Origin of the sequence: Haloarcula sp. CGMCC 1.2071 (assembly GCF_037078445.1) — an archaeon.
GTDB lineage: Archaea > Halobacteriota > Halobacteria > Halobacteriales > Haloarculaceae > Haloarcula > Haloarcula amylolytica.
Map to the genome: position 1 here is coordinate 109,405 of NZ_JAYMGY010000001.1, position 56,848 is coordinate 166,252.

A 56,848-nucleotide genomic window follows, 5' to 3' on the forward strand; every position below is an offset into this window, starting at 1 on the left:
GCGTTCGAACGCATGGGCGTCGACGCGTCGTTTGCCGACGACGAGCGGTCGGCGGTCCACCAGCCGGCCTGTTACCTGCGGCAACTCCATCCGGCCCACGATATCGTCGGCCCCGATGGCCGCAAACTCAGCGGGAACGCCCAGTACCGCCAGAAGGACGCCGTCATCCAGCACGGTTCCCTGTCCGTCTCGCTGCGCCCCGACCGCCACTGCGGCTGTTTCACCGCCGACCCCGACTCGGAGCGGTTCACCGAACGCGTCGGAGCGATAGACGAGTACGCCGATATCGACCGCGCCGAGGCTGTCGAGACGCTCCGCTCGACGCTGGCCGAGTGGGTCGACGCGACCGAGGGCTCGTGGACGGACGACGAACTGGCATGCGCACGCGAGCACGCGGAAGAGAAGTTCGACGCAGACGAGTGGATTCGACGGTCGCCCTGACGCTGGCGGTGCGGTCCGGCGATGACGGCCGTGCCGGGCCACCACGAGCCGCGTCCTATCCTGAAAGATCGCCCTTCAGAGTGTTTCTTCGACAAACTGCGAGATAAGGCGGTCCTCGGCAGTCCGGAGCTGGTACTGCACGGTCGACCGGGGCTCGTCTAGTATCGATGCGAGGTCCTTGACCGAGACTTCCCGCGGCCGCTCGTAGTAGCCGTGGGTCACGGCGGCCTTCAGCACCCGCCACTGTTGGGGCGAGAAGTTCGTCGCGACCCGTTCGGTGGCCTTCCAGTTTCCGGCACTGGTGATGTGAGACACCGAGAGCGTGACGCCGTCGCGGAGGCTCGATTCGATTCTGTCGTACACCTCGCCGATGGGGTTCGACCCCGGATAGAGGACGCGCCAGCGGTACTCGTCGCCAGTCCGCCGGGATTCGAAGATAGTCCCCTCACTGACGTGCCGGTGCAGGAAACTCGGCAGCGACTGACAGCCGCTGATTTCGCGACGTAACGTGTACACTGTCCGTGACGTTTCCCCGCGGTCCAGCATGTGGTACGTCCGCGTCGTCTCACAGCTCACGACGTCGAAACACTCGTTACAGCGGTCTTCGTCCAGGAAGACCTCGTCGAACGCGTTCAGGGCCTCGGGCGTCCCTTTCGCGTGGTCCAGCCGCCACATGTGGTCGTCACCGACGAAGATGGCTGAGGACCACACAGAGAGGCTTTCGTACTGCCGGAACACGTCCATCAGGCTATCGGCTCCCGCGTCGAACTGCAAGACGAACTCGAACTCGCGTGTTTCATCAACTGCGGCCTGTGATTCGGTCATTTGGCTATTACTAACTTATCGAGGCCGGTATAAGTCGGTTACCAGTCGACTGAAGACGCTCAAAACTAGATGGTTGGCTATTGCTAAGAATACGTGGTCGATTCATCGTGACCCTCACACCTGCAATGACGGGCTACGAGGGTGGACTGTCCAGCGTTACTGACAACAGAACTACGTTACCGTTTTGTGGCAACCCGGCCAAGCAGTGGCATGGTCTCGTCCCCCGCTGATGACGGCTCTGCCGACACCTCCGCCGACCCTCGGGCAGCCGACGGCAGCGCCGCAACGCTTTCCGAGGAAGAACTGTACGCGATTGTCCGGGTGGCTACCGAGGACGCAGTGCTCGGCGCGCTCGGCACGCTCATGTTGGTCGGTATCGGCATCGTACTGGCCTCCTGGGGCGCAGCGTTACTACTGTCAGCAACGCCGCTCCCGGCAGCTATCGGTGTAGTACTCGTCCTGTTCGGTGCATACCTCGCGCTATCGAGCCTCCGCATGATCCCACCCGTCCGCGAGTGGGTCTGAGGCGGTCGGGTATCTCTGTTCCCCGGTCTGTCGTCCCGCTCCGGCGAAATCCGGACACGAGCTATAACCGATCGTACCACTCCGGAACCTCTTTTGTCGGGCATCACCGACCGGTGTGCATGGTACGAGTCGGGGCACACACCTCTATCGCCGGCGGCGTCTACAACGCCGTCGAGGAACAGGTCGAGTACAGCGGCAACTGCGGGCAGATATTCTCCCATTCGCCGCAGGTCTGGCAGGACCCGAACATCGACGACGACGAGGCCGAGCAGTTCCGCGACCTCGCAGCCGACCACGGCGTCGGCCCGTGGGTCATCCACTCGTCGTATCTGGTGAACCTCTGTACGCCCAAGGACGACCTCCGCGAGAAGTCGCTGGACTCCATGCAGAAGGAGGTCGACGCCGCCGCGAAGCTGGGCATCGAGTACGTCAACGTCCACCTCGGCGCTCACACCGGCGCGGGCGTCGACGGCGGCTTGGACAACGCCGCGAGCGTACTGGACGACCTCGACATCCCCGAGGGGGTCACCGTGCTGGTCGAGTCCGACGCGGGCAGCGGGACGAAACTCGGCGGCCAGTTCGAGCACCTGGCGACGGTCCGGGAACGAACCGACCAGGACATCGAGTTCTGTCTCGACACGGCCCATATGTTCGCTGCGGGCTACGACCTCTCGACGCCCGAGGCCGTCGAGGAGACGCTGGCGGAGTTCGACGAGGTCGTCGGCTTCGATGATCTCGCCTGCGTCCACCTCAACGACTCCAAACACGAGTGCGGGACGAACAAGGACGAACACGCCCACATCGGCGAGGGCCACATCGGCGAGGACGGGATGCGCGCGTTCGTCAACCACGGCGCCATCCGCGACGTGCCGCTGGTGCTCGAGACGCCGACCGAGGACGGCAAGAGCTTCGCCTGGAACATCGAGCGCGTCACGGAACTCCGCGGCGAATAGACGCCGCTATCGAGCGCACGTATCCGATCTCCTCGATTCTGTGAGGGAGCGCGAGCGCGTTCGACCGCGGTACTTTTTAGGTCGACTCGACTCTGCGGAACTGTGCGCAGGTTCTCCGCCGACTACCTCGAAACCACCCGCCGGGGGATGTGGGCCGACTCCCGCGAGGCGCTCTCGGGCTTGCAGTTGGGCGAGTGCGAGCGCGTCCTCGACGTGGGGTGTGGGACCGGCGAGCTGACCCGCGTCCTCCGCGAGGAGACCGACGGAACGGTCGTCGGCCTCGACGCCGATACGGACCTGCTGGCCGCCGCCGGCGACCCGACCGTCTGCGGGGACGCGACGCGACTCCCTTTTGCCGACGACAGCTTCGACCTGGTGGTGTGTCAGGCGTTGCTCATCAACCTCCCAGACCCCGAGGTCGCGGTTCGGGAGTTCGCCCGCGTCGCCACCGACCGCGTGGCCGCCATCGAGCCGAACAACGCCGCCGTCACCGTCGAGTCGACCGTCGACGCGGAACCGATACTGGCCCGCCGCGCTCGTCGGCTCTTTCTCGATGGCGTGCGAACGGACGTCACCCTCGGTAGCGACGCCGCCGACGTGTTCCGCGACGCGGGGCTGTCCGTCGTCTCGACGACACAGTACGACCAAGAGCAGCGCATCGAGCCGCCCTACGACGACGCGGCGATGCAGGCGGCCCGGCGGAAGGCGACCGGGACCGGACTGGCCCACGACCGCGAGACGATTCTCAACGGCGAGGCGACGCCCGCCGAGTACGACGCGCTCCGGGAGCGCTGGCGGTCGATGGGCCGTGACGTAATCGAGCAGATGCAAGCGGAGGCCTACGAACGCCGCGAGACGGTCCCGTTCTTCGTCACTGTCGGCGAGGTTCCGTGACCTGCTCGTTCTCGGCTTCAGGGAGGAAATAGCCCGCCAGTCTGTAGACTGCGCCGTCCAGCAGGCTGGCGACCAGTCCGACGACGCCGCCGACGACAGCGGCGACACCGGCCCCGATGAGCAAGACAAGCAGCACCGCCTGCAGTCGGTCCCCGCCGCTCTGTATTGTCGGCACGAGCGCCACCGCGAACAGTCCCAGCAGGAACGCGACGCCGGTGGCACAGCCGGCCGCAACTCCGTGGAGGACGAGCGTGCTGACTCCGGCCGAGTCGAGCGCCACCCGGCCGTGAACCCATCGAACCGCCAGGACGAACAGCGCCCAGAGGTAGCAGAAGACGGCCACGCCGACGAGGGTGTTCAGCCCGGCGAGCAGGTCGGCGAGACCGGCGCTCGCGTGAGCGGCGAGGACGCCGAGCAGGACGAACAGGGCGGTGTCGAACGTGGCGAGCGTCCACGTCACGAGCGAGACCGGTCGCGCGTTGGCCCGTTCCGCGGTGTGTGCTGGCTCGGTCTCGGCCCCGGTCGTTATCTCGCTTTCAGCTCTCCGCTCACGGCGGTCCTCAGCCATGTGCGAGGACCTCCGCGAGGACGACGATACCGAGGAGGACCGCTGCCGTCACGCCGTACGCCCGCGAAAGCGTTCGCAGAAGGGTTGGGGACAGGTCACCGGATGTTGCCTCGCGGTCGCTGGCTTGAACGAGGAGGAGCGTCCGGACGACCGATCCCACGACGAGGGCGACGACGACGACGAGTTTCACCAGCAGGGTCCGTCCCCAGTCGGTTCCGGGACCCGGCGGTCCGAGCGTGCCGAGGTTGCCGACGCCGGTGAACACGAGCACGCCGACGCCGGCCCAGAACAGCCACTCGAACTGTCGCGCGGGCGCGAGCGAGGCGATAGCGCCGCTCCGATAGCTGTACCAGAGGAGGGTCGTACCGCCGACGAGGGCCGCCATCGCGAGGACGTGGAGGGTTCGAATCGGGAGGGCTGCCATAGCTGTCGCTTCACCGGCAGGTCGAAAAGAATCAGGGGGTCACTCCGACCGGTCGACTGTCACTACGTCCTCGCCCGTCGCCACGTTGTACCGTGTCGACGGGTCGACGGTCAGGCTGACGACGCCGCTGTCGAGCGCGTCCGGATGCTCGAATCTGGCGACCGTCGACCGGGCGGTGAAATCGCTGGTGTAGACACAGGGCTGTGTGTAACAGCCGAACGCGTGGATGCCGTCCGCCGTCTCCTCGATGCGTTTCAGGTGGGGGAGAATCGACCCGGAGCCCCAGCCGGTCTGAACGACGAGGACGGCGTGGCTCCCGAAGTCGGTGTCGGCGGCGAGGCTGTACGCGTCACCGCTGTTGTCTTCGAGTCGCTCGATGTCGTCGGCGTCTGTCAGCAGTGTCGCGTAGAGCTGGTCACCGTTGTCGTTTGAACCCGTCCGTAGCCCTTCGTCGGCAAACAGCGTCCCTCGCGTCGACGCCTGCTCGAACGACAGCGACGGCTCGGCCGGCATGTTCGCACAGAGATACAGCGGGTCGCGGTCGCCCTCGCCGGAGTTGTCGAAGTCGCACTCGATGTCCTCGATTTCGTATGGCGGTGTATCGACCCGGTCCAGGTCGCCGGGCAGCCCGTCCGGCGTGTCCGTCGGCGTTTCGTCGTCGGTGGCCGTCTCCGTGCCGCCGTCCTCCGTCTCGGTGTCGGTGGCTCCGTCGTCCGTCTCGGTGCCGGGAGCAGTTCCCGGCGACGGATGCGTGCGTGTTTCCGTGCCGCCGTCCCCACTGCCGTTCCCGCCCGGCGCGAGACAGCCGCTCAGGGCACCCATTGCCATGCCACCGACCAGTCCCAGGGTCGCTCGTCGCGTCCGTTGCATACGATTCCCTTCCCGTGGTGTGGGTGTATCCCTTCCGTTCGCTCAAAATCGCGTTGTAGTTGTCATGGACTGTGTTCGCGCCCGGCGGCCCCATGCGGGGCGATGTTGACCGCCGATAGACCCTTGCGGGGCGAGCAGCTACGGACGACACGTACCGATTCGCGTCTCTACATGATACCACCGCTCGTCCGCCGCTGTCCGGAGTGCCGACACGTTACCTGGAGCCGTCGGTTCGCTGCCGTCGACGACGGCGAGCGCGGCTCGGGGCTCGTCGAGTGTCCCGCCTGCGGACACCGATTCTCGACGGTCGACGCGCCATGGCTGCAGTAATCGGCCTACCAAAGCCGGCGGCGACCGCCTACACCACGTCGCCCCGAACCGTCGCTCCCTCCTGCTGTGCCCGGTACTCTTTGACCGCGTCGGCGGCATCGCCGGCCTCCGTCTCGTCCATCCCGAGCATCGACAGCGACTGGGTCAGCGTCGGGAAGACGAACTCGTTGTCACGGAGCTTCTGGAACGCGTCGGGCGACCGTTCGCCGTCGAGCCACAGGCAGGCCCCGCGCGGGTCCAGAATCTGTTCGTAGTCGTTTCGCATCTTCGCCCCCTTGAGCCGCTGGGTGACGTTGTCCTCGAAGGAGGCGTTACACACCTCCAGGTGGACCGGCTCGTCGTCGTTCAGGAGGTGGGCGGCGAGGCACTTTTCGGGCGCAGCGTGGCCGTTGGCGTTCGCGCGGATGTACTCGGGATGCTCGTCGGCCCACGCGGCGCGGACGGTCTTGCCGACGCCGTCGACGCCGTGACTGCGCTGGAACTCCTCGGCGCGCTCTGGCGCGTCCTTGAACAGGATGTCCTTGGTGACGTACACGTCCAGTCGCTCGACCGGGTCCAGCCCGAGCGCCACGTCGCCGTACACCCACACCTCCCGGACCGGGACCGGCATCGTCTCGTCCTCGACTGTGGCGACGATTTCCTCGACCCGCTCGACTGCCTCCGGACGGTCCAGACTCATTGTCTCCGCTACCAGTTGCGTGGCCTAAACGCTGACTCTCCGTGCCCGTCATGTCGCGTGTCGCCCGTACCATGTCGGGGTGGTCGATCTATGCCACGCCGTAGTGGTCAGCTCCGGACGTGGTCGGCCGCGATTTCGCTCCCTTTGACACAGGCGACGGTGCCAAGGCCTGGCCATGTGGTGTCACCGGCGAGGTAGAACCCCTCGACGCCCACGTCCTGTGGGACGGCCCCCTGGTTCGCGTTCGCCGGCGTCTGCCTGTATCCCCCGACAGCCCCGCGGGGTCTGTTCGTGAACTGTTCGTAGGTGACCGGCGTCGCCACCTCGGAGACGACCGGATCGGTCCCGAGGTCGGGATAGACGGTCCGGCCGCCTGCAAGTAGTTGCTCGCGAGCGGCCGCCTTCTGTTCCCCGTAGGCCGCCTCGTCAAGGCCTTGCCACGGCTCGACTGCACAGTGGGTGGACAGCATGACTGCCCGGTGTCCTGCCGGTGCGCTCACGTCGTCACCCGGCGCGGAGACGGAGACGAACATGTTGTTCCCGTTGCCCAGCGGTTCGTCGTAGGCCTGCAGAATTTGGTGGTGCGTCCGCTCGCGGCTGTCGACCTCGGCTGCCGGGACGCCGAGAAACAGCACGACTGCGCTCCCTTCGTGGGCTTGCAGCATCGAACAGTAGTCGTCGAGTCTGTCACCGACGACCGTCGGCGCGAGGCTTCTGGTAACGGGGACTGGGACAGTGCTGACGACCTGGTCTGCGTCGACCGGACCAGCCGCCGAGTCCACGCGAAAGCCGCCGTTGGAGTCGGTCACCGCAGTCACGGTTCGCCCGGTCTCGACTCGCCCGCCGATGTCCGTGTACTGGTCGACGAAGGACTCCCAGAAGCCGTACATCCCACCGGTCGCCCGGCCCAGCCCCGTCCGACGGATCGTCATCCCGAGGACGGCGTTCAACAGCGGCGCGTCGTCGAGCGTGGCATGGACCGTATCCTCGACGAGCATCGAGACGACTGCTCGGAGCGGTCGGTCGTCGTACACGCCGTGGTCGCGCATCGCGTCGGCCATCGTCCAGCGGAGATATCTGGCCAGCGGAAGGTCCCGAAGGCCGACCGCGCGGGCGTTCCGAACGAGGTCGCCGGCGCTCCGTATCGGCATCTTGACGTCTGTTCTGGTGAGCCGCCAGAGCCGCGCCGAGAGGTCGTCGATGAAGTCGTAGAACGCGAGATGTCGCTTGTCGTCGCCGAGTTTCGTACGCCGCTCGGCGTCCCAGTCGGCTTGGTCGCGGTACAGCGTCACTGTCCGGTCCGGCAGCCAGACATCGTAGGCGTCCTGTATCGCTATCGCTGGGGGATCGAAGCCGACGGCCGACAGTAGCTTGCCGCCGACACCCTCTGGCACGAAATCGACGAGTGTTGTCGCGCCGACGTCGAACCGGAACCCCGCCCGCTCGTAGTAGCCCGCACAGCCGCCGACGCTGTGGTGCTGTTCGAGAACGACCGTCGAGTAGCCGTCCGCCTGCAGTCGCGCGGCCGTGCTCATACCGGCGACACCGCCGCCGATGACGGCCACGTCCGCGGACTCAGTTCCCATGACTCCCCACCTGTGAGAGTATCCCGCACCCACTCGTCGCGGTGAGGACTGTGACTCGTCCGAGTTCGTTTTGCCGGCACAGACTCATTGGTCCAGCTACATGTGTGACGGTCTAAATAGTATCTACCGGGAGCCGAACACTCATCTGTCAGTGCGGTGTCTCCGCCGTTATGTCCTCCCTCCAGACGCAGTTCCGGGACCTGACTGAGTGGGCTGACGATTCCTCCCCCCTGTACGCCCACCTTTGCCACCACGCCGCGACGGACCGGCAAATACTGGACCTCGCGGCGACCGCACCGGCGGGCCGCCAGGCCCCGCACCTCCTGCTGGCCGCGGTCCAGTACCTGCTTCGGCGTCACCCGGACCACCGGCTGGCCGAGTACTATTCGAATGTCTCCCCGTCGGCGCGCGATCCCGACGAGGAGTGTTTCCCGGCCTTCCGCGCGTTCTGTCTCGACCATGCCGACGACATCCGGGCGCTCCTGCGGAGTCGGCGCACGCAGACGAACGCGGTGCGGCGCAGCGCGGTCCTCTATCCGGCCGTCGCACAGGTGGCCCGCGCCGCCGACGGGCCGCTCGCGCTGGTGGAACTCGGGCCGAGCGCCGGCCTGAACCTCCTGTTCGACCGCTACCGCTACGATTACGACGGTCGCGTAGTGGGTAACGGCGACTCACTAGTCACCATCGAGAGCAGCGTCCGGCGCGGCGATCCGCCGCTTCCAGAGACCCCTCCAGCTATCCGCTCCCGGGTTGGCATCGACCGCAATCCGCTCGACGTGACCGACGAGGCCGACAGGGACTGGCTCCGCGCGCTCGTCTGGCCCGAACACGAGGCGCGGCGCGCCGTTTTAGACGGTTCGCTGTCGGTTGCGCGGGACGACCCACCCGAGCTTATCGAGGGCGATATGCTCGATGACCTGCCAGCGGTACTCGACGAGATTCCGTCCGACGTACCGGTCTGTGTCGTGAACACGCTCGTGCTGTATCAGGTCTCGGCGGAACTGAGCGAGGCGCTGACGGCGTTTCTCGAAGAGTTGATGGCCGAGCGCCCGCTGCACTGGCTCACCGGTCAGCGGGACCTGTCGGGCGGCGAGTCGGTGGGGCTGGACTGGAGGCGCTGGACTGATGGCGACATCGAAACGACACGTCTCGCCGACTACGAGCCACACGGGGCGTGGCTATCGTGGCGGCCCTGAGCGCACCAACTGGCTACCCACGCCGGCAACACGACGGGCGGCTGTCAGGCGTTCACCCGGGCTTATGTCTCCGCCGCGGGAACGTCGCGTATGCAGATTCGCGTGTACGACGAGGGGGCTACCCAGGACTGCCTGCTCGTCCTCGGCTGGGGGAACCGGTGTCGACACCGGAACGTCCAGTGGCTCATCGACCAGCTTGCGGCAGCGTACCGCGTCCACGCCGTCGAACTGCCGACACACATCTCCGACTACCGGCGGGAGTGGGTCGGGCCGATTCAGGAGTACACTACCGACCTTGACAGGTTCGACCTGCTCGGGCACAGTGCGGGCGGGCTGACAGCGGCCCACCTCGACGCCGATGGCATCGGCAATCGGGTGTACCTGAGCCCATGGTGGGACAGTGACTTCCCGGTTCCGGGGCCGATGCTCGACGCTATCGCGTCCCTGCCAATCACGAGACCGTTCATCCCGATTGACACGCTGGACGCCGATTCTATCGGCGACTTGGCGACGGCCCGGCAGCTCGCGGACGCCCCGTCGTCGGTTTCACCCGCCTTCCTTCGGACGGTGCTGCGGGCACAGCGGTCGCTTCCCCCGGCCCGGGACGCCGCCGCGGCGTTTTGCTCGCTCACGGACACAGTCGTCGACCCGCGTGCCGTCGGCGAGCGCCTGCCGGCCGACCGCATCCGGCTGTACGACGGCGGCCACGAACTGTTCTCGTCCAGCGGCCGCGAGGACACCGTCGAGGTGGTCCTCGACGCGTTACAGCACGGCCCCGACATGCTGTGAGTGTGGCTGTGACCGATTCGGCACGACCTGGCCTGGCGGGGCCGAGACGAAACCCTCTCACCATTGCGGCCACGACTACTCGTCACGATGGAGTGCGACAAATGCGGCGAGAACGCGGTGTTACACGCGGCCTATTCCGGGCTTCACCTCTGTGAGTCTCATCTCTGCCGAGCGGTCACGAAACGGGTCCGCCGTCGCATCCGCGAGGACGGCCTCGTGTCCGACGACGCCACGGTCGAGGACCCAGAGACCTGGGTCATCGGCCTCTCGGGCGGCAAGGACAGCGTCGTCCTCACGCAGATTCTCCACGACACGTTCGCCGAGGACCCCCGCATCGAACTGGTCGCCCTTTCTATTCACGAGGGTATCGAGGGCTACCGCGACGCGAGTCTGGAGGCCTGCGAGGAGTTGACCGACGACCTCGGCATCGAACACGTCACCGTCTCCTACGCCGAGGAGTTCGGCGTCCAGATGGACGACGTCGTCGAGGACGACCCCGAGGGGATGGCCGCCTGTGCCTACTGCGGCGTGTTCCGTCGGGACCTCCTCTCGGAGTACGCCGAGGAACTCGACGCGGACAAACTGCTGACCGGCCACAACCTCGACGACGAGGCCGAGACGGCGCTGATGAACTTCCTCGAAGGCGACATCTCACAGATCGCCAAGCACTTCGAGGCGTCGCTCGGTCCGTTTGACTCGTCTGCGGACGCGCCTACAGAACAGACGCGCGAGGCGCAAGACCACCACATCCCCCGGGCGAAGCCGCTCCGTGACATCCCGGAGAAAGAGGTCGCGCTGTACGCTCGATTCAAAGACCTCCCAGCACACATCACCGAATGCCCCCACGCCGATGAGGCCTACCGCGGGGAGATTCAGGAGCTCATGCTCGGACTGGAGGAGAACCACCCCGGCACGCGTCACTCGATTATGGCTGGCTACGAGAAGCTCGCCGCGTTAGCCGCCGATACCTACGGCGGCGAGAACGGCGACACTGACTACGGCGAATGCGACAACTGCGGCTCGCCGACGGCGCGGGACCTCTGCCGGAAGTGTAATCTGCTGGACGCGCTGGAAGCGGTCTGAGCGAAGTCTCGTTTGTCAGACACCGCTGAGCAAAAGCGTCGCTCACGACCGAAAAACCGAAAGAAGAATTGCGGACGTCGCTACTTGTTCGTCCGGATGACGTCGAGTCCGTTGTTCTTCTCGCGCTGGTCCTGTCCGCCGTCAGTCTCGCTGTAGCCGGTGGTTCGACCGCCGCTGTTCTGACTCCCGCTGTTCGGGGCGGGGCTGTCGAAGCTCTCGACGTTGTCGGACGCGTCGAATGACGTGTCGTCACCGACTTCCTGAATCGCCTCGCGGGACTTGTTGGCCTGCTTCTGGGTCGTCGGACCGAGCACCTGGGCGGACTGGACGCCGGTCATGATAGCCATGACCCGCACCTTGCCCTTGTACTCTTCCTGAATCCGTGCGCCCCAGATGACGTTGGCGTCGGCCTCGAGCCGCTCGGTGATGTTCTGTGCGATGCCCTCGGCCTCCTTCAGCGTGAGGTCCGGGCCGCCGGTGATGTGGACCAGGCCGCCGCTCGCGCCGCGGTAGTCCACGTCGAGCAGCGGATGGTTCATCGCGTCCTTGACGACCTCTTCGGTCTTGTTCTTGTCCTGGGTCTCGCCGACCAGCATCACCGCGACGCCGCCCTGGTTCATGATGGATGTCATGTCGGCGTAGTCGAGGTTGATGAGGCTCGGCTGGGTGATGGTCTCGGAGATGCCCTTGACGGTCTCGGCGATGATCTGGTCCATCACGGAGAACGCCTTGCCGATGGGCAGGTTCGGGACGTAATCGAGCAGACGGTTGTTGTCCAGCACGATGATGGAGTCCGCTTCGTTGCGGAGCTTCTCCAAGCCTTCTTCGGCCTTGACCGTCCGCGCTCGCTCGACGTTGAACGGCGTCGACACCATGCCGACGACGATTGCGCCCTGTTCCTTGGCGATCTTCGAGACGACCGGGGCTGCACCGGTCCCGGTTCCGCCACCCATGCCGGCGGTGACGAACACGAGGTCAGCGTCGCCCAGCACTTCCTTGATGGTGCCCTGTGCCATCTCCGTGGCGCGCTCGCCCATCGACGGGTCGCCACCGGCACCGAGGCCGTTGGTGAGGGACTTGCCGACCAGAATCTTCGTGTCGGCTTCGATCATCTTGAGGTGCTGTTTGTCCGTGTTGATGGCCACGGTGTCAGCGCCCTCGACGCCGATGTTGTACAGGCGGTTGACGGTGTTGTTGCCGGCGCCACCACAGCCGACGATGACGATGCGCGGGTCTCCGAACCCGTCGACGTCCTCGTCGGACATCTTCTTCTTTTCTTGCTCGTCGCGTTCGAGGGCCTCGTTGACGATATCCTGCATCGTTACACCTTGGCCCAGGACCGCTTCTTTTCGGAGGCCTGTTCGGAGCCTTCCTCGGCGAGCATCTCCCGCACCGCCGAGCGAATCGCTTCGCTCCGATTGGGGTACTCGCCCGTCTCGACCATTTGTTCGACCTCTTCAATCTGCTGCTTCGGAATCCGTAGTGTCACACGCTCCATGTTTGGTAGTTTCCCCTTGGGTAAGACGGCCCGGACGGGACCTGTTTACGCCCCGCACGAGTGTTTACACAGCGAAACCGCAGTACGAGGGCGGCATCCCCTCGCGTTCGCCGCTGTGTAAGACGACCGTCTTACGCAGAATAAACCACTGACCCTGATGTATTAAAACTTACGGGCAGTGTCATACACTTTCCCGTTTACGGCATCTGAGGGTGTCTATCGCGTGCAAACGCTGATTTAGGTCTGGTCGAGGACATCCGCCGCAGGCGTTCGTCTCCCACAACCTGGGCAGAATCCCCAGTCCGACCGGAGTTCATCGCCGCAGTCACAGAACACCCGGCGGGACGCCTTCTCACCGCAGTTCGGGCAGTAAACGTGGTCAGAACCCAGGTTTTCACCACATTGCGCGCACGTCTTACGTTCCTCCGTCTCGGCTCTGTCCCGTGTTTCCGCTTCTGTCTTACGCCCGCTCGTATCAGACGTTTGACTTTCGCCGTGGGACCGTCCGCCCTCGGTGCTTTCCCCTCGGCCGCCGGCGCGCTGTCGGTCGGTTTCGGCGCTCGCTGCCCCCGCGCTTACGCCGTCTAACGAGATGTTTACGTTGACATCCTGCGGTTGCGAGCGGGGTTGTCGCGTTTGCAGCCGGTCGGCGATGATACTGTCGACGCGGTCTTCGATGAGCTCGTCGATCGTCTCGGCGTCGGTCACGGACTCCGACGCCGCCGACGGTGGCTCCGACGCTGACGGTGACGCGTCTCCGAGGTACTCCCGGAGCGCTTCGCGCATGACCTCGCTCTTCGAGGCGTCGAACGCCTCGAGTTGGTCGATGAGGTCGTCGTCAGCACGGAACGTTATCTTACTCATCGGGCTCGATGAGGGTATTATACAGGCTGGTATTTTAATCTTCCCGCGCTGTCTGACGCCCGTCAGCTACCGGCATGACGGCGTAAATCTCCTCCCGGTCGGATTCCGCTCGTAGACCGCTTTGACTTGTCTCTCGGAGGATCGGGAAGCGGGGTCAGACGTGTCTGACACCGGCCGGTGTGTCACCCCGCGTCGTGTGACCGTTCGGCGCACCCTCCGCGAATAACAATCCTTAAGTCTGGACGGCGGGGTATTTTCGGGTGTCGACCGCCCTTAGCTCAGACTGGTAGAGCAGTCGACTGTAGATCGACTTGTCCCCCGTTCAAATCGGGGAGGGCGGATTTTGGTATCCGAATCCGCGAGCGTAGCGAGTGCGATGAGGGTCGAAAATTCAACCGACCCGATTTCGTGCTCGGAGGGCGCGCGCAGCGAAGTGAGCACGTCCTCCGGTGTTCAAATCGGGGAGGGCGGACTTGGTTTTCAGCCGAACGATAGCTGATAGCGTACGCCACGTTTTCGTGGTGTAGAACTCCTCTATCTCTAGAACACGTCCTGTGCAGTGCTACCGAGCAAGACCTTCGAGACGCCCGAGCGCTTGCGTCCGCCGACGACGATCTCATCACTGTCCAGCTCTGTCGCGGTACGGACGATCTGTTGGGCAACGCCGCCGTCGGCAACCATTCGAGTCACGGAGACGCCGGCTTCTTCCAGTTGATCGGCTGCCTGGACGGCGGCGTCTACGTCACCGAACGCCACCTCCTCGGCATCGGCGAATTCGTCGGGCGGCATCACGTAGAGCACTGTCGCCTCGGCGGTTGCAGTGGCATCCGGGAGTCGTGAGACATAGCTTGCTTGATTCGATGCGCGCGCTTCGTTCCTGTCGACGGGTACGAGTACACTGTACATCTCCCCTAGATATGTTAGCTCAAGTGAACTAAACTATGACACAAATTCCCGCGGGGTAAGAAAACCAGTGTGGCAGCCCACGTCGACCGACCAGAGGCGCGGAATGTCCCGCTGTAACGCGCTCGAAGCAGCAGATGCCACGGCTCTCGAACCAGAACAAAAGCGCGGGGATCACGAGGGCTGTTGGAGATGAACCCGACAGAATCTCGAATCGAACTGCGCGTGTCGGCTTGGCGTGGCGTTAGAAGCGCTCGCTCATCGCCGCCAGCCCGGCGTCCACGTTTACGGCCGCGCCCTGCTCACCGAGCGCGTTGCCCAGCGCCGCGAGCAGGTAGCTGACGTTCTGCCGGCGGGCCGAATGACCCATACAGCCGATACGCCAGATATCCCCCTCCAGTGCGCCTAAGCCGCTGGCGATTTCGAGGTCATATTCGTCCAGCAGGTGTTGGATTACCGCGCCGTCGTCAACGCCGTCGGGCACGCGGACGGTGTTCAGGCTCGGGAGCCAGAAGTCGTCGGGGGCGTTCATCTCCAGTCCCATGCCCTCGACGCCGGCTTTCAGCGCGCCAGCGACACGCAGGTGGCGGTCCCAGCGTTCTTCGATGCCTTCCTCGGCGACGAGCCGAAGCGCCTCACGGAGCGCATACACGTTCGTAATCGGGGCCGTGTGGTGGTAGGCGCGCTCCTCGCCCCAGTACCCTTCCAGCAGCGAGATGTCCAGGTACCACGAGCGGGCCTCGGACTCGCGGGAGAGGACCTTGTCCATCGCGTCGTCGTTGAGCGTGAGCGGGCTCGCGCCCGGCGGACAGGAGAGGCACTTCTGGGGGCCGGAGTAGGCCACGTCGATGCCCCACTCGTCGACGCGGAGTTCGACGCCGCCCAGCGAGGTCACGCTGTCGGCGATGACCAGCGCGTCGTTCGCGTGGGCGATGTCCGTCAGCTCAGGCACCGACGGCTGGAGGACGCCGGTGCTGGTCTCGGCGTGGACGAATCCGAACACGTCCGGGCTGTGTTCGTCGAATGCCGCTTCGACCGCCGACGGGTCGAGCGGCTGGCCCCAGGGAGCGTCGACAGTGACGACGTCGCCGCCGGCTCGCTCGGCCATGCTCGCCATCCGGCCGCCGAAGTAGCCGTTCGTCGGGACGAGCATCGTATCGCCCGGTTCGACGACGTTGCCGATGGCGGCCTCCATCGCCGCGGAGCCGGTCCCGGAGACCGGAATCGTCCATTTGTTGTCCGTTCGGAACGTGTACCGGAGGAGGTCCTGGACCTCGTCCATGATCTCGATGAACGAGGGATCGAGGTGGCCGACCAGCGGCGTGCTCATCGCCTTGAGTACGCGCGGGTGCACGTCGCTCGGGCCGGGACCCATCAGTGTTCGATCCGGCGGTGTCAACTCACCGACAGCAGGTACCTCATCCATACCGTGTGTTACCCGGTGACTGGGCATTAAAATCCGCGGTCACGACTCTCTGGTCAGGGCAGGGTCGGCTTCACAACTTCGCTGGGACGACAACTCTCCAACTCCAAAAATATCCTTCAAACATCACTTTTGTGTTGCCAGTCACCAGCGACTACCACCCTCTCCCATAATCGTAACCGCAAGACAGCGCCGATATGAAGCGCATGAACGATCTGCCCTGTTTTTAGTCTCGTACTGCCAAGGGAGCGTGTGGTCGTCGATGGGATTGTTCGATAACGCTGCGTCCCCTGGGGAGGAACCGAGACGCCGGTACACCTGTCTGGTCTGCCAGGCGTCGTTCGACGTTCAGTACCACGCGTGTCCGGACTGTGGTGCGTACGACATCCGCCGGACGAAGTGGCTCACGTAGCCCCCGGCGTCCACGTTGGCACGTCCACCGGACTGCCTGCTATCGGGCTACACTGCCCTTTTTTAGATTGGTGCCGCGTACCACAGCCACCAAGTGACCGCCGACGGTACGGCTGTACGTGAACCGACGACAGTTAGGGACGACAGGGTACGACGTGACAGCTGTCGGACTTGGGACTTGGAATATCGGTGGTGACTGGGGCGACGTCTCGGCGGCGGAAGGACGGGAAACGATCCGCACGGCGCTCGACGCCGGCGTCGACTTCATCGACACTGCCGACGTGTACGGCGACGGCTTCAGCGAACAGCGCATCGCCGACGTGCTCGACGAACGCGAGGTCCGCGACGAGGTGACCGTCGCGACGAAGGTCGGTCGCCGACTCGACCCCCATACGGCCGAGCGCTACAACTACGACACCCTCTCCGAGCACGTCGACCGCTCGCGGGAGTACCTCGGGGTCGACACGCTCGAACTCCTGCAACTGCACTGCCCGCCGACGGACGCCTACTACCAGCCGGAGACGTTCGACGCCCTCGCGCAGCTGAAAGACGAGGGGAAGGTCGAGCACTGCGGCGTCAGCGTCGAACGGGTCGAGGAAGCGCTGAAAGCCATCGAGTACCCGGAAGTCGAGACGGTCCAGATTATCTTCAACATGTTCCGCCAGCGGCCCGCGGAGCGGTTCTTCGAGGCGGCCAAGCGCCGCGACGTCGGCGTCATCGTCCGCGTCCCGCTGGCCTCCGGACTCCTGACCGGCAACCTCTCCCGGGACACGGAGTTCCCCGAGAACGACCACCGGAACTTCAACATCGAGGGTGAGGCGTTCGACCGCGGCGAGACCTTCGCCGGCCTCCCGGTCGACGCGGGCTTCGACGCCGTCGACGAACTCCGCGGGCACGTCCCCGAACGGATGACGATGGCCCAGATGGCGCTGCGCTGGATTTTGGACCACGACGCGGTGTCGACCGTCATCCCCGGCTCGACGAACCCGGACCACGTTCGGGCGAACGCAGCGGTCAGCGAGATGGACCAGCTCTCGAATCAGGTCCACGGCGCGGTGCGTGACATCTACGAGGAGTACGTCTTCGACGACGTCCACCACCGCTGGTAGCCGCAGCAGGCTGGATCACTATCCAGGTCGGGTTCTTCTACTACGCCGGAACCGCTGGCCGGTACGCAGCCTACGGCTACCTCGGCGCGCTGCTCCTGTTTGTCACGGCGCTGTATCTGGCCGCCATCGTGTTGCTGCTCGGTGTCGTCGTCAACGCGACGCTGGACTGGTAGCGTCGGTGGGCCGGCCCCGTCAACGGCGCGCCTTGTACTGCGCGGACGCGGGTCCGTCGCGGCGGTTGCGTATGCAAGCACATCGGTGATGCCCGTACCGCCGGTAGCAACGACTGCAATGTCTACGATCCAACTGACCGACGACGACGTTGGCAAGACAGTTGTCACGAGTACCGGCGACGAAGTCGGCATCGTCAGCGGGTACAGATACGGCACCGCTCACGTCGACCCCGACCCCGGGCTGAAGACGACGCTCATGACGAAGCTCGGCTGGGAAGACACCGACGAGGATGACGGCTATCCGTTACAGGCCGACGCCGTCGAGACGATTACCGAAGACGAAATCCATCTCAGCTCGGGCCTGTAAGGAATCCGGGACTGTTAGACGGACGTATCGAGGACCAATGCCGGGTGGGCAAACCCGGCGTGAAACCGTCCCGTACAGGGGAGCATGGGACGGTGGGCGTCGGGAGAGTACGAGCACGCACTGTGCTCGCATACAGTCTTCCGTGCGATCCGATGTTTGTTATACAGCTCTTTACGTGGTGACAGTGGACAGGCTGGGCGACAGGGGGACGCTACTGCACTTCGGTCACGTCAACTGGAAATACATCGCCGTTGCACACCGAAACTGGTGCTCCGGCAGGTGTTACAGCCGTGGGCTCCGATCATCATGACCGGTTCCGGCGAACTAGCCACCCGCTACCGGCCGGACTGTGGTGAATCACTCTTCGGTGGTGAGTTTCGGACCGGGCTTCCAGGTGTTGCCTTCGAGGACAACGAGGTCGTAGCGTTCGAGCACCTGCAGCGTATCGACGACCGCCTGGGCGTCGAAGGAGACCGTCATATCCTCGGGCAGCTGCTGGGCAATTGCACTGCGTGTCCCACCGTCCATCCGGACCACCGTGTCAAGCAACTGTTCGAGGTCGTCGAGTAGCGAGACGAGCGACGTCGACCCCTCGTCTTCTGTCGCCAGTTTCGACATGACTTCGTCGTAATTCCCCGATATCTCCATCGATACTGACACGGTCTCGTCTTCGATGTCTTCTTCGTCTCCCATAGGGGCAAATATATGCACACTTGTAGAAATACGTTTCCATATTTGTTACAACAGACGCATTTACCGGCTGTTTCACTGCAAAAGCGAGTTGTATGGATGTTATTAGGAGTCCAATATGTGTAGTTATAATTGCGTTCGAGAACGCTCTTTAGTCTAATATAGATCCAAAATCATCTATTCTGTAGTAGAATCTACCTATCTACTCTCCAAATATCGGAGTTATTGAATATACGTCGGATATTTATATCTATATTCTCAACCAAATCTGGTACCGTGGTCTCGGTAATATCACACCACCAAAGACGCACTGCCCTGTTGTGATCGTTCGGATAAGTCGAACGATATCAAAAGCGCCTGCGTCGTAGCGTAAGCACGGCCCAGTGGCAGCTAACTAGTCCACGTCAACTGGTACCCTGCTGCTGGGCCGGTGTATCCGCTCCCACCAGCGACACACGCTCGGGCAGTCTGTCCTCACTTGTCCTGTCGGATAACAAAAGTACGGTTATTATTCCTCTGTACTGAACAGTCTCCTGTCTCTCCCGCTGGCGGGGCTATCGGCGAGCCACGGTGCCGTGGAACACTGCCAGTTTCAGCATACGGAACAAACAGCGCCTCGATCGTGTTTACTCCCGGTGCGCTCTGTGTTTGCCGGCAATGGACTGTCATGATAGGAGACAGCGGCAAGCGCGTACAGCTACATATCGCCCATTTCGCGGGACGGTGTAGTCCGATGGATGGCCTTCCGTTGCGTTCACTGTATTCGGTATCTGTTCGAGAATACGAACCGTCGACAGCGGGCACTCAGTGGCCGTATGCTCCGCAACCGGGGCACGCAGAAGACACAGTCGACCAAATCTATATTTGGGTGGCCGTCACACATCGAATATGGCGTTTAGCTTGACGGCCGAGCAGACGGCAGTCCGAGAAGCGGTGCGTGAATTCGGCGAGAACGAGATCGAGCCGCTCGGAAAGGAATGCGACAGGGAGAAGCGCTACCCGGAGGAACTGATGGAGCAGGCGGCACAGTACGACCTCATCGCGCCGGAAGTCCCCGAGAAGTACGGCGGCTCGGGGATGGACAGCCTCACCGGCGTCGTCGTCACCGAGGAGCTGTGGCGGGCCGACCCGGGTATCGGGAGCGCCATCGGCTCCCGTGGCTTCGGTTCGAGCATGATCCAGAAGTACGGCGACGAGTGGATGAAAGAGGAGTGGCTGCCGAAAATCACTAGCGGGAAGTCGGCGTGTGCCAGCGCTATCAGCGAACCCGCCCACGGCTCGAACGTGGCCGGCATCGAGACCTACGCCGAACGCGACAGCGACGGCTGGGTGCTTAACGGTAACAAGATGTGGATTACGAACGGCACCGTCGCCGACGTGATGGTCGTGATTGCCAAGACCGACCCCGACGCCGGCCACGAGGGCATCAGCGCGTTCCTCGTGCCGACGGACACCGACGGCCTGGAGGCCGAGAAAATCGACAACAAGCTCGGCATCCGCGCGTCGGACCTGGCCGAAATCATCATCGACGACGTTCGCGTCCCCGAGGAGAACCTCGTCGGCGAGGAGGGCGCTGGCTTCTACCAGCTGATGGACTTCTTCGCGAGCGGGCGAGCGAATGTCGCCGCGCAAGCCGTCGGCACCGCTCAGGCCGCTCTCGACGACTCGGTGCAGTACGCGAACGAGCGTGAGCAGTTCGGCCAGCCAATCAGCGAGTTCCAGGCCATCGAACACAAAATCGCGGAGATGGCGACGAACGTCGAGGCCGCCCGGTCGCTCACCTACCGCGCCGCCAGCGCCATCGACGAGGACAATCTCGACGTTGCGACGAAGTGGGCCAGCATGGCGAAGTTGTTCGCCAGCGAGCACGCCGTCGACGTGGCCGACGAGGCGATTCAGGTCCACGGCGGCGCGGGCTACGTCACCGACCACAACGTCGAGCGCTACTACCGCGACGCCCGTATCACCAAAATCTACGAGGGGACCAGCGAGATTCAGAAGAACATCATCGCCGACCGCGTGCTGTGAGACTGCACTGCGGCTGAGAGACCGCGCAGCCTACCGCCGGAGCGTCAGGAACTCGGCCGAAAAGACGGCTTCGTCGGCCTGATTCAGCGCGGTGACCTCAGTCCGGACGACGCCCGTCGCAACCGGGTGGTCTCGCCGCTCCTTGTCGACAATCTCGGCCTCGACGTGAATCGTGTCCCCCAGAAACACCGGCTTGACGAACCGGAGGCGGTCGAGCCCGTAGAACGCGACCATGTGCCGCTTTTCCGCCTCGTCGCGGGCCTGCCACAGCAGGCCAGTGACGACCGAGAACACCAGTGCGCCGTGGGCGATGCGCTCGCCGTACCCCGAGTCGGCCATCCGCTCTGCGTTCGTGTGGAGGTGATTGAAGTCCCCGCTGACGCCCGCGAAGTTGACCACGTCGGCCTCGGTGATGGTTCGCCCCGACGTGGTGAAGCCGTCGCCGACTTCGACCGCGTCGAACTCACCGGCCATTGTACCGTCCCTCGCAAGCGACTGCGGAACGACGCTTCGGTTTCTGGTCGAGTTGCCACTGCCGCGTCCGCACCCGCCGGTTCCGGAGCGGTCTGCTACTGTTGCTGGACATGCACGTCGTCACCGTGTCCCGCGCCGGTGATAACGTTACCGGGGCTCCCCGGTCGTTCTCCCACTACCACGGAGTTGCGCAACAGCCACAGCCGACGCTAGCTGTTCAACTATATTCAACGGAACCCGGCAGAGAGCACTCAGGACGTAGCTTTATTGGGGATGCCCGAGATGTCCGAAGCGATGTCAAAGCCACACACGGAGCGGTTTAGTCTGGAGGGCCAGCGGGCGATTATCACGGGCGCATCGAGCGGCATCGGCCGGGCAATCGCAGAGGAGTTCGCGGCCGACGGGGCGGACGTGGTTGTCTGCTCGCGCGAGCAGGACAACGTCGGCCCCGTCGCCGACGAGATCAACGACAGCGACCGGCCCGGCGAGGCGGTCGCTATCGAATGCGACGTGACAGACCGCGAGGCCGTCGAGGCGCTGGTGGAGGCGACCGTCGACGAGTTCGGCGGGCTGGACGTGCTCGTGAACAACGCCGGCGCGAGTTTCATGGCCGGGTTCGACGACATCAGCGAGAACGGCTGGAAAACCATCGTCGACATCAACCTCCACGGGACCTACCACTGCACGCAGGCGGCCGGCGACGCACTGGCCGACGGCGACGGCGGGACGGTCATCAACCTCTCCAGCGTCGCCGGCGAACAGGGCGCGCCGTACATGAGCCACTACGGGGCCGCCAAGGCCGGCGTCAGCAACCTCACGTCGACGCTGTCGGCGGAGTGGGCTGACCGCGACATCCGCATCAACTGCATCGCGCCGGGCTTCGTCGCCACGCCGGGCGTCGAGTCACAGATGGGCGTCAGCGCCGACAACATCGACCGCGAGGCCGTCGAGCGCCGCATCGGCCTCTCGGAGGAAATCGCCGACATCGCACTGTTTCTCGCCAGCCCGGCGTCGTCGTATATCGTCGGCCAGACCATCACGGCCGCCGGCGTCCCGCGGCTCGAAGAGACGCCCGACATCTGAGCGCCGGGAGTTCCAGCAACGACGGCCGGAGGCCGCGGCGTCACTCCCGCTCCGAGATTCCGAGCCAGTCCGGCAACTCTCGCAGGTCGTCGAGCGCGATGTCCACGGCGGGTCCGTCCTCAGCCCCGTAGGCGACCGTCCACAGTCCCGCCTCCGTCCCGCCGTCCATGTCGTGCTCGTAGCGATCACCGATCATCACGGCCTGTGCCGGTGCGACCTCGGCCTTTTCCAGCGCCGTTTCGAACATCGCCGGGTCCGGCTTGGTCCGACCGACGGCCTCCGAGGCGGTGTACGAATCCATCGCGTCCCAGACGCCGAAAGCCCGAAGCAATTGCTCGCCCTCGTCGTCGTCCACGTCACTGATGACACCCTGATGGAGCGGCGCGTCTGCCACGGCCTCGATGGCAGCGATGGCGTCGGGATTGGGTTCGGCCCGTTCGTCGCGGATTCTCCGGAACAGCGATTCCCACTCGGTTTCCTCAGGGTCGACTGTCAGAATTTCGTCGACTGCCAGCCGGTAGCCCTCGCGGGCCGGCCGGAACGCCGTCCCGTCGCGCTCGCGGAAGTACGTTCCGAGGACCGACCGCCACTGTTCGAGGGCCGCGTCGGAATCCACGGCCCCTGGATACTCCGCACACAACTGCTCGACAAACTCGCGGTGGGCCGCCCGGACTGACTCCATCCGAAGGATGACGCCCCCGATGTCCCAGAAGACGGCCTCGACGTCTGGACTCTCGCTCACGGCAGCGGCTTGGACTGGCCCGGGTATGAAACTACCGCCGACGCTCGGTGTCGTGGTGGGGACGCCGTGATGACGTACCGGAACACGATTCCGGAAAATAAACGAGCGACCACGCGTTCGCTGTGCTCCAACACTTATGATGTCGACGTGCGAGAACGAGACTGTGCCATGATATCGTTCACCGATTCCGAGGCCGCGACTGAACTCGCCGAGCGCGCCAGAGCGTTGATGGACGAGGTCGTCATTCCGCGGGAGCGCGAACTCGCAGGCGGGACGACTATCTCCGACGCAACAGTTCGTGACCTCCGCGCGGCCGCGCGAGAGTACGACGTGTACGCCCCCCAGATAGCCGAGGAACACGGCGGCATGGGCTATGACTTCCGGGACGTGTTGCCGACGTTCGAGGAAGCGGGTCGAAGCCTCCTCGGCCCGATTGCGATGCGAGTGGACGCGCCCGACGAGGGGAACATGCACCTGCTGGAGATGCAAGGGACGGACCTCCAGAAATCGGAGTACCTCGACCCGCTCGTCGAGGGCGAGATACAGTCGGGCTTCGCGATGACGGAGCCGATGCAGGGCGCGGGCTCGGACCCGAAGATGATACGCACCACGGCGCAGAAGGACGGCGACGAGTGGGTCATCGACGGCCACAAGTGGTGGACTACCGGCGGCGTCGATGCCGACATCCTGCTCGTCTTCGCTTGGACGGACGAGGACGTGCATCCGTATCAGGGGTGTTCAGTGTTCATCGTCCCGGCCGACGCCGACGGCGTGGACATCGTTCGGAACGTCCCGCACATGGGCAGCCAGGGCGACCCGAAGGGCCACGCCGAAATCGAGTTCAACGGCGTTCGCGTCCCCGAGGAGCACCTGCTGGGCGAGGAGGGCAACGGTTTCCAGCACGTCCAGCAGCGCCTCGGCCCGGCGCGGCTCACCCACTGCATGCGTTTCTCGGGGATGGCCGAGCGGGCGCTGTCCATCGCCAAGGCCTACACCACCGAGCGCCAGGCCTTCGGCGACTCCGTGGCCGACAAACAGCACGTCCGCTTTGAAATCGCCGAACAGGAGACACAGATTCAGGCCGCGCGAGCGCTGGTCCGGGCCGCCGCAGACGCCATCTCGGCCGGGCAGGAGGCCCGCGTCGAGGTGTCGATGAGCAAGGTGTTCGCCGCCCGGGCGACCCAGGACGCCATCGACACCGCGGTCCAGTTCTGCGGCGGCAACGGCATCGGACGGGACCTCCCGCTGGCGGACTTCTACGAACTGGTCAGGACGTTCCGCATCGTCGACGGCGCCGACGAGGTCCACCTGCGTACCATCGCCCGTGAGGCGTTCGAGGACGTGGACAGCGACGAGCTGGAGCCAGTCCGTCGCTACCGGGAGTAGAACGCGGGCCGCCAGCGGAACGGGTCGCTATTGCCCCTCGAACTCCGGTTCGCGGTCGGCCGCGAAGGCCGCCGTTCCTTCTTCGACGTCGTCGGTCGTCAGCAGGAGCGCGAAGGCCTGGCTCTCCATTTCGAGGCCGGCGTCGAGGCTCTCGTCAGCGCCCTCGTTCATCACGCGCTTGGCCTTCCGCAGGGCAATCGGCGGCCCGGAGACGAGGTCCTCGACGAACGCCCCGACTACGCTGTCGAATTCGTCGGCGTCGACGGCCCGGTTGATGAGTCCCCAGTCGGCCGCCCGCTCGGCGGAGATGTGCTCGCCGCGGAAGACGAGTTCCTTCGCTCGGGCGTCGGTCAACATCCGAATCGCGCGCTGTGTCCCGCCGCCCCCGGGCAGCAGGCCGAGCGTGATTTCGGGGAAGCCGAACTCCGAGTCGGTCGTCGCCACCCGGAGGTCACAGGCCAGGGCGAGTTCCAGCCCCGCGCCGAGACAGTAGCCGTCGATGCGCGCCAGCGTCGGCCGGGGGTACTCCGCGACGGTCGTGAACACTTCTGTCGGCTCCGAAGTCTGTGCGGGGTCACGGTCCGCGAAGCCGGAGATGTCGGCCCCGGCGGAGAAGGCGCGGTCGCCGGCCCCTTCGAACACGACGGCCCGAACTTCGTCGTCGTCGACAGATGAGAGCAGATCCACGACCTCGTCGGCGAGCGTTTCGCTGATGGCGTTCATCCGCGACGGGCGGTCGAGTTCCACCTCCAGCAGCCCGTCGTCGTCGAGCGCCCAGTTGATGGTGTGGTAGTCGCTCGGCCCGTCGCCGGTGCTGTATTCGTGGAAGCCCCGGCCTGCTTCCTTGCCGGTGTGGCCGGCCTCGACGAGTTCGACGAGGTAATCAGCCGGCTCGTAGCGGTCGTCGCCGTGTTCGTCGTGGAGCGTCCGGAGCTTTTCGAGGATTGTATCGAGGCCGATGTCGTCGGCCCGCCGGCAGGTTCCCTCGGGGAAGCCCGCACCGAGCTGCATCCCCGTGTCGATGGCCTCCGGGGTCGCCACACCGTCGCCGACGAGCTTCGCCGCCTCGTTTGCCATCACTGCTTCGACGCGGAGATGGTCGAAGCCGTCGGCGTCCTCCGGGACGTAATCCGGGCCGTCGCCGTCGTCGTAGTCGTAGTACCCCTCGCCGGTCTTGCGGCCGAGCTTCTCGTTTGCAACTTTCTCTTCCATGATGGGCGGAATCGGCGTCTCGGCCTCCTTGCGGACGTGGTAGCCGATGTCGATGCCGGTCAGGTCGCCGAGTTCGAACGGCCCCATCGGATAGCCCCGCTCGTGGACCATCGCGGCGTCGGCCTGGCGGATGGTCGCCTCGCCCGTCGAGACCATCCAGGCCGGCTCGCTCATGAACGGTCCGAGGACGGAGTTGACGACGAACCCGCGCACGTCCTTGCGGACGTAAATCGGCGTCTTGCCGATGGACTCGACGAACTCGTAGCCGGCCTCGGCCGTCTCGTCGGTCGTCGCCTCGCCGTAGATGACCTCGACGAGGTCCATCTTCACCGGCGGATTGAAGAAGTGCAGGCCCAGCACCGATTCCGGCCGCTCCGTCGCCGCGGCGATTTCTGTGATGGACAGCGAGGAGCTGTTCGTCGCCAGCAGCGCATCCTCGGGCGCTGCGGCGTCGACGGACTCGAAGATGTCCTGTTTCACCGAGAGCTGTTCCGGGCCGGCCTCGATGACGAGGTCCGCGTCGCTGACCGCCGCCTCCAGGTCCGTCGTCGTCCCGATGCGCGCCGCCACGTCGTCGGGGTCCTCGTCGAGTCGCCCCTTCTCAGCGAGCTTTTCGAGCGACCACTCGATTGAGTCGTAGCCGTCCTCGACGAGGTCTTCATCGATGTCACGCAGCACTACGTCGTAGCCAGCGATGGCCGTGACCTCGGCGATGCCGTGACCCATCGTTCCCGCACCGAGCACTGCCACTGTCGCTATCTCTGTCTGGTCCGCTATCATACGCGTAGTGTCTACTGCAACACATATCAATCATCCCCCTAGCAGCAATCGTGGCTGGTGGTGTTGGTCACGGTGTCATCAGCCAGTCGGGGCTTTCTGGCTGTTTCAATCCACTTCAGGAAACCCGTCCACTCGCCCGGCAGATAATCTCAATCGTCTCTCTTCGTTTTCAGAGCGGTTCGTCGCCCTCGATAATCCGGATCGCGCGGTCGGCCAGCGCCGGGACGCGGTTCTCCATCAGGGGATAGAACGGGTCGTCGGCGTTCCCCTCCAGATAGCGGCGGTAGAACATCTCGCCGAGGGCGGCGAGCTTGTACACGGCGAGCGTGCGGTAGAACCGCTCGTGTTCGAAAGTAAGGCCCGTCTGGGCTTCCCAGCGGTCGACCAGGTCTTGCCGGGTCAGATACCCCGGCGCTTCGATAAACTCCATTGCGAGGTCGGGAATCTCCGGCTTCGGGTCCTTGGCGTCGCGCCAGTACGAGAGCAGCCAGCCGAGGTCGGCCCGTGGGTCGCCCAGTGTCGCCATCTCCCAGTCGAAGACAGCGGCGAGTTCGGGGTCAGCACCGGGGCCGAACATCACGTTGTCGAGTTTGTAATCGCCGTGAACCAGTGTCTCCGGGTGGTCGTCGGGGCACTCGTCCTGTAGCCACGAGCCGACCCGCTCCAGTTCGGGGATGGTACGGGACTCGGCCGTCCGCTCGAACGCCCACGCCAGTTGTTTCCCCCAGCGCGTGACCTGCCGCTTCGCATACCCTCTCGCATGGCCGAGGTCGGACAGGCCGACGGATTCGGGGTCCACTTCGTGGATGGCCGCGAGGGTGTCCACCAGTTCGGTGCCGACGGCCTCCCGAGCGTCGTCGTTTGCGAAGCGTTCCGGCTCTTCGTCTCGGATGACGGTCCCCTCGACGCGGGCCATGACGTAGAAATCGCTCCCGATGACCTCGTGGTCATCGCAGGCTGTCACCGTCGGCGGGACCGGCACGGCTGTGTCCTGTAGCGCGTCGATGACGCGATACTCCCGCAACACGTCGTGGGCCGTCTCGGCGGTCTGGCCCGGCGGGGGCCGCCTGACGACCAGTTCCCGGTCGCCCCAGGTAACAAACAGCGTTTCGTTGGAGTGGCCTTGCTCGTGGCGCGCAACGTCGAACGTCTCGACCGGTCCTATTTCCCTCGTGAAAAACGATTCGAGGGCGTCCTCGTCGACCAGCCGTTGGTAGTAGTCGCTGCTGCGTTCCGTCATGGCACCTGCTTCACCCCCCTGTTATGAAAAACTGCGGGTCGTGTCACCGTCCGACGAACTCCGGTCGGCGGTCGGTCAGGAACGCCTCGACCCCTTCCTCGTGGTCGGCCGTCTCGAAGACGATACCTTGCGCCGTCGCCTCGTCACGCTGGGCGCGGTCGAAGGACTTCTCCAGCCCGTCCTGAAGCAGTCGTTTCGAGTGCCGGAGGGCAACGGTCGGCCCATTGGCGATACGGCCGACGGTCGCCTCGACTTCGGACTCGAACGCCGCGGCATCGTAGACGTGGTTGAACAGGCCCAGTTCTTGGGCGCGCTCGGCGTCCAGAATCTCGCCGGTGAACACCAGCTCCTTTGCGACGTTCGTCCCAACGACTCGCGGGAGCAGGTACGACGTGCCGGCGTCGACGCTGAGGCCGACCTGCCGGAACACGAAACCGATGCTGGCCGACTCGCTCGCCAGTTGGATGTCACAGGCGATAGCGAGGTTCGCGCCGGCCCCCACGGCCGACCCGTCGACCTTCGCGACGGTCGGGACCGGCAGCGCGACGACTCTGGCGATGGTGTCACGGGTCCGGCGGGCCAGTTCGCTGACGGCGTCGTCGGTCGGGTCGTCGTTCGTGAGCCGCTCGCTCATCCCCTCGATGTCCCCGCCGGCCGAGAACGACTCGCCAGTGCCCTCGATGACGACACATCGAACATCGGACGCTGTCTCGATAGTGTCGAGGTGGCGCTCCAGCGCGTCGTACACGGGCTGTGTGAGCGCGTTCCGCGTCTCCGGCTCGTTCAGTGTCAGCGTGGCGATACCGTCGTCGATGGAGAGCAGTACGGACTCGCTCATCGGATATCCCTCTGTCGTAGCTGCATGGGGTCGCTTCACAGGGTTCCGGTATAAATTTACCGCTGGTTTACAGTTTCAGCCATCGTCGGCGACGCGCTGGGAGCGCCAGGCCACCGCACCTGGCGGGGCTAGTTTTAACATATCGGTGTGTGTTGACACGGAGTATGCCAGGTGGTGCACCACTCAACCTCCGGTCGTTCCTGTGGCGTGGCGAGAACGTGTTCCCTGACAGCGAGATCGTCTCGCGGACACATCAGGGGATTCACCGGTATACGATAGCGGAGTACGCCGAGCGCGTGCGGAAACTGGCCTCGGCCCTCGAACAGGCGGGCATCGAACGCGGCGACAGAGTCGGGACCTTCGCCTGGAACAACCACTGGCACCAGGAGGCCTACTACGGCGTCGCCTGCATGGGCGCACAGGTCCACATGATTAACCTTCTCCTGCCCGACGAGCACATCCAGCACATCGTGGCCGACGCCGAGGACGAGATCCTCATCGTCGACCCCGTCATGCTGGAGAAACTCGAAGCGGCGTACGACGAGGAGGCGTTCGCCTCCATCGAGCAGTACATCGTGATGGGCGATCAGGTACCGGAGACGTCGCTGGAGCCAGTCGTCGACTACGAATCGTTCATCGCCGACGGCGACCCCGACTACTCCTTCCCGCAACTGCCCGAGGACCAGCCGGCGGGGATGTGTTACACGTCCGGGACAACAGGCAAGCCCAAAGGCGTCGAGTACACCCAGAAGATGTACTGGACACAGGTCATGTCGCTGATGACCAGCGAGGCCGGTATCAAGACCGACGACGTGGAACTGACGTACGTCCCGATGTTCCACGTCAGCGGCTGGTGTCGCCCGTTCACGACTATCGCCGCCGGAGCCAAGACCGTCCTCCCCGGGCCGAACCCGTCGGCCGAGGACCTGGCGAGGCTTATCGAGGAAGAGGACGTGACCGTCTCCGCAGCGGTCCCGACCGTCTTCATGGACCTGCTCGAGTACGCCCGCGAGACCGACGTGGACTTCTCGTCGGTTCGGTACTTCACCAGCGGCGGGTCCGCGACGCCGCGGTCACTGATGGAGGATTACAAGCAGGAGTTCGATGTGGACCTCATCTCCGGCTACGGCATGACCGAAACGTCGCCGGTCACCCACGCCTACGAGCCCAAGCCCGGCATGGCGGACCTTCCGGAGGAGGAGCTGTTCGACCTGCGGAGCCACTCCGCGGGGCTCCCGATCGCCGGCCTGGAGTTCAAAGTCGTCGACACCGACGGCGAGGAAGTGCCCTGGGACGGCGAGTCGCTGGGGGAACTCTGGATGCGCGGCCCGTGGGTCACACAGGAGTACTACAACGCCCCCGACGCGACCGAACAGGCTGTCACCGACGACGGCTGGTTCAAGACCGGTGACATCGTCCGGGTGAGTCCGGAGGGGTACGTCGACGTGGTCGACCGGATGGACGACCTCGTCAAGAGCGGCGGCGAGTGGATAGCGAGCGTCGAGGTCGAAAACGCTGTCATGGGTCACGACGAGGTCGTCGAAGCCGCCGTCGTCCCGGTCCCCCACGAGCGGTGGGACGAGCGCCCCGCCGCGTTCGTCGTCACACGCGATGCTGTGTCCGACGAAGCCGCGTTGCGCCAGGAAATCAAGGACCTCGTCGCCGAATCGTACCCGTCGTGGTGGGTCCCCGACGCCATCCGTCTGGTCGACGGGATTCCCAAGGGCGCGACCGGGAAGTTCTCGAAGCAGACGCTCCGTGACGAGTACGTCGACGAGTCGATCATCGAAACTGTCGCCGAGAACGCCCCGGCGACGTAACCCGACTGAAGCGCGGCGGGGCATTCCGGCTGTCAAAATAGTATCGGCGGCGGCCTCGGTCGCGAGCAGCTATCGCTGCCGGATCAGCCACACCAAGTCCAATCGCGGATAGGTATTTATGCTAGCCCCGCGCACCTTGCGGTATGCGAGCAGCTGTCATCGAGGAGCACGGCGAACCGCTCACGATTCAGGACGTGCCCTATCCGGAGCCCCAGCCGGATCAGGTCGTCATCGAGACAGAAGCCTGCGGAGTCTGCCGGAGCGACTGGCACGCCTGGCAGGGGGACTGGGAGTGGTTCGGCATCCAGACCGGGCCCGGTCAGATTCTGGGCCACGAGCCGGCCGGGGTCGTCGCCGACGTGGGCGCGGACGTCGAACAGTTCTCCGAGGGGGACCGCATTACGGTCCCGTTCCACCTCGGCGACGGGTCGTGTCAGTACTGCCAGCGCGGGCACGCGAACATCTGTGAGACGTCGATGCCGCTCGGATTCCTCGACGCCGCACCGGGAGCGTTCGCCGAGGCGTTCCCCGTCCGCGAAGCCGATTTCAACTGCGTCACGCTGCCGGACGCCGTCGACTTCACCGAGATGGCCGGCTTGGGCTGTCGGTTCATGACGGCGTACCACGCACTGACCGACCGGGCGGACCTCAGGCCGGGCGACGCCGTCGCGATTCACGGCTGTGGCGGCGTCGGGCTTTCGGCGGTCCACATCGCCGACGCGCTGGGGGCCGAACCGATTGCGGTCGACGTACAGGAGGGCAAACTCGACCGAGCGCGGGACCTCGGCGCGGCGGCGACAATCAACGCCGACGAGGCGGACAACGTCCCCGGCGAGGTCCATGCGGTCACGGACGGCGGGGCCGACGTGGCAATCGACGCGCTGGGCATCGCCGAGACGTGCCGCAACGCTGTCGGCTCGCTGGACAAGCAGGGAACCCACGTCCAGGTCGGCCTCACGACTGACGAGGAGGCCGGCGAGATCTCCCTGCCGGTGGACACGATGACTCTGCAGGAGATCGACTTCCACGGCTCCTACGGGATGCCGCCAGTTCGCTACGACGAGCTGTTCAGACTCATCGACGCTGGGACGCTCGCCCCCTCGAAGATTGTCGGGGAGACGCTCGCGCTCGAAGACGTGCCGGCCACCCTCTCGTCGATGGGCGCGTACGAGACGGTCGGCATCCCCGTCATCGACGAGTTCTGAGTTACGCCGGCACTGCGCTGCGGTTCGCCGGTCCCTACGAACGGTTCGCTGCCAGCCACTCGACGGCGAAGTCTACCATCGGCTGTTGGGCGAGGAGTTTCGACTCGCCGACGCCGACAGTGCCTGTCTCGACGGCGCTGGGGTGTGCACGCTCGAACGCATCGCCACAGGCTTGGAAGTCCTCATCGTCGAGTTCGATATCCTCCCAGTAGCGCCATTCGCGCTCACCGTCGGCGAGGACGGCACTGGCGTGGTCAGTCGTGTCGGCCTCGATATCGGCGCGGTACTCGGCGAGGTGCAGCGAGGTGTTGGTCGCATGTGACGTTCCGAGAAACAGGACTGTCCCATCACGGTCATAGACCCCGGACAGCGGTGATGCCTCCCCGAGCGAGTAATCGTAGGCGTGACCGCCGACAATGGCCTCGGCATCGGCACCCCATGCGGCGAACGAATGCTGTGGGTGGGCACTCCGGTGGACATCTGGATACGTGCGAAAACACTCGGCGATTGCACCCATTCTTTGCGTTGGCGTCACTGCCGGTCGGTACGGGGGGAACTGCTCGCGAATCGTGTCACCCCACGAGTCCGGGACTGGTGGATGCTCCATATTGTCGGGGTCTCTGTTGTCGGGCGAGTGCGTTGGCATCACCACATTCCCGCTCTCAGAGACGACACGCTGCAGGGCGTCTACCACCGCTGGTGCGCCACCACAGACCCATCCCAGTTCGGACAGCGACCCGTGGACCAGTACCGTTTCCCCGCTTTTGAGACCCAGCGTACGGAGGTCGCGTGCTATCGAATCCACGGTGACCGGTTCCGCTGAACGGTCGCTTGGGCGCGGCGTGTCCATGAGGGATGATAGCCGAAAGCGGGCATAAGTTTCGTGTTCGCCGGGCCCACAGAGTCGTTATCGTGGGCTACCTGCTGTGGCCCTATAGTTGACAGCTCAGAGCAGTTGGTAGTCGCGCTCTTCGTGCTGGACGGAGATCCACTTGGTCTCGGTCAGTTCGTCCATGATCCACTCGCCGTTGTACCGGCCGAGGCCGGAGTCCTTCATCCCGCCGAACGGGGCGTTGGGTTCGTCCTGAATCGGGTGGTCGTTGACGTGGACCATCCCGGCGTCGATCTGGTCGGCGATGGACCGGCCGTGTTCGACATCACCGCTGTAGACGCCCGCGGCGAGGCCGTACTCGGTGTCGTTGGCGAGTTCGACAGCCTCTTCGTCGGACCCGAACGGGATGACCGGAGCGACAGGGCCGAAGTGCTCGTTACAGGCCGCGGACATATCGTTGGTACACTCCGAGAGGACGGTCGGTTCGAGGAACAGGTCCTCGACTTCGCCGCCCGTTTCCAGCGTCGCGCCGGCGTCGACGGTCTGCTCGATGAACGAGGTGAGCTGTTCGACCTGGCTCTCGTTGATGATCGGGCCGAACTCCACGTCCTCGTCGAGCGGGTTCCCGATGGTCAGCGACTCCGCGTGCTCGACGAGCTTCTCGACGTACTCGTCGTAGACGTCCTCGTGGACGAGGTGGCGATTAATCGAGATACACACCTGTCCCTGATGGCCGAACGCGCCGACGGAGCCGGCCTTTGCGGCTGCCTCGATGTCGGCGTCCTCGGTGACGACGAACGGTCCGTTCCCGCCGAGTTCAAGCGCCGGAAGGGCGAGCGCGTTCCCGGCCTGACTGGCCACGGACCGGCCGACCGCCGTCGATCCGGTGAACGACATCACGCGGGCGGCCGGGTGGCCGGCCATCCGGTCGCCGATGTCGGAGCCGTGGCCCGTGACGACGTTGACGACGCCGTCCGGGAGGCCGGCCTCCTCGGCGATGTCGGCCAGCAGGAGCCCGCCGGTAATCGGCGTGTCCGTCGCGGGCTTGATGACGACGGTGTTCCCCAGTGCGAGCGCGGGGCCGAGCGCCCGCGTCGTGAGGTGTAGCGGGAAGTTCCACGGGGAGATAATCCCGACGACGCCAGCGGGTTCGCGGACGATGTGATGGTCTTTGTCATCGTGGTACATCGAATCGCGGACCTCTTCTTCCGGCGGGACCATCTCCAGCGCGCTCTGGAAGTCCGCCATGGCGAAGTTGGCCTCGGCAGTCGCTTTGGCCTGTACACTGCCAGACTCCGTCCCGAGCAGTTCGACGATCTCGTCGAGTCGATCCTGCATCACCGCAATCATCGACTGGACGTACTCGTTGCGCTCCTCGCGCGACAGCGCCGCCCAGTCGGACTGGGCCGCTTCGGCGGCCTGGTAGGCGTCGTTGACATCCCCCTCTGTCCCGGCGGGCACCGCCGTGATTTCCTCGCCCGTTGCGGGGTTAGTCACCGGAATCGTAGCAGACGCTCCGGCGTCGCGCCATTCACCGTCAATGTACAGTTGGCTCCACGCCGTCTGACTATCAGGTTGTGACATTCCATACTATCGACAGCGCTACGGACTTTTAGCCCTTTGGCACCGGGCAAACGCTTAATTGAACCCCGGCCACAGATCCTATATGATCGATTACCTCGGTCTCGAAGACGACCTCGGCGAGGAAGAGCGGATGGTCCGTGATACGGCCCGGGAGTTCGTCGAGAACGAAGTCAAGCCGGACGTCGGCCAGCACTGGATCGACGGGACGTTCCCGACGGACCTCATCACCGAGATGGGTGAACTCGGGTTCTATGCGCCGAACCTCGACGGGTACGGGCTGCCGGGACTCAGCGAGACAGCCTACGGCCTCCTGTTGCAGGAACTGGAGGCCGGCGACAGCGGCCTGCGCTCGATGGCCAGCGTCCAGGGTGCGCTCGTCATGTACCCGATTCACGCCTACGGCAGCGACGCCCAGAAAGAGGAGTGGCTGCCTGCGCTGGGCAGCGGCGAGCAGGTGGGCTGTTTCGGCCTGACCGAGCCCGAACACGGGTCGAACCCGTCGGCGATGGAGACGACGGCCGAGCGCGACGCCGACGGCTACGTCCTGAACGGCTCGAAGACGTGGATCACGAACGCGCCCATCAGCGACCTCGCAGTGGTCTGGGCAAAGGTCACGTCCGCTGACGGCGACCCCGTGCGGGGCTTCCTCGTCGAGACTGACCGCGACGGCGTGACGACGAACAAGATCGACGAGAAGCTCTCGCTGCGCGCGTCAATTACGGGCGAGATCGGCCTGCAGAACGCCCGCGTCCCCGAGGAGAACGTTTTGCCGGGCGTCGAGGGCATGAAGGGGCCGCTGTCCTGTCTCACACAGGCCCGCTACGGCATCGCCTGGGGGACGGTGGGGGCCGCGATGGACTGTTTCGAGACCGCCCACGAGTACGCCACCGACCGCGAGCAGTTCGGGAAGCCAATCGCCGGCTATCAGCTCCAGCAGGAGAAGCTCGCGGAGATGGCGACCCAGATATCGCTGGGCCAGTTGCTCGCCCACCGGCTCGCCGACCTGAAGGAACGCGGTGACCTCCGCCCGGAACAGGTGTCGATGGCCAAGCGCAACAACGCGCGGATGGCCCGCGAGCAGTCACGGGTGGCCCGCGAGATGCTCGGCGGCAACGGCATCACTGCTGATTACTCCCCGATGCGGCACCTGACGAACCTCGAAACCGTCTACACCTACGAGGGGACCCACGACATCCACTCGCTCATCATCGGGCACGACCTGACTGGCATTCCGGCGTTCGAGTAGGGCGGCTGTGGAATCTCTTCCGGGATACGGAACGGCCCCGCTGACGCGAAACAGTACTTCTCAATCGTACGTGAGGTCGATCTTCAGCTCGCTGGCTTTCCGTTCCAGCAGATCGGGGTACGTCGATTCGATGTCGTCCTGGCTCACCCGGCCATTCGGCCCGAAGACGCTCAACGCGCCGATGAGGTCGTCCTCGTGGTTGTACACCGGCACGCCAGCCGCTCGCAGGCCGTCCATGTGTTCGGACATATTGGTCGCGTAGCCCCGCTCACGGACCTGTTCGAGTTCCTCGAACAGCGCGTCCCGGTCGGTAATCGTGTTCGCCGTCAACTCTTCGAGGGCGGTGGCTTCGACGAACGCCTCGATGCGCTCGTCAGGCCACTCCGCGAGGATGGCTTTCCCCGAAGCGAGCGCGTGCAGCGGCCGGCGTTTGCCGATCATCGTGTCGCTCTGCAGGGGATTCCGGCCGCCGGCCCGATGGAGATACACGCCCTCGAAGCCCTCTTCGACCAGAAACAGCGCCCGCTCGTCGGTCTCTATCGCCAGTTCGATGACTTTCTGCTTGGCGACGATATAGCCCGGTCGCCGTATCCGCGGCGGTTCGCTGAGTTGCAGAAACCGCAGCGAGAGCCGGTACTCCCCGTCCTCCTCGACGAGATAGTCCATGTCGTGCAGCGTCTTGAGGTGCCGATACACCGTGCTCTTGGCCAGGTCCGTCTCCGCCCGAATCTCCGCAATTGTCGCGCCTCCCGCGTCCCGAATCAGCCCCAGAATCTCGAACGACGTCCGGGTCGTCGATACCTCCGACGTTCCGTTCTTGTTTTCGAGCATACGGAGTTGTGACCGCTTAGTGACATCAACGTTTCGCATAATCGACCATGATGGTCTGACAGCTCGAACGCAATCAGTAGCCGTCTGCCGCTTGATTCCGCGACCGAACAGAACCTAACTTCTATTATCTCGCCGGAGCCAAGACAAGGTATGCCACAACTCAGCGCAGACGCCATCGAACAGCTCCGGGCTCAGTTCGACCGACAACTCGAGGTCGGACTGCACCACGGCGCACAGTTGGCGGTGTACGTCGACGGCGACCTCGTCGTCGACTTCGCCGGCGGTTCCACGGGTCCCGACGGTGACGAAACGACGCCCGAGACGCGCCACGTACTGTTCTCCTGTACGAAGCCGTTCGCCGGCGTCGGCCTGCACCAGCTCGTCGAGCAGGGCGAACTCGACTACGACGACCGGGTGGTCGAGCACTGGCCGGAGTTTGCCGACGACGGCACGCAGAAAGCATCGATTACAGTCCGACAGGTGCTCAGCCACACCGCCGGTATCCCCTTCGGAGAATTCGACGAACAGTACGAAAGCTGGGGCGACTGGGACGCCGTCGTCGCGGCGATGGAAGACATCGAACCCGTGTTCGAGCCCGGAACGACGCCGGCGTATCACGCCATCAACTACGGCTGGCTGGTCGGTGAACTCATCCGCCGCTGTAGCGGCCAGCCGGTCGAAGAATACGTCGCCGAGAACGTGTTCGAGCCGCTGGGGATGGACAACACCGGTATCGGTCTGCGGGACGACGAACCCAACGACGTGGCGACCCTGGCCGGCTATGAGGCGTTCGAGCGGTGTCACGATGTCGAAGAAGGACTCGAAGATCCTGCCGCATACGCCGGAGCGTTTAATCAGGAAGCGATGCGCCGGGCAGTGATCCCCGCGGCCAACGGCATCGGCACTGCCCGGGACATGGCCCGGTTCTACGCCTGTCTCGCCAACGGCGGGTCGCTAGATGGGACGCAACTGCTGACCGAAGCGACCGTCGACGAGGCGACCACGACTCACGCCGAAACCGAGTCCGACGGCACGCTGTCACGACCGGCCCGCTACGGCCTTGGCGTCTGGACCGGCGGGCTGGCCGCCGATATGTTCGGGGCCGCCAGCAAAGAGCGCATGTTCGGCCACGCCGGCCTCGGGAGTTCGTTCGGCTGGGCCGACCCCGAACTGAACGTCGGGTTCGCGCTCGTCACGAACGGCATCCGCGACGAGTCCTTCGAACACGCCGCTCGCGTCGGCCAGCTTTCCGACGCCGTCCGACTGCTGTTACAGGACTGACCGCGCCGATCTGGGGACTGCCGTCGTAGGCATTTCCTGATCGTTCGGGTCGATGTCCGTATCCCCGGTCACCATAGAGCTGGGCGACCCCGGTTTTTGTATGGCTCGGCTCTAATCCCCCGATATGAACTTCCCCGACCGAGGCGACGTGGACCACCTCATCGACCCACAGCCGCTGCCGGGCTTCGCTCGCGTCCGGTACGAGCCGGAAACCGGGGCTATAGACGACCCGTCGGCCGCGGCGCGGACCGAACTCGACCGGCTCGACTTCGATGGGCTGGAACCGGGTGCGACTGTCGCCGTCGCCGTCGGTAGCCGCGGTATCCACCGCATCGACGACATCGCCGAGGCCGTCGTCGAGGCGATTCGCGACCGGGGCTTCGAGCCGGTCGTCGTCCCAGCGATGGGGAGCCACGGCGGGGCGACGCCCGAGGGTCAGCGCGAGGTGCTGGAGAGCCTGGGCATCACCGAATCGCGCCTCGATGCCCCTATCGACGCCCGGATGGAGACCGACCAGGTCGACACCGTCACCGTCGGTGACACCGAGTTTCCGGTCCACGTCTCGGCGGCGGCACGGGAAGCGGATGCCGTGGTCGTCGTGAATCGGGTGAAGCCCCACACCAACTACAGCGGCCGCATCGAGAGCGGCCTGACGAAGATGACCGTCGTCGGGCTGGGCAAGCAACGCGGCGCGAACGCGTTCCACTCGACCGCTATCAAGGAGGGGTACGTCGAGACGCTGGAAACCGCGCTCCCAGTCGTCGAAGCGGCGCTACCGCTTGTCGGCGGTGTGGCGCTGGTCGAGAACTTCCACGAGGAGACGGCCCACGTCGAAGCGATTCCGGCGGACTCGTTCACCGACCGCGAGCCCGCGTTGCTGGAGCAGGCCTACGACGAGATGGCGACGCTTCCCGTGGATGACATCGACCTGCTCGTCATCGACGAACTCGGTAAGGATGTCTCCGGCGCGGGAATGGACACCAACGTCATCGGCCGCTATCGCGTCCTCAACGCGCTGGACCCCGACGAGCCGGCCATCAAACTGCTGTACGCCCGCGGGCTCACCGAGGCGACGAAGGGCAACGGCAACGGCATCGGCCTGGCCGATATCACCCGCCAGGCTGCGGTCGACCAGTTGGACCTGCAGAAGACGTACGCGAACGCGCTCACCAGTGGCTCGACGGCGAAGGCCAAGCTCCCGCTCGTCGCGCCGGACGACGAGTTCGCCATCCGGACGGCGCTGTCCGCGCTCGGTGGCTACGACCCCGACACCGCCCGGATCGTCTGGATACAGACCACGCAGGACCTGTCCGAACTACACGTCTCCGAGCCGCTCGTCGAGGACCTGCCGACCGCCGCCGAGGTTACCGGCCGTGAGTCGCTCACGTTCACCGACGGCACCGCGTCGTTTACCCGGGACTGACAGTCGGGTGACGACGGTCCCCGTCATGCATCTGGAACAATTTCTAACAACTGTACATCCGTTTCTCTGGATGTAAAAGTCATGTGTATGAAACTATCGGAATAGGATTCAGTCCGAACTGGCAGAGGAACTGGATGCGAGCAGAAGCGCGAGTATTACATCTACTTTGGGAGAATTTCGTCCTATTGATAGACTATATACAGCTATATCGCGTTTACAATTCTTAGAGTGCAAAGATACGAGTGGTTTAACGCATATATGAAAGTAAAAAGACAGAAGTAGTATAGTATATCAGAATCTAACTACAAAGACCGATACAAACGCAATATATGGCGATATACACGGCTCAATTATCCCCAGACAGAGGTGTGTCCGGACACTACCGGGCTCGGTCCACCAGGACTGCCCGCTGAGTTGCGTGAACAGTCGCCGAACCTGTCATACCGACTGTTCCACTGCCGTGTCTGGTAGTCGCTCGGCGACAACCTCGATAGGATGCGGTGGAATCTCGTCGACGCCGTCCCGGTCGCCCAGTTGGGAGCGACAGGACCCGCCGGGCGCGACGACGCGGTCGCCGTCGCTTTCCTCGACCTTGTCGAACAGCAGTCGCCCGATAGTCTTCGAGAGGTCGTAGTGCTCGTCGTGGTAGCCGAAACTTCCGGCCATGCCACAGCACGTCGAGTCCAGCGGGTCGACCTCGTAGCCGACGCGGCGCATGACGCCGACGGCGTGGTGGTCCTTGTTGGTCCCCTTCTGGTTGCAGTGGCCGTGATAGCTGACCGCGCCAGCGGCCCCGAGCGAGCGGTCCTCGACCGGCAGCGCGTCGTCAATACGGAAGGTATCGAGATATTCCAGCACGCCATAGGCGCTGTCTGCCACCCGCGAAACCGCAGGGCCGTCGAGCAGGTCGCGGTACTCGTCTTGGAACATCACGGCATCGGACGGCTCGACGAACACGACGTCCCAGCCCTCCGCGACGCGGTCGGCAAGTCGGGTGGTGTTCGTCTCGGCCCGCTCGCGGGCCTGGTCCAGCATGCCAGTGGAGTAGGCCGCCCGCCCGGACGGCGCGGTGTCGTCCGGCATGGTGACGTGGACGCCCGCGGCTTCCAGCGTCTCGACGGCAGCCTTGCCGGCGGCCGGGTAGGAGTAGTTCGTGTACGTGTCGGGGAACAGCAGGACCTTCCGGTCGGCCTCGGCCCGCGAGACGGTCGAGCCGCCGCGGTCGTCGAACCAGTCCTGCAGCGTCTCCCGGCGGAAGGTCGGGAGCTCGCGCTCCGGCGCGATACCGAACAGTTTCTGCATGACGAGCCGAGCACCGGGGATGTCCGTCGCCCAGTTCGAGACCGGGGCCAGCGCCGACCCGACCTTCGAGGCCGTGTCGATGTTCGCGAATAGGCGCTCCCGGAGGCTCGCGCCTTCCTCTTGGTGGTGCTGGTGTTTCAGCTCGGTCTTGAGCTTCGCCATGTCGACGCCGGTCGGGCAGTCGCTCTTGCAGCCCTTGCAGCCGACACAGAGGTCGAGCACTTCCTCCTGGAAACGGTCGGAGTGGATCTCGTCCTCGTCCAGATCGCCGCTGATGGCCGACCGGAGGAGGTTCGCTCGGCCGCGCGTCGTCTGCACCTCCTCTTCAGAGGCCCGGTACGTGGGGCACATCACGTCACCGTCGGTCTGTCGGCAGGTCCCACAGCCGTTACACAGTTCGACCAGCTCGGAGAAGCCGCCCTCGTCCTCGAAGTCGAGCGCCGTCTGTGGCTCCAGGGACTGGTAGTCCGGGCCGTACCGGAGGTTCTCGCGCATATCCGCGCCGACGCCCCGGTCGGCATCGGGGCCGATGTCCTCCGGCCCCTCTCGGTAGACGACGTTGCCGGGGTGCATCCACCACTGCGGGTCGAAGGCCGTCTTGACCTGCTTGAACGCGTCCCAGAGCTCCTCGCCGTACATTTTGGGCGTGAACTCTGTCCGAGCCATCCCGTCGCCGTGCTCGCCGGAGAACGACCCGTTGTGTTCGAGCACGAGGTCGGTCACGTCGTCGGTGATGGAGTGCATATCCTCGATACCCGACATCTCTTTCAGATTGAGGATGGGCCGGATGTGGAGCGTGCCGGACCCGGCGTGGGCGAAGTAGGCGGCCGACGTGTCGTGGTCGGCCAGTATCTCCTCGAACTTCTCGACGTACTCGGCGAGTTCGGCCGGCGGGACCGTCGCGTCCTCGATGAACGGGTACGGCTTGGGGTCGCCGTCCAGCGACATCAGGAGCGGAATCGCCGCCTTCCGGAGTTTCCAGAGGTCGGCCTGGTCCGCGTCGGTGTAGGCTTCGACTACGTCGAAGGCCGTCCCGTTGTCCAGGAACCGCTCGTTGGTCCGGGCGATGGCCGCCTCGAAGTCGTCGTGGAGCTCCGAGTCGTATTCGAGCATCAGCGCCGCGGCCGCCCGCTCCGGAATCGGCTCGACGTACTCGGCGTAGCCGTCTGACTCGGCCGCGAGCCGGAACACCTCGTCGTCCATCAACTCCACGGCGCTGACGTCGTAGTCAAGCGCGACCGGGACGGCCCGCATCGCGTCCGCGAGCGTATCGAAGCAGTACAGCGCCAGGGCAGTCTCCTCGGGAACTGTCACCAGCGAGAGTTCGGCTTCGACGATGACACCCAGTGTTCCCTCGCTCCCGACGAACAACTTCGCGAGGTTCAGCACCTGCTCGCCGTCGTCGTTCTCGTAGATGACGCGGTCGAGGTTGTAGCCTGAGACCCGACGCTTGAGGTCGGGATAACGGGCCTCGATTTCGTCGGCGTTCTCCTCGACGATTTCGCGGACTGTTCGATAGATTTCGGCCTCGCGGTCGTCCTTGCTCACGATGTCGTCCCACTCCGGCGAGTCGATGACGACCTCGCGGGCGTGGATGAGCGACCCGTCCGAGAGGACGGCTTTCACCGCGTCCGTGTAGGCGTCGGTGATACCGTACCTGACGGAGTGTGCGCCGGTGGAGTTGTTCCCGATGCCGCCGCCGACCGAGGCGCGGTTCGACGACGCCGGGTCCGGGGCGAACTTCAGGCCGTACTCGGCCAGCGTATCGTCCAGGTCGTCCTGCACCACGCCGGGCTGGATGTGCGCCGTCTGCTCGTCCGGCCGGATATCGAGAACCCCGTCCATGTGCCGGGACATGTCCAGAACGACACAGCCCGGCCCGACGGCCTGTCCAGCGAGCGACGACCCGGTCCCGCGGGGCATGATCGGGACGCCGCGGCTCGTCGCCACCTCCACGGCCGCCTGCACGTCGTCGATGTCAGTCGGGTACACGACCCCTGCCGGTTCGGCGCGGTAGATGCTTCCGTCTGTCGCGTACAGAACACGGGCGTATTCGTCGAACTCCACCCCACCCGAGACCCGCGACCGAAGCTCGGCCGCCAGGTCCCGATACGCGTCGACATCCGGTCGATTCAGGTCCAGTTCCTGTGCCGACCAGGTGTCCTCGACGTTTTCGATCGCCATACACGTATTCAGGAGTAATAATCATTAAAATCTGTGGCATGCGGTCACAATTCACTTTGGGTAGCCCACCAGCTATTTGCCCCGGGGCGTCGGAAGCGTTGTATGGGCAATGCAAGCGTACTCCACATGTGCCTGAACGTGGCCGACGCCGACGAATCGATCGCGTTCTACGCACAGTTCGGCTTCGAGGAGTCCTGGCAGTTCACCACGCCGGATGGCCAGACGACCAACTACTACGTGGCCGACGACAACGGCGTCGAACTGCAACTCTCGGAGACAGCGGGGGAGACGAGCTTCGAGATGGGCAGCGGCTGGGACCACCTCGCGCTCGGCGTGGACGACGTCGACGCGACGGTCGAGCGTATCGACCACCACGGCGTCATCAAAGAGCCCGGCCCACAGCCGGAGGCCGGCGCGTACACGGCCTTCGTCGCGGACCCCGACGGCCATCATGTCGAGCTCATCGAACCGCTCGAAGACTGAACCGAACCCACGGCGTTTCGAATGATGAAATGCCGAGCCCGACCGTCAGTTCCCAACGGCTGCGGCGCGCTCGACGATGTCAGCGCCGTACATCTCCGCCAGTTCCTCGTGCTGGTCCGGGCGGTGCTCGTACACGTCCTGGAACAGTGTGATGGGCGTCTGGGCGGCCTGGTAGGTGGCCTCGTCCCACATCCGGTCCTTGCTGATGTCGACTTCGACGCCGTCGATGACCAGCGTCGCGGCCTGGGTCATTGCGATGGCCCCCTTGCCGGCCTCCTTCGCGGCCTCGAACTCCTCCATGGAGTCCACGATGTCGTTCATGCTGGGGATGTATGCGGTGCGGTCGAGCAGTTCTTCAGTGAGTTCGTCCTTGTCCAGTTCCAGTCGGTCACCACCTGCTTGCAGGACGTAGCTGCCGTCGCCGTCAGCCTCAAGCGAGAGGTCGTCGCCGTCGTACACCTGCCTGCCGTCCTGCTCCTCGAGTTCGACCTCCTGGCCGCCGGCTTCGAGGAGCCAGCTCCCGGTCTTGGGCGGGAGCGGGGCCGTGTTCGCCTCCACGACCTGGCCTGGCGTCAGCGACCAGATGCCGGTCATCCCCTTCGCGCGGTTCTCCTTCATCCGCTCGCGGTACCCCTCGACGTCGCGGATGTCGTCGTAGGGGCCGTCGACGGCGATGAGGCCCGCGGCGCTGGCACCGCGGGAAGTGTTGTGGCGCAGTTCGGGCCACGGCGGGAGTTCGCCGGTGGGCGTCATCGCGCGCATGTCCTTCGTGTAGTCGACCTCGCCGTCGACCAGCAGGAACATGCGTTCGAGGTTGTTCGAGGGCTTGCCCATCTCCTCGCGCAGGTCACCCATCGCCAGTTCGGCCTCGCCGCTCTCGACGATGACCGACATGGAGAGGCTACCCTCTTCGAGCCCGTGCTCGTGCTCGATGATGGTGAAGAACTCGTCGGCCTTCTTCCAGTCGTCGATGTCGCCGACCTCCGGAATGACGAAGCCGTCGATGTGTTCGACCGCGCCGTTGTCGGGGTCGGCGATCTCCAGCATCTGCTGGAACCCCTGATAGCGGGTCGCCGGAGACTCGCGGTGCCAGACGACGCGCGGGTGGATCTCGCCGGGGAACTCCGCGCCCTGTTCGGCGACGACCTCGATGATGTTCTGGACGCCCTCATCGCGCATGTTCGGTGCCGTCGCGTCCTCGTTGTCCGGGACCCAGACGTCCGGGGCCTGCAGGCCGCGGAGCTGGCCCGCGCTCCGGAGCATCTTCGCGGAATCGTCCTCCCCGTCGACCGCTGTCGGAGAGGTAAAGAACGTTCTGACGAACTCGCGTTCGTAGTGTCGCGTCACACTCATAACTCGTCTCAAAGAGAGCCGACGGAACCGCTTAAATCTACCGTCCGCCATCGAACGAAACACCAGCGAGAGCCGCTGTCTCACTCGCTCCCACGCCGTTCGGAAATGAGAAATATTCACACTTCCTTACCATTAGTGCCTGTTCGCTCGGACGACACAGCGGTCGACGGTGCGCACTGTTCTGTCGGGATCTCGCGACCCTTCGGTCGCCACGCCGCGGCGGTACCGGCGACACCGGTTGCTGGATTCTTGCCGCTGGCTCCGGTTCTCCGTTTCGTATTTTCGAACGCCGTCGTCGGTTCATGGGCCGTGAGACGCTGGTCCGGTGTCACGTACACTCCCGGTAGCTATCGCAGCGACGCTGATACAGTCGATACGGCAATTTTATTCGAGCGGCACCAGAACTGGTGTCTAATGACACGGGCGAAAACGGACTCGGTCCGGGCGACGCAGACTTCGCTGGCGGTACTCTCGGGTATCAAGGCACTCGGCGGGAGCGCCACGCTGGTCGAACTCGCCGACTCACTGGAGCCGGCCAAGAGCACGATATACAAGCACCTGGTGACGCTTGAAGACGAGGGGCTGGTGGTGGAACGGGACGGCGAGTACCGCATCGGGCTCCGGTGGCTGGAGTTTGGCGGCATGGCACAGCGCTACGACGGCATCTACGAGGTGGCCAAGCCTGAAGTTCGACGGATGGCCGTCGAGACCGGCGAACTGGCGAACCTGATGATCGAGGAGCAGGGCTACGGCATCTACATCCACACCACCAGCGGCGACCAGGCGGTCGCGCTCGATACGCGCCTCGGGAAGCGCATCCACCTCCACAAGACCGCTATCGGCAAAGCCCTCCTGTCGAGTTTCGACGACGACCGGGTCGCGGAAATCATCGAGACCCGGGGACTGCCGGCCGAGACGGAAAACACCATCACGGACCGCGAGACGCTGTTCACGGAGCTGGAGACGATCCGAGAGCGGGGGGTCGCCGACGACACCGAGGAACGGGTCGACGGAACCGGTTGCGTCGGGGTCCCTATCGACACCGGCGACCGCCGCGAGGCCGCCATCAGCATCACCGCGCCCATCAACCGGTTGCAGTCGCCGGGCCGCAAAGCACAACTCATCGACACGGTGCAGCAGGCCGCTAACGTCATCGAGGTGAATCTGGCTCACGAATAACCGCTCTGTCTGTTGTCTCGACAGATACACCGAGTTCCGTCGCCGACGGTTGGCCGGTACTGGAAGAGTCTAATACCAGTACAGTTGTTATTCGACGGCCGAATACCCGCTGTCCGTGGTGGACAAGTCTGGCTACTGTAGAGAAATACTCCGCCCTCGATATCCTCATTTAGTTCCATAATCGGGCTACCTCAACTCTTTTCAAATATAGTATCTTCTATTTGGGTTCGAAACCTCAAAAACAACTCCGAGTAGCGCAAGCGGTAGTTATATAATTCTATTATAGAACTAGCTTGGAGCGTATAGTTGTAGGTGGTTACTACGGTCATCGACCGGTGTCGTCCCCGCGAGGGGTGAACGCTCACCGGTAACACAGGCACACAGCGAGGATGCCGAAGTACGTTACGAGCCCCCAGCACGTCGCGGCGACGACGACCGGGCCCAGAAAGACGGCGAGTCCGCCGGCAACACCCAGGAGTGCGACTGCCGACGTCGTCCGGACGCCGCGGCGCTCCCACAGCGCCGCGACGGGCGTGTCGAGAACGAACAGCGCCTCGACACCCAGTGCGACGGCCACGCCGACGGCGATGGCGGACTCGGACCAGAGCGTCTCAACTGCGCCCGTCTGTCGGAGATACGCGACGAGCACCAGTCCGCAGAGCAGCGCAAACCCGGCATCGCGTCGGTAGTCGGGCACAGCGGGGGTACACGCCGTAGCCCGAAAGCGATGCTGCCGGCGGCGGCACGCTCGCGGCTACCCCAAGTACAAAGACACTGTCAACCGCAGTGAACCTATGCACCATCCTGGACCGCCGCGGTTCGTGGCGACGGGTGACGAGATCGAACTCGCACCCCGGGACCCGGACCCGACAGCGACGTACAGTTGGCACGTCGCGCGCGCACCAGTACAGTCCACTGCCACACTCGGAGACGACCCGGTCGAACACTTCGTCCCCGACACGCCGGGCCGATACATTATCCGCCTTAGCGCACCGGACGGCAAGCACGACCTCACCGTCCGCGCGTTCCCGGGGACCCTCGAATCGAGCGAGACACACACCTCTGGAATTTCCGGTAGCTCAGGCGGTCGAAGCGGTGGCGTCTCTGGCGGGCAAAGCGGCTCCGGTCTCAGCGGGAGCGGCGAGTACACCGAGGCAGGGGACGGCCGCGATGGGGACGGTGGCGGCCGGCCGCGCCTGACTTTGCGGCCGGACATCGAGGGCGACGAGGCTGTCGTCCGCGCGGACTGCAGTCCCCATCCCGAGGGGGCCGAGACGGCCGCCGACCTCGCCGTCGAGTTCCTGCTGGACGACCGCGACGACATCGATGCCGACGCGGTGACCCGGGACGGGACGGACCTCCGGATTCCGCTGGACGCGCTCCCGGAGCGCGCTCGCATCCACGCCGTCGCGGTCGGAGACCACGGCTACAGCGTGCCCGACGCCGTCGAGTTCACCCGCGACGGGGACGGCGTCGAGACGGTGACGAGCGGCGCGGGGGTCGCCGCCCGACGGCCGTACGACGCGCCGGCCTGGGCCGAGGACTCGGCCATCTACGAGATTTACGTCCGTACCTTCGCCGGCGATAGCGACGAATCGCCCTTCGATGCGATCATCGACCGCCTGGACTACCTCGATTCGCTTGGCGTCGACGTCATCTGGCTCACGCCGGTGTTACAGAACGACCACGCGCCCCACGGCTACAACATCACCGACTTCTTCGAAATCGCGTCGGACCTCGGCACCCGCGCGGACTACGAGCGGTTCATCGAGGCGGCCCACGACCGCGGGTTCAAGGTGCTGTTCGACTTGGTGTGCAACCACTCGGCGCGGACCCACCCCTACTTCGAGTCCGCCCGCAACGACCCGGACAGCGAGTACCGCGACTGGTACGAGTGGCGAAGCGACACCGAACCGGAGACGTACTTCGACTGGGAGCACATCGCGAACTTCGATTTCGATCACCTGCCGGTCCGCCGGCACCTGCTCGACGCGGTCGCCCAGTGGGCCGAACTGGTCGACGGGTTCCGGTGTGATATGGCCTGGGCCGTCCCCAACAGTTTCTGGCGCGAGATCCACGACTACTGCAAGAACCGCGACAGCGAGTTCCTGCTACTCGACGAGACGATCCCGTACATCCCCGACTTTCAGGCCGGGCTGTTCGATATGCACTTCGACTCGACGACCTACGCCGCGCTCCGGCAGGTCGGTGACGGCGGTGATGCCGAGGCCGTCCTCGGTGCTATCGAGGGGCGGGCGGAGATCGGCTTCCCGGAGCACGCGTCGTTCATGCTGTACGCGGAGAACCACGACGAGACGCGGTATATCGTCGACTACGGGCGCGAGGCCGCCGAGGCCGCCGCGGGTGCGCTGTTCACGCTCCCGGGCGCGCCGTTGCTGTACGCCGGCCAGGAGTTCGGCCAGCGCGGCCGGCGCGACGACCTGGCGTGGGACCACGCCGACGAGGCGCTCCAGTCGTTCGTCAGTGACCTCTCCGCGGTCAGACACGACCAGCCGGCGCTGTCAGCCGACGCGGACCTCCTCCGAATCCCGTACGAGGTCCGGGACGGCCCGTCCGACCGCGTCGTCGCGTACGCACGGACAACTACGGAAGATGCGGCTGTCGTCGTGCTCAACTTCAGTAGTGAACCGTCGACGGTCGGGCTACCAGCCGGGACCGATGATACCGACCTCGTTTCTGGGGAGCATCGTGGGGCCGCTGATAGTGGGGGCGCGACCGTTACGGTCGACAGCGTGGGCGTGTTCCCGGCTGACGAGAGTGCTCTGAACCAGTAGACCGCGCGGGCGGATCTGTTCGGCATCAGCGGCCCCGCTCTCCCGGGATATGCAGCCACTCCCTCGAAGTATCACTAATTTGTCCGAACCACAGGAGTTTATAGAGATTGGTCTGCTTTGATGTGTATGCGGCTTTCGACAGCGCTCAACGAATACAAGCGGACTCGTCACGAGCGCTTTCCAGAAGAACGCAGGACTGTTTCAGGCTCTTTCTCCGGGCACGGTGATCGGCTCGTACACGTCGGCGAAGACGGCACGCTGAAGGACTATTCCGATTCGCTCTCCGGGCTCTCCGGTATTGACCGCTCCAGGCTCGGGGTTATGCTTGGGGACGAAACACGGTGGTTCAGTGACCTGGAAACGATCAGACAGCACTACTACCGCGAGACGCGGCTCGTCGAGACCGAATACGACGCGGGGTCGTTCACGGTCCACCAGTACGATCTGACGCTGGGCCGGGCCCACGTCACGCACGTCGCGATGCGCGGGGCGGTTCCACAGGACGCCAAGCTCGTGGCGTTCGTCACGCTGGCCCCCGACAGCAGCGACAGCGGCGTCGGCTCGCTGATTCACGAAGACGCCGGGCCAGACGACTCGCGCGTACTGGAGGTGTACCATCGGCGAGAGCACGATTACCTCGCCTCGTCGACCGGGCTGGACGCCGTCGCCGGACAGCGGCCGGAACGCCTCGCAGAGATACTCGACGGCAGCCCGATTGCGTTCCCGCGGTCGGAGCCAGTCGAGCGACGCGACCAGACCCGCCTCACCGGTGACTTCCTCGTGACCGCGCCGCTCGACCGGTCCGGTCGCAGCAAGGACACGACGCTCGTCAGCCAGCTTTCGAACCACGACGAGGTCGACCGGGAGACGGCACTCCTCGACCTCGCCGACTGTGTGAGAGAGCACACGACGTCTGACGATCTCCGGCAGGCCGGGCGGGAGCGAACGCGCATCGACGTGGCCGAATCGACACCGCGGTCAGATTCGATACGGATGGACCTGCGGGTGCTTGACCTGCTGTCCTCGCCGACCGGCGGTCGCATCGCCGCCCCGGAGTTCGACCCGTTCTACTCGAACTCCGGCGGCTACGGCTACGTCTGGTTCCGCGACGACGCCTCGGTCTCCCGGCATCTGCTCGAAGCCGGGTCCCGACTCGATATCGACACCGTCGAAATGTTGACCGAGAGCGCGGAGTTCCTCTGTGACAGCCAGCTTTCCGACGGGCGGTGGCCCCACCGAGTCTGGGCCGATACCGGGGCTATCGCGCCGGGCTGGGCCAACGCCAGAGTCGAGCACAACGCCGAATCACCGGAGTATCAGGCCGACCAGACTGCGACCGTCACCGCCTTCCTCGCGACACTGTTGCGAACACACCGCAGCAAGATGGACGCCGAACTGACGGCGATGGTTCGGGAGACAATCGATGCGGCCGTCGACACGCTCATCGAAGACATCGCGGCCAACGACCTGCCCGAGCCGTGTCAGAACGTCTGGGAGGACTCGGTCGGCCAGTTCACGCACACCACTGCGACGTTCATCGAGGCCTTCGCTGCGGTGACCCGCGCCCCCATGCCAGAGTCGGTTTGCGAGCGGAGCCTGGCGGCAGCCGACCGACTGCTTGACGGGCTGAATACCCTCTGGGACGATGACCTGGGCGTGTACGTGATGGGACTGACCAACGGGACGCCGGACCACCGCATCGACGCCGCGGGGCTCCACCTCGCGGACGCGCTACAGGAGTACGACAGCGTCGAGTCGACCTCGCTTGCTGACCAGCACATCATCCGCCTGGCCGACCACGTAAGTACGACGCTCGATACGCTCTTTCGGAACCCCACCGAGAGCCGGGTCGCGGGACTGGCCCGCTACGAGGGCGACCGCTGGCGGACCGGTCATCAGGACAGCGAGAAGGTCTGGACGGTTACGACGGCGATGGGGGCCCTCGCCGCCGCCCGCGTCGGCGACATGCTGAACGACCGCGACGGGAGCGGCGACGCCTACCTCGACCGCGCGAGCGACCTCTACGAACTACTCGACGACGACGGCCCGCTCACGTCCGATGCCGGCTACCTCGCCGAACAGGCCTTCGACGACGGTGACCTCGACAGCGCGACACCGCTTGGCTGGTCGCATGCGTTGCGGCTCCACGCGACTGCCCGGCTCGGCGAGCTGAACGCGCTCCCCACGACATCGGCCGGGACTGAGGGCCCGAGCGAGCGCCCGACCTGGACGACCGGGGAGAAGTACGGCGTCGGCACCGTCGCTGACCACGACGAGCAGGACCCGTCCCGCGTCTGGTTCACGCTCACCGAGGGCGCGCTGACAGAGGCCCGCTACCCGCAGGTCGACCTGATGAACCTGCGGACGCTGGATTTCCTGGTCCGGTGTACGGACGAGACGGACTACGCCGTCCGAACCCATCGGGAGAACCGACGGACCGACGATACTGTCCGGCGTCGCGTCGAACCGGTCGACGACGAGGCGCTGCTCTACCGCCACGTCTTCACCGAGACCGGCGACGGCCGGGGCCACCAGTGGACGCTGACCGTCGACTACGCGACCGACCCTGAGCACGACGCCATCGTCGCTGACGTGTCCTTCAGCGCCGAGGACGGCAAATCATACGACGTGTTCTCCGTCGCCGACATCGCACTCACCAGCACGGTCACCGAGGACCGAGCCATCAGATACGGCCAGCCCGGGAGCTACCACCTCGTCGGTCGGAACCCCCGCGCCTACACCGATCAGACGGACAACGACATGCTCGTCGACGAGAACGGCGACGCCTACTCTATCGCCGTGGCGATGGCCGCAGCCGGACGCTTCGACTGGGCCACTGTCGGCGCGGCCGGCAGCGACCGCCTCGACGGGCTGTACTCCGATGGTGACCTCCCGGACCCGGTCGAGTCCATCGACGGGACGAACCTCGTCCTCATCGGCCGGCTGGACTCGGGAACCAGAGTCAGCGACACGATCGCGCTCGGCTTCGCGCGGCAGGCTGACACCGCCGCCGCGCTGGGCGAAGCCGACGGTGCGCTCGACCGCGGCTACGAGACGGTCAGCGCGGAGTACGCCGACAGCTGGGGCGACTTCCTCTCGGACAAGCCGCTCCCGGAGTCGGTCGCCGGCGACGAGGAACTGGCCAATCAGTACCGAACCGCGCTCATGACGCTGTTAGCGGTCGAGGACAAGACCTACCGCGGCGCGTCCATCGCCTCGCCGTCCGTGCCGTGGGGCGAGGCCGTCCACGCCGAGGAGCCCAAGGGCTACGGCTACAACTTCGTCTGGTCCCGGGACCTGTATCAGGTGTTCAGCGTGTTCGACGCCATCGGGTCGCTGGACATCGCCACGGAGCAACTGGAGTACATCTACGAGTACCAGCAGGACGAGGCCGGCTTCATCCCGCAGAACACCTACGTCAACGGGACGACCCGCTGGGGCGGCGAACAGATGGACAACATCTCGTTCCCGCAGGTGATGGCGTACCGCCTCGCCGAGGGCGGCGTCGACTTCGAGGACGTCGAGTACAGCTACGAGAACGTCCGGCGGTCGGCCGAGTACGTCGTCCGCCACGGCCCCGAAACGGCACAGGAGCGCTGGGAGGAGGAGGCCGGCTTCTCGCCGTCCTCGATTGCGGCCGAGATCGCCGGGCTCGCGTGTGCGGCGAAGCTCGCGCTCGACACTGGCCACGAGGCCGACGCGCTCGTCTGGCTGTCGCTGGCCGACCAGTGGGCGAACAACGTCGAGGCCTGGACCGCGACCGAGACCGGGACCGAACGCCACACCACCACGCCCTACTACACGCGGGTCACGCTCGATGGGAACCCCGAGATGGGCCACCTCCGCACGCTCGCCAACGACGGCCCGACGCTGGACGAACGCAACATCATCGACGGCGGCTTCCTCGAACTCGTCCGGCTGGGTGTCAAGCCCGATGACGACGAGACCATCCGGAACTCGCTCGTCGAGGTCGACGACACAATCAGCGTCGACACGGAGCACGCGCCCGGGTTCTACCGGTACAACGGCGACGGCTACGGCGAACGCGGCCGGGACGATCAGGGTGCGCCGTGGACGGTCGAACACAAGGGGAAGGGTCGCCTCTGGCCGCTGCTCACCGGCGAGCGCGCCGAGTACGAACTCCACCGTGACGACCCGGACATCCCGCCCGAGAACTGCCTCCGGATGATGCAGGACGTGGCGAACTCCGGCCGGATGATCGCCGAACAGATATGGGACCGGGGCCACGCGACCGACTACGACTGGGAGTTCGCCGAAGGGACCGGCTCGGCGACGCCGCTGGCGTGGTCGATGGCCCAGTACGTCCGGCTGGCGCATGGCATCAGCGCCGGCGAACCGGTCGAGACGCCCGCGTTCGTCGACGAGCGCTACCGCGAGCGACGCGCCCACACGCCCGACCGCAGCCCCGCGCTCCGCGTCGACACGCAGTTCCGCGGGAACGAACTGGTCGTCTCCGGCGAGACGACCGGTGTCTGTGTCGTCGTCAAGACCCCTGCCGACATCACGTACATCCCCGTCGAAGACCGGGAGTTCGAAGTCGCGGTCGACGTCGACCCCGGTGAGAACCAGGTGATCGTTGCCGCCGCGGACGACGAGGACCTGGTCACCGCCGGGACAACCGTCTGGCAGCTCAACCTCTAGCCACTCCAACAAGTAGTTACCACTTTATAACTCGGGTCTGACTGTGGGATATGGACGCGATAGTTCTAGCTGGCGGCTACGCGACACGGCTGTGGCCGATCACCCGTCGTCGACCGAAGATGCTGCTCCCGGTCGGCGAGACGACGGTTATCGATGGAGTTCTGCAATCACTCGAAGCCGACGACCGAATCGAGACGACGTACCTGAGCACGAACGAGGCCTTCGCCGACGAGTTCGAGGCTCACATCGACGAGATGGGCTACGAGAAGGTCCAGCTCTCCGTCGAGAGCACAGCGGACGAAGACGAGAAGTTCGGCGTCGTCGGCGCGCTCGCGCAACTGATCGACCGCGAGGGTATCGACGACGACCTGTTTGTCATCGGTGGCGACAACCTCATCGGCTTCGACCCATCGGAGTTTCTGGATTTCTTCGAGGAGCGCGACGGGCCGGCACTCGCCGCCTACGACGTGGGCTCACGGGAGAAAGCCAAGTCCTACGGGCTCGTCGAACTCGACGGCGAGCGCGTCGTCGACTTCCAGGAGAAGCCTGACAACCCCAAGAGCACGCTCGTCTCGATTGCCTGCTACGCCTTCCCGGCCGATTCGCTCCGCTTCGAGGAGTACCTCTCGGGCGACAACAACCCCGACGAACCGGGCTGGTACATCGACTGGCTGCAACAGCAGGAGCCGGTGTCCGCGTTCACCTTCGACGACGTCTGGTTCGACATCGGGACGCCGGAGTCGTACTTCGAAACGGTCGAGTGGAAACTCGATGGCGGGTCGCTCATCCACCCCGACGCGACCGTCGAGAACTCCGAGATCGGTGACACCGTCCATGTGATGGCCGGGGCGGAAGTGACCGACAGCAGCCTCGACCGGGCCATCGTCTTCCCGGACGCCGAGGTCCACGACTGCGATATCGACGAAACGATTCTCGGTGAGGACGTCCACGTCGAGGGGTACAACATGTCCGGGTCGCTCATCATCAACCGCTGATGGCTCGCGGCGATGGGGCCACCGTTCGAGTACAGGACGCGACACGATTCGCCGCCAGCCACCACACCGCTGGCGAAGGACTAAGTGACACAGCGCCGTTTACTCGCCGTACGCAAGCTACTTGACAACATGGCACAATCAGAAACGGAGCCAGTCACGTTCGAGATGACAATCGACGACGGCCGGACCAGAATCGACGTCTCGGGCGACCGCGACACGGCCGTCGTGGTCCGCTCGAAATCGGGCGAGAAGATATACCTGCCGCCGGAGGACTTCGACCGCCCCCCAGAGGACAGGCAGACACCGTACGACAGCCCCTACCAGTCGGCTGACGGGACCGCCGACAGCCCCTATCGGACCCAAACCGATACGACATCCGTAACGGGGCTGGAGCCGACCGCCGACGGCTATCTGATCGTTCATCCGGAACCGGTCACGGACGTTCGCTTCCTCCGGTGAACGCCCGGCCACCGTCAGGCGTCGTTCAGAACCTCGTGGTAGAACTCGACGTGTTCGTCGGCTACTTCCTCCCAGGTTCGAACATCGTACTCGATCGGCGTCGACAGCGATAGCGCGTGCTCGATCCCCTCGGCGATGGAGTCCGAATCGGGTTCGACTTCGATGACGCAGTCCTCGTTGAGGAGTTCGGCGGCCCCGCTCTCGCAGGCGACGACGCGCGTTCCAACCGAGAGCGCTTCGACGATTGTGATGCCGAACGGCTCCGCCAGCGAGGGCGAGACGAACAGGTCCGCGCTGTTGTAGTGGTCCCCGAGTTCCGACTGGGGGAGATACCCCGGGAAGTAGACTCGGTCCTCGACGCCCAGCAGCTCCGCGAACCGTTCGAGCTGTTCAGTGAGATGCCCCGAGCCACCGAGTACCAGGCTCACGTCGTCCCGACCGAGCTTCGAGAGCGCGTACAGCAGGTACGACAGCCCTTTCTGGTCGGTGTGTCGGCCGACGAAAAACAGCATCTTCCCGTCGATACCGAGTTCCGCTTTGATGTCCCGGCCCGTCGGCTCCACCGACGAGAACCCGTTGTAGATGACCGTCGAGTCGGCGTCGTACTGCTCGCGTATCCGTCGCTGGGTGAACTCGCTCACCGCGACGAGGTGGTCGGAGCGGTTGGCGACCCGCTGTTCCGTCTCGACTTCCCGCTGTGGCGGGGTCACGTTCCGGTCCGCCGACAGCGAGTGGAAGGTCGAGATCCATTCGACGTCGTGGGCCGATTTGGCTCGCGAACCGGGGTTGTAGCCGAACCAGTCGTTCGTGTGGATAATGTCGGCGTCGGCCGCCTCGTCGGCGAACTCCCCGGCCAGCCGGCCGATGCGGGTGATGATGTCGCCGCTTCCCGTCGAGACGCCGTGGATGCCGTCGCGGTCCGGCGGCGCGTACTCCGCGGGCAACACCAGTTCGAACTCGACGTCGTCTCTCGGTTCGAGCTGTTCGAACAGCTCCCCGATAGCGGTATCAAGCCCGCCGGTGATGTTGGGTGGGAACCCCCAGCCCAGCATCAGAACGTTCGGTGGCATCTCTGTAACTGGCTCTCTCACCATAGCATCAAATGGATACAATATATATGTTTGCGTGCGCCCTTCTCCGGCCCCGCAAGCAGACACGATGGCAGTCACCGACCCCGCCCATTGAAATGCCTGTCAGAGCAACAGGTGCGTATGCAATTTGAACGGCAGAGTGGCGTGTTTCTCCACCAAACGTCGCTCCCGGGACCGCACGGCATCGGCGACCTCGGTGCTGGTGCACGGGCGTTCGTCGACTTCCTCGACCGGGCCGACCAGTCGCTGTGGCAGTTCTGTCCCCTCGGTCCCACGGCGAGCATCCACGGAAACTCTCCGTACCAGTCGTCGTCCGCCTTCGCCGGAAACCCGCTGCTCATCGACCTCCGCGACCTCGTCGACCGCGGTTATCTCACAGCGGACGAGATCGAACCGCCGGATGACCTCTCGCAACACCAGGTCAAGTACGACCGCGTGACCGAGTTCAAGGAGGCCCGGCTCCGGGACGCGTACGAGAGCTTCGACGAGAGCGCAAGCGACGCGGACCAGCAGTCGTTCGCCGAGTTCTGCGAGCGCGAGGCCGGCTGGCTGGACGACTACGCGCTGTTCACGGCGCTGAAAGCCGAGTTCGACGATGCCGGCTGGATGGACTGGCCGGACGATATCAGAACGCGAGAGCCGGCGGCCGTGGAGCGATACCGGGACGAACTGGCCGACGACGTGCGCTACCACAAGTTCGTCCAGTGGTGCTTCGACAGCCAGTGGCAGGCGCTGGCCGAGTACGCGGCCGAGCGGGACATTGGCCTCGTCGGTGACCTTCCCATCTACGTCGGCCTCGACTCGGCGGATGTCTGGGCGTATCCAGAGGTGTTCCGACTCGACGACGACCACCACCCTGCAGCGGTGGCGGGCGTCCCGCCCAATCCCGGCGACGACGGCCAGCGGTGGGGGAACCCCGTCTACGACTGGGACGCCCTCCGTGCGAACGACTACGGCTGGTGGGTCGACCGCTTCGAACGGCTGTTCGACCTCGTCGACATCGCCCGCATCGACCACTTCAAGGGCTTCGACGAGTTCTGGTCGATTCCGGCCGAGGCCGAGGACCCGGCCGCCGGGCAGTGGCGCGACGGCCCCGGCGCGCACTTCTTCGAGACGGTCAGGGACAGGCTCGGCGACCTGCCCTTTTTCGTCGAGGACCTGGGCTTTCTCGACGAGAGCATCGTCGCGCTCCGGGACCAGTTCGGCTTCCCCGGCATGCGCGTGCCGCAGTACGCCGACTGGTGCGAGGAGGGGCACATGTACCAGCCGATGCACTACCCGGAGTCTGCCGTCGGCTACACCTCGACCCACGATACCGACACCATCGTCGGCTACTATCGCGACCTTTCGGACCGCCAGCGCGACTGTCTCCACTACAACCTCGGCACCGACGGCGACGAAATCAACTGGGACCTCATCGAGGCGGTGTGGAACTCGAACGCCGTCGTCGCGATGACGACCATGCAGGACCTGCTCGGCCTCGACAGCGACGCCCGGTTCAACGTCCCCGGCACGGCGACCGGGAACTGGCAGTGGCGGGTGAGCGAAGCGGCCCTCGACGCCGATGTTGCCGAGCGGCTCCGCCAAGTCACCGACAGAACGATCCGCTAAATACCTTCAGAACTGGAGGATGCCGTCTTCCGTGACGACCGTATCGAGCAGCCGGGTCGGCGTCGCGTCGTAGCCCGGGTTCCCGATGTCGAACCCCTCCGGCGGTTCGAGCATCACGTCGGCCCCTT

51 protein-coding genes and 1 tRNA gene (2 of these 52 running past the window's edge) are annotated in these 56,848 nt (G+C 65.0%); 27 read left to right on the plus strand and 25 right to left on the minus strand.

Annotated elements, in window-relative coordinates:
• Positions 1-441: the 3' portion of a lipoate--protein ligase family protein gene (locus tag VI234_RS00585; RefSeq protein ID WP_008308087.1), read on the plus strand. It extends 354 nt beyond the left edge of the window; 441 of the gene's 795 nt are visible here — the last part of the coding sequence; the start codon falls outside the window, past its left edge; its stop codon occupies positions 439-441.
• Positions 442-516: 75 nt separating this feature from the next.
• On the opposite strand, the gene VI234_RS00590 is transcribed toward VI234_RS00585, so the two are convergent.
• A complete protein-coding gene (locus tag VI234_RS00590; RefSeq protein WP_008308088.1) occupies positions 517-1,266 on the minus strand; it encodes a helix-turn-helix domain-containing protein in 750 nt (249 codons plus the stop codon).
• A 210-nt stretch (positions 1,267-1,476) separates the two neighbouring features.
• Between VI234_RS00590 and VI234_RS00595 the strand changes: the two genes are divergently transcribed.
• The 3 genes from VI234_RS00595 (at position 1,477) to VI234_RS00605 (ending at position 3,638) form a co-directional block, all read left to right on the plus strand.
• Positions 1,477-1,791, plus strand: a complete 315-nt coding sequence (locus VI234_RS00595; protein ID WP_336328965.1) for a hypothetical protein — start codon at positions 1,477-1,479, stop codon at positions 1,789-1,791.
• Between the two features lie 119 nt (positions 1,792-1,910).
• Complete coding sequence (locus tag VI234_RS00600; RefSeq protein WP_336328966.1) at positions 1,911-2,744, plus strand: deoxyribonuclease IV; 834 nt, start codon at positions 1,911-1,913, stop codon at positions 2,742-2,744.
• Positions 2,745-2,891: 147 nt separating this feature from the next.
• Positions 2,892-3,638 carry a class I SAM-dependent methyltransferase gene (locus VI234_RS00605; protein WP_336329290.1) on the plus strand — a complete coding sequence of 249 codons (747 nt, stop codon included), beginning with the start codon at positions 2,892-2,894 and terminating at the stop codon, positions 3,636-3,638.
• Here VI234_RS00605 and VI234_RS00610 read toward each other — a convergent pair.
• The 3 genes from VI234_RS00610 to VI234_RS00620 are packed head-to-tail and all read right to left on the minus strand — an operon-like array spanning position 3,616 to position 5,500.
• Positions 3,616-4,206: a hypothetical protein gene (locus tag VI234_RS00610; protein WP_336328967.1), complete on the minus strand. Its 591-nt coding sequence runs from the start codon at positions 4,204-4,206 to the stop codon at positions 3,616-3,618. The two genes, VI234_RS00605 and VI234_RS00610, sit on opposite strands and share 23 nt — an antisense overlap.
• Complete coding sequence (locus tag VI234_RS00615; protein ID WP_336328968.1) at positions 4,199-4,630, minus strand: CopD family protein; 432 nt, start codon at positions 4,628-4,630, stop codon at positions 4,199-4,201. The genes VI234_RS00610 and VI234_RS00615 overlap by 8 nt, the downstream gene beginning before the upstream one ends.
• Positions 4,631-4,669: 39 nt before the next feature.
• Positions 4,670-5,500 carry a hypothetical protein gene (locus VI234_RS00620; RefSeq protein ID WP_336328969.1) on the minus strand — a complete coding sequence of 277 codons (831 nt, stop codon included), beginning with the start codon at positions 5,498-5,500 and terminating at the stop codon, positions 4,670-4,672.
• A gap of 171 nt (positions 5,501-5,671) precedes the next feature.
• Between VI234_RS00620 and VI234_RS00625 the strand changes: the two genes are divergently transcribed.
• A complete protein-coding gene (locus tag VI234_RS00625; RefSeq protein ID WP_008308102.1) occupies positions 5,672-5,830 on the plus strand; it encodes a hypothetical protein in 159 nt (52 codons plus the stop codon).
• 28 nt (positions 5,831-5,858) lie between these two features.
• On the opposite strand, the gene VI234_RS00630 is transcribed toward VI234_RS00625, so the two are convergent.
• Both VI234_RS00630 and VI234_RS00635 read right to left on the minus strand, forming a co-directional pair.
• Positions 5,859-6,509: a DUF7095 family protein gene (locus VI234_RS00630; protein WP_004591112.1), complete on the minus strand. Its 651-nt coding sequence runs from the start codon at positions 6,507-6,509 to the stop codon at positions 5,859-5,861.
• Positions 6,510-6,616: 107 nt separating this feature from the next.
• The gene (locus tag VI234_RS00635) at positions 6,617-8,095 is read right to left on the minus strand and encodes a phytoene desaturase family protein (RefSeq protein WP_336328970.1); all 1,479 of its coding nucleotides are present in this window, start codon (positions 8,093-8,095) and stop codon (positions 6,617-6,619) included.
• A gap of 170 nt (positions 8,096-8,265) precedes the next feature.
• Here VI234_RS00635 and VI234_RS00640 point away from each other — a divergent pair, with 170 nt between their 5' ends.
• The 3 genes from VI234_RS00640 (at position 8,266) to ncsA (ending at position 11,163) form a co-directional block, all read left to right on the plus strand.
• Positions 8,266-9,291: a DUF2332 domain-containing protein gene (locus VI234_RS00640; protein ID WP_336328971.1), complete on the plus strand. Its 1,026-nt coding sequence runs from the start codon at positions 8,266-8,268 to the stop codon at positions 9,289-9,291.
• Positions 9,292-9,381: 90 nt separating this feature from the next.
• The gene (locus tag VI234_RS00645) at positions 9,382-10,080 is read left to right on the plus strand and encodes an alpha/beta hydrolase (RefSeq protein ID WP_336328972.1); all 699 of its coding nucleotides are present in this window, start codon (positions 9,382-9,384) and stop codon (positions 10,078-10,080) included.
• 87 nt (positions 10,081-10,167) lie between these two features.
• Positions 10,168-11,163 carry a tRNA 2-thiolation protein NcsA gene (gene ncsA / locus VI234_RS00650; RefSeq protein ID WP_008308109.1) on the plus strand — a complete coding sequence of 332 codons (996 nt, stop codon included), beginning with the start codon at positions 10,168-10,170 and terminating at the stop codon, positions 11,161-11,163.
• A gap of 80 nt (positions 11,164-11,243) precedes the next feature.
• Here the strand turns inward: ncsA and ftsZ are convergent, their stop codons facing one another.
• From ftsZ to VI234_RS00665, 3 genes are all read right to left on the minus strand, one after another.
• Complete coding sequence (gene ftsZ, locus VI234_RS00655; protein ID WP_005537569.1) at positions 11,244-12,482, minus strand: cell division protein FtsZ; 1,239 nt, start codon at positions 12,480-12,482, stop codon at positions 11,244-11,246.
• A gap of 2 nt (positions 12,483-12,484) precedes the next feature.
• Positions 12,485-12,661: a ribbon-helix-helix domain-containing protein gene (locus VI234_RS00660; RefSeq protein ID WP_004515010.1), complete on the minus strand. Its 177-nt coding sequence runs from the start codon at positions 12,659-12,661 to the stop codon at positions 12,485-12,487.
• Between the two features lie 237 nt (positions 12,662-12,898).
• The gene (locus VI234_RS00665; protein ID WP_336328973.1) at positions 12,899-13,525 is read right to left on the minus strand and encodes a double zinc ribbon domain-containing protein; all 627 of its coding nucleotides are present in this window, start codon (positions 13,523-13,525) and stop codon (positions 12,899-12,901) included.
• A gap of 267 nt (positions 13,526-13,792) precedes the next feature.
• Here VI234_RS00665 and VI234_RS00670 point away from each other — a divergent pair.
• Positions 13,793-13,866 (plus strand) — tRNA-Tyr (locus VI234_RS00670).
• Positions 13,867-14,065: 199 nt separating this feature from the next.
• Here the strand turns inward: VI234_RS00670 and VI234_RS00675 are convergent.
• The gene (locus VI234_RS00675; RefSeq protein WP_336328974.1) at positions 14,066-14,431 is read right to left on the minus strand and encodes a universal stress protein; all 366 of its coding nucleotides are present in this window, start codon (positions 14,429-14,431) and stop codon (positions 14,066-14,068) included.
• A gap of 241 nt (positions 14,432-14,672) precedes the next feature.
• The gene (locus VI234_RS00680; protein WP_008308121.1) at positions 14,673-15,854 is read right to left on the minus strand and encodes a pyridoxal-phosphate-dependent aminotransferase family protein; all 1,182 of its coding nucleotides are present in this window, start codon (positions 15,852-15,854) and stop codon (positions 14,673-14,675) included.
• 259 nt (positions 15,855-16,113) lie between these two features.
• On the opposite strand from VI234_RS00680, the gene VI234_RS00685 reads away from it, so the two are divergent.
• From VI234_RS00685 to VI234_RS00700, 3 genes are all read left to right on the plus strand, one after another.
• Positions 16,114-16,263, plus strand: a complete 150-nt coding sequence (locus VI234_RS00685; protein ID WP_008308122.1) for a hypothetical protein — start codon at positions 16,114-16,116, stop codon at positions 16,261-16,263.
• Positions 16,264-16,381: 118 nt separating this feature from the next.
• Positions 16,382-17,371 carry an aldo/keto reductase gene (locus tag VI234_RS00690; RefSeq protein ID WP_008308123.1) on the plus strand — a complete coding sequence of 330 codons (990 nt, stop codon included), beginning with the start codon at positions 16,382-16,384 and terminating at the stop codon, positions 17,369-17,371.
• A gap of 291 nt (positions 17,372-17,662) precedes the next feature.
• Positions 17,663-17,911 carry a PRC-barrel domain containing protein gene (locus VI234_RS00700; RefSeq protein ID WP_442905012.1) on the plus strand — a complete coding sequence of 83 codons (249 nt, stop codon included), beginning with the start codon at positions 17,663-17,665 and terminating at the stop codon, positions 17,909-17,911.
• A gap of 357 nt (positions 17,912-18,268) precedes the next feature.
• Here VI234_RS00700 and VI234_RS00705 read toward each other — a convergent pair whose 3' ends face one another.
• Positions 18,269-18,604: a hypothetical protein gene (locus tag VI234_RS00705; RefSeq protein WP_008308126.1), complete on the minus strand. Its 336-nt coding sequence runs from the start codon at positions 18,602-18,604 to the stop codon at positions 18,269-18,271.
• An 885-nt stretch (positions 18,605-19,489) separates the two neighbouring features.
• Between VI234_RS00705 and VI234_RS00710 the strand changes: the two genes are divergently transcribed.
• The gene (locus VI234_RS00710; RefSeq protein ID WP_008308127.1) at positions 19,490-20,629 is read left to right on the plus strand and encodes an acyl-CoA dehydrogenase family protein; all 1,140 of its coding nucleotides are present in this window, start codon (positions 19,490-19,492) and stop codon (positions 20,627-20,629) included.
• Positions 20,630-20,659: 30 nt separating this feature from the next.
• On the opposite strand, the gene VI234_RS00715 is transcribed toward VI234_RS00710, so the two are convergent.
• A complete protein-coding gene (locus VI234_RS00715; protein ID WP_336328976.1) occupies positions 20,660-21,103 on the minus strand; it encodes a MaoC family dehydratase in 444 nt (147 codons plus the stop codon).
• A 273-nt stretch (positions 21,104-21,376) separates the two neighbouring features.
• Here VI234_RS00715 and VI234_RS00720 point away from each other — a divergent pair, with 273 nt between their 5' ends.
• On the plus strand, positions 21,377-22,186 hold the full coding sequence (locus VI234_RS00720) for an SDR family NAD(P)-dependent oxidoreductase (protein ID WP_008308129.1): 810 nt from the start codon (positions 21,377-21,379) through the stop codon (positions 22,184-22,186).
• Between the two features lie 40 nt (positions 22,187-22,226).
• Here the strand turns inward: VI234_RS00720 and VI234_RS00725 are convergent, their stop codons facing one another.
• Entirely contained in the window at positions 22,227-22,928 is a 702-nt protein-coding gene (locus tag VI234_RS00725; protein ID WP_336328977.1) for an HAD family hydrolase, read from the minus strand.
• A 168-nt stretch (positions 22,929-23,096) separates the two neighbouring features.
• Here VI234_RS00725 and VI234_RS00730 point away from each other — a divergent pair, with 168 nt between their 5' ends.
• Positions 23,097-24,314 (plus strand): acyl-CoA dehydrogenase family protein, encoded by a 1,218-nt coding sequence (locus VI234_RS00730; protein ID WP_336328978.1) that lies wholly within the window; start codon positions 23,097-23,099, stop codon positions 24,312-24,314.
• Positions 24,315-24,341: 27 nt separating this feature from the next.
• Here VI234_RS00730 and VI234_RS00735 read toward each other — a convergent pair whose 3' ends face one another.
• The 3 genes from VI234_RS00735 to VI234_RS00745 form a co-directional block, all read right to left on the minus strand.
• Complete coding sequence (locus VI234_RS00735; protein WP_336328979.1) at positions 24,342-26,306, minus strand: 3-hydroxyacyl-CoA dehydrogenase/enoyl-CoA hydratase family protein; 1,965 nt, start codon at positions 26,304-26,306, stop codon at positions 24,342-24,344.
• 169 nt (positions 26,307-26,475) lie between these two features.
• Entirely contained in the window at positions 26,476-27,546 is a 1,071-nt protein-coding gene (locus VI234_RS00740; RefSeq protein WP_336328980.1) for a phosphotransferase family protein, read from the minus strand.
• 43 nt (positions 27,547-27,589) lie between these two features.
• A complete protein-coding gene (locus tag VI234_RS00745) occupies positions 27,590-28,384 on the minus strand; it encodes an enoyl-CoA hydratase/isomerase family protein (RefSeq protein ID WP_008308136.1) in 795 nt (264 codons plus the stop codon).
• 164 nt (positions 28,385-28,548) lie between these two features.
• Here VI234_RS00745 and VI234_RS00750 point away from each other — a divergent pair, with 164 nt between their 5' ends.
• Both VI234_RS00750 and VI234_RS00755 read left to right on the plus strand, forming a co-directional pair.
• The gene (locus VI234_RS00750) at positions 28,549-30,204 is read left to right on the plus strand and encodes a long-chain-fatty-acid--CoA ligase (protein WP_008308138.1); all 1,656 of its coding nucleotides are present in this window, start codon (positions 28,549-28,551) and stop codon (positions 30,202-30,204) included.
• A gap of 143 nt (positions 30,205-30,347) precedes the next feature.
• A complete protein-coding gene (locus VI234_RS00755) occupies positions 30,348-31,409 on the plus strand; it encodes a zinc-dependent alcohol dehydrogenase family protein (protein WP_336328981.1) in 1,062 nt (353 codons plus the stop codon).
• A gap of 34 nt (positions 31,410-31,443) precedes the next feature.
• Here VI234_RS00755 and VI234_RS00760 read toward each other — a convergent pair whose 3' ends face one another.
• Together VI234_RS00760 and VI234_RS00765 are read right to left on the minus strand one after the other, a co-directional pair.
• The gene (locus VI234_RS00760; protein WP_336328982.1) at positions 31,444-32,259 is read right to left on the minus strand and encodes an aminoglycoside N(3)-acetyltransferase; all 816 of its coding nucleotides are present in this window, start codon (positions 32,257-32,259) and stop codon (positions 31,444-31,446) included.
• A gap of 96 nt (positions 32,260-32,355) precedes the next feature.
• Positions 32,356-33,825 (minus strand): aldehyde dehydrogenase family protein, encoded by a 1,470-nt coding sequence (locus VI234_RS00765; RefSeq protein ID WP_336328983.1) that lies wholly within the window; start codon positions 33,823-33,825, stop codon positions 32,356-32,358.
• An 82-nt stretch (positions 33,826-33,907) separates the two neighbouring features.
• Between VI234_RS00765 and VI234_RS00770 the strand changes: the two genes are divergently transcribed.
• The gene (locus tag VI234_RS00770; protein WP_336328984.1) at positions 33,908-35,071 is read left to right on the plus strand and encodes an acyl-CoA dehydrogenase family protein; all 1,164 of its coding nucleotides are present in this window, start codon (positions 33,908-33,910) and stop codon (positions 35,069-35,071) included.
• A gap of 60 nt (positions 35,072-35,131) precedes the next feature.
• Here VI234_RS00770 and VI234_RS00775 read toward each other — a convergent pair whose 3' ends face one another.
• Positions 35,132-35,902, minus strand: coding sequence for an IclR family transcriptional regulator (locus VI234_RS00775; protein WP_336328985.1), 771 nt, complete (start codon positions 35,900-35,902; stop codon positions 35,132-35,134).
• A 150-nt stretch (positions 35,903-36,052) separates the two neighbouring features.
• Between VI234_RS00775 and VI234_RS00780 the strand changes: the two genes are divergently transcribed.
• On the plus strand, positions 36,053-37,183 hold the full coding sequence (locus VI234_RS00780; protein ID WP_336328986.1) for a serine hydrolase domain-containing protein: 1,131 nt from the start codon (positions 36,053-36,055) through the stop codon (positions 37,181-37,183).
• Between the two features lie 124 nt (positions 37,184-37,307).
• Entirely contained in the window at positions 37,308-38,606 is a 1,299-nt protein-coding gene (locus VI234_RS00785; protein WP_336328987.1) for a DUF362 domain-containing protein, read from the plus strand.
• Between the two features lie 438 nt (positions 38,607-39,044).
• Here the strand turns inward: VI234_RS00785 and VI234_RS00790 are convergent, their stop codons facing one another.
• Entirely contained in the window at positions 39,045-42,092 is a 3,048-nt protein-coding gene (locus VI234_RS00790; RefSeq protein WP_336328988.1) for an FAD-binding and (Fe-S)-binding domain-containing protein, read from the minus strand.
• 102 nt (positions 42,093-42,194) lie between these two features.
• Here VI234_RS00790 and VI234_RS00795 point away from each other — a divergent pair, with 102 nt between their 5' ends.
• The gene (locus VI234_RS00795; protein ID WP_336328989.1) at positions 42,195-42,575 is read left to right on the plus strand and encodes a VOC family protein; all 381 of its coding nucleotides are present in this window, start codon (positions 42,195-42,197) and stop codon (positions 42,573-42,575) included.
• Between the two features lie 45 nt (positions 42,576-42,620).
• Here VI234_RS00795 and aceB read toward each other — a convergent pair whose 3' ends face one another.
• Positions 42,621-43,928, minus strand: a complete 1,308-nt coding sequence (gene aceB / locus VI234_RS00800; RefSeq protein WP_336328990.1) for a malate synthase AceB — start codon at positions 43,926-43,928, stop codon at positions 42,621-42,623.
• A gap of 414 nt (positions 43,929-44,342) precedes the next feature.
• Between aceB and VI234_RS00805 the strand changes: the two genes are divergently transcribed.
• The gene (locus VI234_RS00805) at positions 44,343-45,107 is read left to right on the plus strand and encodes an IclR family transcriptional regulator (RefSeq protein WP_008308155.1); all 765 of its coding nucleotides are present in this window, start codon (positions 44,343-44,345) and stop codon (positions 45,105-45,107) included.
• A 361-nt stretch (positions 45,108-45,468) separates the two neighbouring features.
• Here VI234_RS00805 and VI234_RS00810 read toward each other — a convergent pair whose 3' ends face one another.
• Positions 45,469-45,804 carry a hypothetical protein gene (locus VI234_RS00810; RefSeq protein WP_336328991.1) on the minus strand — a complete coding sequence of 112 codons (336 nt, stop codon included), beginning with the start codon at positions 45,802-45,804 and terminating at the stop codon, positions 45,469-45,471.
• 97 nt (positions 45,805-45,901) lie between these two features.
• Between VI234_RS00810 and malA the strand changes: the two genes are divergently transcribed.
• The 4 genes from malA (at position 45,902) to VI234_RS00830 (ending at position 54,018) form a co-directional block, all read left to right on the plus strand.
• Complete coding sequence (gene malA, locus VI234_RS00815) at positions 45,902-47,902, plus strand: alpha-amylase MalA (RefSeq protein WP_336328992.1); 2,001 nt, start codon at positions 45,902-45,904, stop codon at positions 47,900-47,902.
• A 126-nt stretch (positions 47,903-48,028) separates the two neighbouring features.
• Positions 48,029-52,564, plus strand: coding sequence for a glycoside hydrolase family 15 protein (locus tag VI234_RS00820; protein WP_336328993.1), 4,536 nt, complete (start codon positions 48,029-48,031; stop codon positions 52,562-52,564).
• A 50-nt stretch (positions 52,565-52,614) separates the two neighbouring features.
• Positions 52,615-53,559, plus strand: a complete 945-nt coding sequence (locus VI234_RS00825) for a sugar phosphate nucleotidyltransferase (RefSeq protein ID WP_008308165.1) — start codon at positions 52,615-52,617, stop codon at positions 53,557-53,559.
• A gap of 129 nt (positions 53,560-53,688) precedes the next feature.
• Positions 53,689-54,018 (plus strand): DUF7510 family protein, encoded by a 330-nt coding sequence (locus VI234_RS00830; RefSeq protein WP_008308167.1) that lies wholly within the window; start codon positions 53,689-53,691, stop codon positions 54,016-54,018.
• A gap of 14 nt (positions 54,019-54,032) precedes the next feature.
• Here VI234_RS00830 and VI234_RS00835 read toward each other — a convergent pair whose 3' ends face one another.
• Entirely contained in the window at positions 54,033-55,088 is a 1,056-nt protein-coding gene (locus VI234_RS00835) for a glycosyltransferase family 4 protein (RefSeq protein WP_336328994.1), read from the minus strand.
• Positions 55,089-55,223: 135 nt separating this feature from the next.
• On the opposite strand from VI234_RS00835, the gene malQ reads away from it, so the two are divergent.
• Positions 55,224-56,720 (plus strand): 4-alpha-glucanotransferase, encoded by a 1,497-nt coding sequence (gene malQ, locus VI234_RS00840; RefSeq protein WP_442905013.1) that lies wholly within the window; start codon positions 55,224-55,226, stop codon positions 56,718-56,720.
• 6 nt (positions 56,721-56,726) lie between these two features.
• Here malQ and VI234_RS00845 read toward each other — a convergent pair whose 3' ends face one another.
• Positions 56,727-56,848 carry the 3' end of a translation initiation factor eIF-2B gene (locus VI234_RS00845; RefSeq protein WP_336328996.1) on the minus strand. 730 nt of this gene lie beyond the right edge of the window, so the window shows 122 of its 852 coding nt (coding positions 731-852); the start codon falls outside the window, past its right edge; its stop codon occupies positions 56,727-56,729.

Bases quoted from the DNA above. Each gene is read 5' to 3' on its own strand.
- VI234_RS00770 (WP_336328984.1), top strand. From the start codon at position 33,908: ATGATCGATTACCTCGGTCTCGAAGACGACCTCGGCGAGGAAGAGCGG.
- VI234_RS00705 (WP_008308126.1), bottom strand. From the start codon at position 18,604: ATGGGAGACGAAGAAGACATCGAAGACGAGACCGTGTCAGTATCGATG.
- VI234_RS00620 (WP_336328969.1), bottom strand. From the start codon at position 5,500: ATGCAACGGACGCGACGAGCGACCCTGGGACTGGTCGGTGGCATGGCA.
- VI234_RS00715 (WP_336328976.1), bottom strand. From the start codon at position 21,103: ATGGCCGGTGAGTTCGACGCGGTCGAAGTCGGCGACGGCTTCACCACG.
- VI234_RS00805 (WP_008308155.1), top strand. From the start codon at position 44,343: ATGACACGGGCGAAAACGGACTCGGTCCGGGCGACGCAGACTTCGCTG.
- VI234_RS00640 (WP_336328971.1), top strand. From the start codon at position 8,266: ATGTCCTCCCTCCAGACGCAGTTCCGGGACCTGACTGAGTGGGCTGAC.
- VI234_RS00590 (WP_008308088.1), bottom strand. From the start codon at position 1,266: ATGACCGAATCACAGGCCGCAGTTGATGAAACACGCGAGTTCGAGTTC.
- VI234_RS00600 (WP_336328966.1), top strand. From the start codon at position 1,911: ATGGTACGAGTCGGGGCACACACCTCTATCGCCGGCGGCGTCTACAAC.
- VI234_RS00795 (WP_336328989.1), top strand. From the start codon at position 42,195: ATGGGCAATGCAAGCGTACTCCACATGTGCCTGAACGTGGCCGACGCC.
- VI234_RS00645 (WP_336328972.1), top strand. From the start codon at position 9,382: ATGCAGATTCGCGTGTACGACGAGGGGGCTACCCAGGACTGCCTGCTC.
- VI234_RS00700 (WP_442905012.1), top strand. From the start codon at position 17,663: ATGTCTACGATCCAACTGACCGACGACGACGTTGGCAAGACAGTTGTC.
- VI234_RS00775 (WP_336328985.1), bottom strand. From the start codon at position 35,902: ATGCTCGAAAACAAGAACGGAACGTCGGAGGTATCGACGACCCGGACG.
- VI234_RS00825 (WP_008308165.1), top strand. From the start codon at position 52,615: ATGGACGCGATAGTTCTAGCTGGCGGCTACGCGACACGGCTGTGGCCG.
- VI234_RS00605 (WP_336329290.1), top strand. From the start codon at position 2,892: ATGTGGGCCGACTCCCGCGAGGCGCTCTCGGGCTTGCAGTTGGGCGAG.
- VI234_RS00785 (WP_336328987.1), top strand. From the start codon at position 37,308: ATGAACTTCCCCGACCGAGGCGACGTGGACCACCTCATCGACCCACAG.
- VI234_RS00780 (WP_336328986.1), top strand. From the start codon at position 36,053: ATGCCACAACTCAGCGCAGACGCCATCGAACAGCTCCGGGCTCAGTTC.
- VI234_RS00765 (WP_336328983.1), bottom strand. From the start codon at position 33,825: ATGTCACAACCTGATAGTCAGACGGCGTGGAGCCAACTGTACATTGAC.
- VI234_RS00760 (WP_336328982.1), bottom strand. From the start codon at position 32,259: ATGGACACGCCGCGCCCAAGCGACCGTTCAGCGGAACCGGTCACCGTG.
- VI234_RS00680 (WP_008308121.1), bottom strand. From the start codon at position 15,854: ATGGATGAGGTACCTGCTGTCGGTGAGTTGACACCGCCGGATCGAACA.
- VI234_RS00665 (WP_336328973.1), bottom strand. From the start codon at position 13,525: ATGAGTAAGATAACGTTCCGTGCTGACGACGACCTCATCGACCAACTC.
- ftsZ (WP_005537569.1), bottom strand. From the start codon at position 12,482: ATGCAGGATATCGTCAACGAGGCCCTCGAACGCGACGAGCAAGAAAAG.
- aceB (WP_336328990.1), bottom strand. From the start codon at position 43,928: ATGAGTGTGACGCGACACTACGAACGCGAGTTCGTCAGAACGTTCTTT.
- VI234_RS00730 (WP_336328978.1), top strand. From the start codon at position 23,097: ATGATATCGTTCACCGATTCCGAGGCCGCGACTGAACTCGCCGAGCGC.
- VI234_RS00660 (WP_004515010.1), bottom strand. From the start codon at position 12,661: ATGGAGCGTGTGACACTACGGATTCCGAAGCAGCAGATTGAAGAGGTC.
- VI234_RS00610 (WP_336328967.1), bottom strand. From the start codon at position 4,206: ATGGCTGAGGACCGCCGTGAGCGGAGAGCTGAAAGCGAGATAACGACC.
- VI234_RS00595 (WP_336328965.1), top strand. From the start codon at position 1,477: ATGGTCTCGTCCCCCGCTGATGACGGCTCTGCCGACACCTCCGCCGAC.
- VI234_RS00710 (WP_008308127.1), top strand. From the start codon at position 19,490: ATGGCGTTTAGCTTGACGGCCGAGCAGACGGCAGTCCGAGAAGCGGTG.
- VI234_RS00675 (WP_336328974.1), bottom strand. From the start codon at position 14,431: ATGTACAGTGTACTCGTACCCGTCGACAGGAACGAAGCGCGCGCATCG.
- malA (WP_336328992.1), top strand. From the start codon at position 45,902: ATGCACCATCCTGGACCGCCGCGGTTCGTGGCGACGGGTGACGAGATC.
- VI234_RS00745 (WP_008308136.1), bottom strand. From the start codon at position 28,384: ATGAGCGAGTCCGTACTGCTCTCCATCGACGACGGTATCGCCACGCTG.
- VI234_RS00790 (WP_336328988.1), bottom strand. From the start codon at position 42,092: ATGGCGATCGAAAACGTCGAGGACACCTGGTCGGCACAGGAACTGGAC.
- VI234_RS00625 (WP_008308102.1), top strand. From the start codon at position 5,672: ATGATACCACCGCTCGTCCGCCGCTGTCCGGAGTGCCGACACGTTACC.
- VI234_RS00635 (WP_336328970.1), bottom strand. From the start codon at position 8,095: ATGGGAACTGAGTCCGCGGACGTGGCCGTCATCGGCGGCGGTGTCGCC.
- VI234_RS00755 (WP_336328981.1), top strand. From the start codon at position 30,348: ATGCGAGCAGCTGTCATCGAGGAGCACGGCGAACCGCTCACGATTCAG.
- VI234_RS00740 (WP_336328980.1), bottom strand. From the start codon at position 27,546: ATGACGGAACGCAGCAGCGACTACTACCAACGGCTGGTCGACGAGGAC.
- VI234_RS00630 (WP_004591112.1), bottom strand. From the start codon at position 6,509: ATGAGTCTGGACCGTCCGGAGGCAGTCGAGCGGGTCGAGGAAATCGTC.
- VI234_RS00735 (WP_336328979.1), bottom strand. From the start codon at position 26,306: ATGATAGCGGACCAGACAGAGATAGCGACAGTGGCAGTGCTCGGTGCG.
- VI234_RS00615 (WP_336328968.1), bottom strand. From the start codon at position 4,630: ATGGCAGCCCTCCCGATTCGAACCCTCCACGTCCTCGCGATGGCGGCC.
- VI234_RS00820 (WP_336328993.1), top strand. From the start codon at position 48,029: ATGCGGCTTTCGACAGCGCTCAACGAATACAAGCGGACTCGTCACGAG.
- VI234_RS00720 (WP_008308129.1), top strand. From the start codon at position 21,377: ATGCCCGAGATGTCCGAAGCGATGTCAAAGCCACACACGGAGCGGTTT.
- VI234_RS00750 (WP_008308138.1), top strand. From the start codon at position 28,549: ATGCCAGGTGGTGCACCACTCAACCTCCGGTCGTTCCTGTGGCGTGGC.
- VI234_RS00830 (WP_008308167.1), top strand. From the start codon at position 53,689: ATGGCACAATCAGAAACGGAGCCAGTCACGTTCGAGATGACAATCGAC.
- VI234_RS00835 (WP_336328994.1), bottom strand. From the start codon at position 55,088: ATGCCACCGAACGTTCTGATGCTGGGCTGGGGGTTCCCACCCAACATC.
- ncsA (WP_008308109.1), top strand. From the start codon at position 10,168: ATGGAGTGCGACAAATGCGGCGAGAACGCGGTGTTACACGCGGCCTAT.
- VI234_RS00685 (WP_008308122.1), top strand. From the start codon at position 16,114: ATGGGATTGTTCGATAACGCTGCGTCCCCTGGGGAGGAACCGAGACGC.